Origin of the sequence: Ignatzschineria ureiclastica (genome assembly GCF_003121845.1) — a bacterium.
Lineage (GTDB): Bacteria > Pseudomonadota > Gammaproteobacteria > Cardiobacteriales > Wohlfahrtiimonadaceae > Ignatzschineria > Ignatzschineria ureiclastica.
Genome location: NZ_QEWQ01000003.1, coordinates 290858 through 348528 on the forward strand (window position 1 = coordinate 290858; position 57671 = coordinate 348528).

General features: G+C 41.0%; 51 protein-coding genes and 3 tRNA genes (2 of these 54 running past the window's edge). 19 read left to right on the forward strand and 35 right to left on the reverse strand.

Translation table 11 applies throughout. From position 1 onward, the window contains the following. Together rpsA and cmk are read right to left on the reverse strand one after the other, a co-directional pair. Positions 1–253, reverse strand: partial view of a 30S ribosomal protein S1 gene (gene rpsA / locus DC083_RS05210; RefSeq protein ID WP_109189182.1) — the 5' end (the start) only. It extends 1415 nt beyond the left edge of the window; 253 of the gene's 1668 nt are visible here — the first part of the coding sequence; its start codon is at positions 251–253; its stop codon lies beyond the left edge, outside the window. 247 nt (positions 254–500) lie between these two features. Further along, entirely contained in the window at positions 501–1172 is a 672-nt protein-coding gene (gene cmk, locus DC083_RS05215; RefSeq protein WP_109189183.1) for a (d)CMP kinase, read from the reverse strand. A 277-nt stretch (positions 1173–1449) separates the two neighbouring features. Between cmk and hemC the strand changes: the two genes are divergently transcribed. The 3 genes from hemC to DC083_RS05230 are packed head-to-tail and all read left to right on the forward strand — an operon-like array spanning position 1450 to position 6282. Beyond that, positions 1450–2379, forward strand: coding sequence for a hydroxymethylbilane synthase (gene hemC / locus DC083_RS05220; RefSeq protein WP_109189184.1), 930 nt, complete (start codon positions 1450–1452; stop codon positions 2377–2379). Further along, a complete protein-coding gene (locus DC083_RS05225; protein WP_109189185.1) occupies positions 2366–4798 on the forward strand; it encodes a uroporphyrinogen-III C-methyltransferase in 2433 nt (810 codons plus the stop codon). The genes hemC and DC083_RS05225 overlap by 14 nt, the downstream gene beginning before the upstream one ends. A gap of 2 nt (positions 4799–4800) precedes the next feature. Further along, complete coding sequence (locus DC083_RS05230) at positions 4801–6282, forward strand: heme biosynthesis HemY N-terminal domain-containing protein (RefSeq protein WP_109189186.1); 1482 nt, start codon at positions 4801–4803, stop codon at positions 6280–6282. 300 nt (positions 6283–6582) lie between these two features. Here the strand turns inward: DC083_RS05230 and DC083_RS05235 are convergent, their stop codons facing one another. The 22 genes from DC083_RS05235 to DC083_RS05340 all read right to left on the reverse strand — a co-directional run bounded on the left by DC083_RS05235 (position 6583) and on the right by DC083_RS05340 (position 27481). Next, positions 6583–7674 (reverse strand): biotin--[acetyl-CoA-carboxylase] ligase, encoded by a 1092-nt coding sequence (locus DC083_RS05235; RefSeq protein ID WP_109189187.1) that lies wholly within the window; start codon positions 7672–7674, stop codon positions 6583–6585. A 255-nt stretch (positions 7675–7929) separates the two neighbouring features. Further along, on the reverse strand, positions 7930–9126 hold the full coding sequence (locus DC083_RS05240) for an amino acid aminotransferase (RefSeq protein WP_109189188.1): 1197 nt from the start codon (positions 9124–9126) through the stop codon (positions 7930–7932). A 14-nt stretch (positions 9127–9140) separates the two neighbouring features. After that, on the reverse strand, positions 9141–10904 hold the full coding sequence (locus DC083_RS05245; RefSeq protein WP_229822489.1) for an SLC13 family permease: 1764 nt from the start codon (positions 10902–10904) through the stop codon (positions 9141–9143). Positions 10905–10969: 65 nt separating this feature from the next. Further along, a complete protein-coding gene (gene ppk1 / locus DC083_RS05250; RefSeq protein WP_109189190.1) occupies positions 10970–13033 on the reverse strand; it encodes a polyphosphate kinase 1 in 2064 nt (687 codons plus the stop codon). A gap of 66 nt (positions 13034–13099) precedes the next feature. Further along, complete coding sequence (locus tag DC083_RS05255; RefSeq protein ID WP_109189191.1) at positions 13100–13513, reverse strand: F0F1 ATP synthase subunit epsilon; 414 nt, start codon at positions 13511–13513, stop codon at positions 13100–13102. A gap of 12 nt (positions 13514–13525) precedes the next feature. Continuing rightward, positions 13526–14914, reverse strand: a complete 1389-nt coding sequence (atpD, locus tag DC083_RS05260; protein ID WP_109189192.1) for a F0F1 ATP synthase subunit beta — start codon at positions 14912–14914, stop codon at positions 13526–13528. 44 nt (positions 14915–14958) lie between these two features. Next, complete coding sequence (gene atpG, locus DC083_RS05265; RefSeq protein ID WP_109189193.1) at positions 14959–15858, reverse strand: F0F1 ATP synthase subunit gamma; 900 nt, start codon at positions 15856–15858, stop codon at positions 14959–14961. A 44-nt stretch (positions 15859–15902) separates the two neighbouring features. After that, positions 15903–17450, reverse strand: a complete 1548-nt coding sequence (gene atpA, locus DC083_RS05270; protein ID WP_109189194.1) for a F0F1 ATP synthase subunit alpha — start codon at positions 17448–17450, stop codon at positions 15903–15905. A 31-nt stretch (positions 17451–17481) separates the two neighbouring features. Beyond that, positions 17482–18030: a F0F1 ATP synthase subunit delta gene (locus tag DC083_RS05275; protein ID WP_109189195.1), complete on the reverse strand. Its 549-nt coding sequence runs from the start codon at positions 18028–18030 to the stop codon at positions 17482–17484. 57 nt (positions 18031–18087) lie between these two features. After that, positions 18088–18558, reverse strand: coding sequence for a F0F1 ATP synthase subunit B (locus tag DC083_RS05280; protein ID WP_109189196.1), 471 nt, complete (start codon positions 18556–18558; stop codon positions 18088–18090). 76 nt (positions 18559–18634) lie between these two features. Beyond that, the gene (atpE, locus tag DC083_RS05285; protein WP_026878830.1) at positions 18635–18868 is read right to left on the reverse strand and encodes a F0F1 ATP synthase subunit C; all 234 of its coding nucleotides are present in this window, start codon (positions 18866–18868) and stop codon (positions 18635–18637) included. 73 nt (positions 18869–18941) lie between these two features. Next, positions 18942–19763, reverse strand: coding sequence for a F0F1 ATP synthase subunit A (atpB, locus tag DC083_RS05290; RefSeq protein ID WP_026878831.1), 822 nt, complete (start codon positions 19761–19763; stop codon positions 18942–18944). An 8-nt stretch (positions 19764–19771) separates the two neighbouring features. Continuing rightward, complete coding sequence (locus DC083_RS05295) at positions 19772–20125, reverse strand: ATP synthase subunit I (protein WP_109189197.1); 354 nt, start codon at positions 20123–20125, stop codon at positions 19772–19774. Between the two features lie 84 nt (positions 20126–20209). Beyond that, the gene (locus DC083_RS05300; protein ID WP_189364603.1) at positions 20210–21055 is read right to left on the reverse strand and encodes a ParB/RepB/Spo0J family partition protein; all 846 of its coding nucleotides are present in this window, start codon (positions 21053–21055) and stop codon (positions 20210–20212) included. A 29-nt stretch (positions 21056–21084) separates the two neighbouring features. After that, complete coding sequence (locus DC083_RS05305) at positions 21085–21870, reverse strand: ParA family protein (protein WP_109189199.1); 786 nt, start codon at positions 21868–21870, stop codon at positions 21085–21087. A 283-nt stretch (positions 21871–22153) separates the two neighbouring features. Further along, positions 22154–22786 carry a 16S rRNA (guanine(527)-N(7))-methyltransferase RsmG gene (gene rsmG / locus DC083_RS05310; protein ID WP_109189200.1) on the reverse strand — a complete coding sequence of 211 codons (633 nt, stop codon included), beginning with the start codon at positions 22784–22786 and terminating at the stop codon, positions 22154–22156. A 239-nt stretch (positions 22787–23025) separates the two neighbouring features. Next, positions 23026–24231, reverse strand: coding sequence for a molybdopterin molybdotransferase MoeA (locus DC083_RS05315; protein WP_109189201.1), 1206 nt, complete (start codon positions 24229–24231; stop codon positions 23026–23028). A gap of 1 nt (position 24232) precedes the next feature. Further along, positions 24233–24910, reverse strand: coding sequence for a molybdenum cofactor guanylyltransferase MobA (gene mobA / locus DC083_RS05320; protein WP_109189202.1), 678 nt, complete (start codon positions 24908–24910; stop codon positions 24233–24235). A gap of 34 nt (positions 24911–24944) precedes the next feature. After that, positions 24945–25409, reverse strand: coding sequence for a molybdenum cofactor biosynthesis protein MoaE (locus tag DC083_RS05325; RefSeq protein ID WP_109189203.1), 465 nt, complete (start codon positions 25407–25409; stop codon positions 24945–24947). 4 nt (positions 25410–25413) lie between these two features. Next, positions 25414–25662, reverse strand: a complete 249-nt coding sequence (locus DC083_RS05330) for a MoaD/ThiS family protein (protein WP_109189289.1) — start codon at positions 25660–25662, stop codon at positions 25414–25416. Between the two features lie 196 nt (positions 25663–25858). Then, complete coding sequence (locus DC083_RS05335; protein WP_229822498.1) at positions 25859–26755, reverse strand: metal ABC transporter permease; 897 nt, start codon at positions 26753–26755, stop codon at positions 25859–25861. Further along, positions 26756–27481, reverse strand: a complete 726-nt coding sequence (locus DC083_RS05340; protein ID WP_109189204.1) for a metal ABC transporter ATP-binding protein — start codon at positions 27479–27481, stop codon at positions 26756–26758. Positions 27482–27983: 502 nt separating this feature from the next. Between DC083_RS05340 and DC083_RS05345 the strand changes: the two genes are divergently transcribed. From DC083_RS05345 to DC083_RS05390, 10 genes are all read left to right on the forward strand, one after another. Further along, a complete protein-coding gene (locus tag DC083_RS05345) occupies positions 27984–28337 on the forward strand; it encodes a PilZ domain-containing protein (RefSeq protein ID WP_109189205.1) in 354 nt (117 codons plus the stop codon). A gap of 43 nt (positions 28338–28380) precedes the next feature. Further along, a complete protein-coding gene (locus tag DC083_RS05350) occupies positions 28381–29211 on the forward strand; it encodes a TatD family hydrolase (protein ID WP_229822511.1) in 831 nt (276 codons plus the stop codon). Between the two features lie 147 nt (positions 29212–29358). Next, on the forward strand, positions 29359–30798 hold the full coding sequence (hldE, locus tag DC083_RS05355; RefSeq protein ID WP_109189207.1) for a bifunctional D-glycero-beta-D-manno-heptose-7-phosphate kinase/D-glycero-beta-D-manno-heptose 1-phosphate adenylyltransferase HldE: 1440 nt from the start codon (positions 29359–29361) through the stop codon (positions 30796–30798). Between the two features lie 276 nt (positions 30799–31074). Next, positions 31075–32127: a recombinase RecA gene (recA, locus tag DC083_RS05360; RefSeq protein WP_109189208.1), complete on the forward strand. Its 1053-nt coding sequence runs from the start codon at positions 31075–31077 to the stop codon at positions 32125–32127. A 400-nt stretch (positions 32128–32527) separates the two neighbouring features. Continuing rightward, on the forward strand, positions 32528–33454 hold the full coding sequence (locus DC083_RS05365) for an RluA family pseudouridine synthase (RefSeq protein ID WP_109189209.1): 927 nt from the start codon (positions 32528–32530) through the stop codon (positions 33452–33454). Positions 33455–33678: 224 nt separating this feature from the next. Then, positions 33679–34080 carry a tol-pal system-associated acyl-CoA thioesterase gene (ybgC, locus tag DC083_RS05370; RefSeq protein ID WP_229822513.1) on the forward strand — a complete coding sequence of 134 codons (402 nt, stop codon included), beginning with the start codon at positions 33679–33681 and terminating at the stop codon, positions 34078–34080. A 14-nt stretch (positions 34081–34094) separates the two neighbouring features. Then, entirely contained in the window at positions 34095–34796 is a 702-nt protein-coding gene (gene tolQ / locus DC083_RS05375) for a protein TolQ (protein ID WP_109189211.1), read from the forward strand. Positions 34797–34849: 53 nt separating this feature from the next. Beyond that, on the forward strand, positions 34850–35278 hold the full coding sequence (locus DC083_RS05380; protein ID WP_109189212.1) for a biopolymer transporter ExbD: 429 nt from the start codon (positions 34850–34852) through the stop codon (positions 35276–35278). 29 nt (positions 35279–35307) lie between these two features. Beyond that, positions 35308–36384, forward strand: a complete 1077-nt coding sequence (gene tolA / locus DC083_RS05385) for a cell envelope integrity protein TolA (protein ID WP_109189213.1) — start codon at positions 35308–35310, stop codon at positions 36382–36384. Positions 36385–36421: 37 nt separating this feature from the next. After that, on the forward strand, positions 36422–37120 hold the full coding sequence (locus DC083_RS05390) for a cytochrome b/b6 domain-containing protein (protein ID WP_109189214.1): 699 nt from the start codon (positions 36422–36424) through the stop codon (positions 37118–37120). Between the two features lie 848 nt (positions 37121–37968). Here the strand turns inward: DC083_RS05390 and DC083_RS05395 are convergent. The 4 genes from DC083_RS05395 to mrcB all read right to left on the reverse strand — a co-directional run bounded on the left by DC083_RS05395 (position 37969) and on the right by mrcB (position 46180). Next, a complete protein-coding gene (locus tag DC083_RS05395; RefSeq protein WP_109189215.1) occupies positions 37969–38550 on the reverse strand; it encodes a peroxiredoxin in 582 nt (193 codons plus the stop codon). 214 nt (positions 38551–38764) lie between these two features. Further along, on the reverse strand, positions 38765–42415 hold the full coding sequence (locus DC083_RS05400) for an Rne/Rng family ribonuclease (RefSeq protein WP_109189216.1): 3651 nt from the start codon (positions 42413–42415) through the stop codon (positions 38765–38767). A 572-nt stretch (positions 42416–42987) separates the two neighbouring features. After that, on the reverse strand, positions 42988–43722 hold the full coding sequence (locus DC083_RS05405) for a tetratricopeptide repeat protein (protein WP_109189217.1): 735 nt from the start codon (positions 43720–43722) through the stop codon (positions 42988–42990). Positions 43723–43828: 106 nt separating this feature from the next. Next, the gene (gene mrcB / locus DC083_RS05410; RefSeq protein ID WP_109189218.1) at positions 43829–46180 is read right to left on the reverse strand and encodes a penicillin-binding protein 1B; all 2352 of its coding nucleotides are present in this window, start codon (positions 46178–46180) and stop codon (positions 43829–43831) included. Between the two features lie 315 nt (positions 46181–46495). Here mrcB and DC083_RS05415 point away from each other — a divergent pair, with 315 nt between their 5' ends. The 3 genes from DC083_RS05415 to DC083_RS05425 all read left to right on the forward strand — a co-directional run bounded on the left by DC083_RS05415 (position 46496) and on the right by DC083_RS05425 (position 48763). After that, entirely contained in the window at positions 46496–47341 is an 846-nt protein-coding gene (locus DC083_RS05415) for a transporter associated domain-containing protein (protein WP_109189219.1), read from the forward strand. A gap of 174 nt (positions 47342–47515) precedes the next feature. Then, a tRNA-Asn gene (locus DC083_RS05420) sits at positions 47516–47592 on the forward strand. Between the two features lie 193 nt (positions 47593–47785). After that, positions 47786–48763: a TAXI family TRAP transporter solute-binding subunit gene (locus tag DC083_RS05425; protein WP_109189220.1), complete on the forward strand. Its 978-nt coding sequence runs from the start codon at positions 47786–47788 to the stop codon at positions 48761–48763. Positions 48764–48771: 8 nt separating this feature from the next. Here the strand turns inward: DC083_RS05425 and miaA are convergent, their stop codons facing one another. Beyond that, complete coding sequence (gene miaA / locus DC083_RS05430) at positions 48772–49704, reverse strand: tRNA (adenosine(37)-N6)-dimethylallyltransferase MiaA (protein ID WP_109189221.1); 933 nt, start codon at positions 49702–49704, stop codon at positions 48772–48774. 63 nt (positions 49705–49767) lie between these two features. Here miaA and DC083_RS05435 point away from each other — a divergent pair, with 63 nt between their 5' ends. After that, positions 49768–50736: a KamA family radical SAM protein gene (locus DC083_RS05435; RefSeq protein WP_109189222.1), complete on the forward strand. Its 969-nt coding sequence runs from the start codon at positions 49768–49770 to the stop codon at positions 50734–50736. Positions 50737–50761: 25 nt separating this feature from the next. Here DC083_RS05435 and hflD read toward each other — a convergent pair whose 3' ends face one another. Continuing rightward, the gene (hflD, locus tag DC083_RS05440) at positions 50762–51364 is read right to left on the reverse strand and encodes a high frequency lysogenization protein HflD (protein ID WP_109189223.1); all 603 of its coding nucleotides are present in this window, start codon (positions 51362–51364) and stop codon (positions 50762–50764) included. Positions 51365–51600: 236 nt separating this feature from the next. Next, positions 51601–53151 (reverse strand): class I SAM-dependent methyltransferase, encoded by a 1551-nt coding sequence (locus DC083_RS05445; protein ID WP_109189224.1) that lies wholly within the window; start codon positions 53149–53151, stop codon positions 51601–51603. A 520-nt stretch (positions 53152–53671) separates the two neighbouring features. On the opposite strand from DC083_RS05445, the gene DC083_RS05450 reads away from it, so the two are divergent. Then, positions 53672–53746: transfer RNA gene (locus DC083_RS05450), tRNA-Gln, on the forward strand. Between the two features lie 265 nt (positions 53747–54011). On the opposite strand, the gene DC083_RS05455 is transcribed toward DC083_RS05450, so the two are convergent. Further along, a tRNA-Leu gene (locus DC083_RS05455) sits at positions 54012–54101 on the reverse strand. Positions 54102–54277: 176 nt separating this feature from the next. Here DC083_RS05455 and DC083_RS05460 point away from each other — a divergent pair. After that, a complete protein-coding gene (locus DC083_RS05460) occupies positions 54278–55042 on the forward strand; it encodes a tyrosine-protein phosphatase (protein ID WP_109189225.1) in 765 nt (254 codons plus the stop codon). 68 nt (positions 55043–55110) lie between these two features. Here DC083_RS05460 and DC083_RS05465 read toward each other — a convergent pair whose 3' ends face one another. From DC083_RS05465 to DC083_RS05475, 3 genes are all read right to left on the reverse strand, one after another. Then, complete coding sequence (locus DC083_RS05465) at positions 55111–56121, reverse strand: tyrosine recombinase XerC (RefSeq protein WP_109189226.1); 1011 nt, start codon at positions 56119–56121, stop codon at positions 55111–55113. A gap of 90 nt (positions 56122–56211) precedes the next feature. Beyond that, on the reverse strand, positions 56212–57615 hold the full coding sequence (locus DC083_RS05470) for an aspartate ammonia-lyase (RefSeq protein ID WP_109189227.1): 1404 nt from the start codon (positions 57613–57615) through the stop codon (positions 56212–56214). Positions 57616–57670: 55 nt separating this feature from the next. After that, a protein-coding gene (locus DC083_RS05475) for an RNA-binding S4 domain-containing protein (RefSeq protein ID WP_109189228.1) crosses the window boundary here: on the reverse strand, position 57671 shows a 1-nt sliver of it. 368 nt of this gene lie beyond the right edge of the window; just 1 of its 369 coding nucleotides falls inside the window; its start codon lies off the right edge, out of view; the stop codon is cut by the window's right edge — 1 of its three bases falls inside, at position 57671.

Below are 57671 nucleotides of genomic sequence, written 5' to 3' on the forward strand. Positions count from 1 at the left end.
GACGTGTTTCACCGAAACCATCTTCAAGTGATTCAAGGACAACATCAACTTTATCGCCAACTTGAACTTCTAACTCACCATTCAAATCTTGGAATTGTTCAGCAGGGATACGACCTTCACTTTTAAGGCCCGCATCAACAATTACAAAACCGTTTTCGATTTTAACAACTGTTGCTTTAATGATTCCACCGATTTCACGTGCTTGTTCTTCGGCAATTGATTGTTCAAATAAATCTGCAAAACTTAATGACATATATATTTAAAATGCATAGGCCACGTTGGATCAGATAGGATCTCGATTCTATCGTTTCAAAGATCACTGTGATCTGCCTACGACTTGTTTAAGGGTAATAAAAAATCATAGATCGAATGAGATTATTCTCGTGAAGTGATCTATGAAACCTGCTTTTTATCCTAGGAACCACAAGGGGAATACCTATTATTCTCCGCTTTAAAATGCTATTACTCAACGTTGAACACATCAGCGTTATACAAATAGACTAATTAGGGAAACGCTCTACGACCGCATCCCACGCTTTTTGTAAAACCTCTGCCACTGTTAAGTGGGAAGTATCAATAATGAGTGCATCCTCTGCAGCGACTAAAGGCGAGGCTGACCGCGTCCGATCTCGCTCATCTCTTGCTTCTACCTCGGATAAAATCTGCTCTATATTAGCGCAAATACCGCTTTCTAACAACTGTTTATGCCGTCTTTTTGCTCGCTCTGTTGCACTCGCTGTCAAAAAAAGCTTCAAAGGTGCTGTAGGAAAGACCACTGTTCCCATATCCCGACCATCTGCAATCAGCCCTGGCATCTGTGCAAAATCTCGTTGTCGCTGCAATAAATGACTGCGAACTTTAGGATGTTTTGCGACAATCGAGGCCATATTTCCGGTTGTTTCAGCCCGCACTTTACCGGTTACTTTTTTCACACCAAGATAGATCTCTAACCCCCCATTTTCAATCTTAAAGGTTAAAGGTAGATTCATTGCAAGACCCGCGACCTCATCTTCTGCTTCAAGATCGATATTTTGAGATTCTGCAAAAATAGCTAGCGCCCGATAAATTGCACCAGAATCTAAAAAATGCCAACCTAATTTTTGAGCTAATTGTAACGATAGCGTGCCCTTCCCGACCCCACTTGGGCCATCTACTGTAATAATATTTTGCATAGATCTATCCTAGTTGTTATGAAATCTATTTTTATCAAAGATTCTGTCACAGCGCTTTTTCAGGAACTTTCCATCCATGAAAGCACTATTATTGTCCACTTTATGCTATCCTAATAGCCGTATCGATTTTTAATAAATCAATTATAAAGACGTATATCAATACATCTACCAAATACGTATAAACACACTGTTAAATGTAGCATATTTTGGCTGAAAGCGTGGTTTTACCCCTGATTTTTAGCCACTATGATTACAAAACACTGATAGGATCTATTTCATGAAATTAACCATTGCAACGCGCGAAAGCCCTCTTGCTCTTTGGCAAGCCAATCATGTAAAAGCCACGCTTTTAAAACACTTTCCAGATCTACAAGTAGAACTTCTAGGAATGACCACGAAAGGCGATCAGCTTCTCTCTTCTCCACTCAGTAAAATTGGTGGGAAAGGCCTCTTTATCAAAGAGCTTGAAGTCGCAATGTTAGAAGGCCATGCCGATATTGCGGTACATTCTATGAAAGATGTCCCTATGGCTTCTCAATTACCTGATGGCTTATCCGTACCGGTTATTATGAAACGGGAAGATCCCCGCGATGCGCTTGTTTCAAGACATTATACTTCTCTTGAATCACTGCCAAAAGGGGCTATTGTGGGTTCTTGCTCCCTACGCCGTCGCGCACAAATTCAAGCACTCCGTCCTGATCTTGTTCTAAAAGATTTACGAGGCAACGTCAATACACGCTTACAAAAGCTCGATAATGGTGAATTTGATGCCATTATCCTTGCAGCTGCAGGACTTAAACGCCTTGGTTTCCAAGATCAAATTAGTGAATATTTAGCAGATACAGTCTCCCTACCGGCCGTTGGACAAGGCGCCATTGGTATTGAGTGTAAATCAGATAATGAAGCGGTATTAGAGCTCATTATGGCCCTTAATGATCTAGATACTGCTATTTGTGTGAAAGCTGAACGAGCATTTAATGCAAGACTCAATGGTGGTTGCCAAGCACCTATCGCTGGCTTTGCACAATTAACTGAGTCTGGCCTCTATCTTCGTGGATTAGTGGGCGACTTAGATCATGGCACTATTTTATTCCATGAAATCACAGGACGCCCTGAAGATGCTGAAGCCATTGGAACAGCGCTTGCCGATCATCTATTAGCGCAGGGAGCAAAAGAGATTCTGGACAAGATCTATGGACAAGCTTAAGCAAGCTAATAGTAACCTCTCCCCTTCAGAGATCGGCATTATCGTCACACGCCCTGAAGGGCAAGGTCTATGGCTAATAGAAAAAATCAATCAAAGCGGAATGCAGGCATTCTCACTGCCGGGTTTTACTATTGAACCCACAACGCATACCGCTGAAATTGAAGAGGCTAAAGCGCAGATAACACAATATGATTATCTGCTCTTTACAAGTCCCAATGCGGTTAAATATGCCGATTACTTTCAGATTCCCTTTGATAAAATAAAGGGCTGTATAGCACTTGGTCGGGGTACTGAACGTGCCCTACGGGCATTCCTAACGCAAACCAAGATTATTACTGCACCGAAGCCTTATACCTCTGAGGCATTAATTGCCTTACTCAAGAAGCAGCGCCTTGTAAAAAATCGATCAGTCCTCATCATGAGTGGCGAGGGCGGCCGTAGATTATTGGCAAAAGCTATCATCAATCTCGGTGGACAAGCTCGATATTGTGATCTCTATTATCGGAAAGCACCTGTTAACCCTGACTTTTTCGCTATTACTAGGTTTGAGAATAGACAAGATAGTAAGAAAAAAGCCCTCTACCTTGTCATATCAAGCCAAGAAGCTTTTCATAATTTACTCCCTGAAATAACAAAAAATAACGTGCGATCCTCGATAAATGGCGTATTTGTCGCTAGCGATCGTTTACAAAACATTGTAAAATCAGAAGGATTTGAGAATATTATTGTCGCTAAATCGGCACTTGAAAGTGACCTTTGGCAGGCTATTGAGATGCAATTACTCTCTCAAACTCCTAATTTGGACTCCCCTTTAACGATCTCATCTGATAATGATAAGGAGCTCTCTATGACTAAAAAAGAGCAAAAGCAGAACAAAAACCGCGCAACTGAAAATAAGGTTGCGACCTCTTCTGAAAATACCGCAGAAATCACAACAAATGCAGCTGAAACAAGTGATGCAGCCGTGGTTGATGATGCTAAAACACCAGAAATGGTAGCTAAAGCAACGCCAAAAACAGAAGACGTGGTTGATACTGTAGCGCAGGATGAGGCTACATCAAACGATAATAGGGATATTAAAGAAGCAATCACTCAAGAAAACATCAGTAATGCTAATGATGAGCAGTTTGATGGGAATGATCAAGGCTCTACACCACCGCCTATCACACCGCAAGCAACAGCACACGCTTCTAGCGGCGGTGGAAAAGTAGTGGGCTATATTGCACTCTTAGTCGCACTTGCCTCTGCCGGCGTGAGTGGATTTACTTACTATCAAAGTACACTCGGTCAAGATGACCAGCTCACAGGACTTAAAAGTTCATTACAGAGCAATCAGAGCGATCTACAAACACTGACGACAAACTTCAGCAAGCTTCAATCAGAATTGAACACCCTGAAATCAACGGCAAATAAAGCTGCTTCTACCCCTTCTGCTGATGATTCTGTTCAAGGGCAAGTTACACTGCTTGCACAGAAATATGATTCACTCAATGATGCTTTGGCACAATCTGCAAAAGGCTTACAAGGTCAACTCGATACACTGAAGACAGCACAGCAAGCATTAGAAGAGAAAACAACACAGATTGATAATATTGCTAAAGTTAGCGATCAAGCCATTACCATTGCGAATAGCTTTGATAAGAAGCTTGCAGAGCAAGACCTCAAACAAGCTGTTGTTTTAGATGAAGCGAAAGAGCTGATCACCACGATTAAGAGCATTACCGATCTTGAACTACTTCGCACAACAGAAGTGGACTATCTCCTTAAAATTGCCGTTCAAAAAGTAGAATACGATAGGGATTATAAAGGCGCTGCGGATCTTTTAACGACGGCCATTGATCGTCTTGGTCAAATCAATAGCATTAACTTTACAGAAACAAAGCAGCTCTTAGAATCTAATATCGCCGATCTAAAAGCACTCAATCCTGTTGATATGATGATGATTACAGAGCGTCTTGAAAAAGTGGTCTCACTTGTGCAACATGCGCCACTTAAGAGCGATAGCGCACTTGTAAACCTCAAAAAAGAGATCTTTGATCAGCCTACTGATGAGGGCAATTCTTGGGGAGATAAGCTTCATAACTCACTCAAGCACCTCATTGTGATCGAAGATAAACGTGCCGATGTGCCTGAGCTTATGGCAAAAGAGGATCGTTTCTTCTTAGTACAAAATATTCAGCTCGAATTAACATCCGCTAAAATCGCTGCGCAACAGGATCAATTTGATCTCTTTGATCATTCATTAGATACCGTCAAATCTTGGATTACCACCTATTTCGATGAAGATAATGCAGATGTTCGTGAAGCATTAAAACAACTACAGTGGATGCTTGATGCCAAATTTGATACAACACCACCAAATATCCAACGAACCTTAACTGATTTCGAAGCAACTCTTCGAGCGTATAAAGGAGCGTAATCATGGGACGATTATTGAAAACCCTAGGCTGGATTATTTTAATCCCAATCCTCGCCATTTTACTCTTTTACACTGTAAAAGATGATACGGGACAGGTACTGATTACCGGTACTTTTCCACTCATTGGTCCAAAGACAATTCATACCACAATTGTAGGGGGATTGCTGCTTGCCGCTATTGCAGTATTGATTATCTACGTCATTATTCGAGTAGTGATTACGATTATTAAAACACCACACCATTTACGGCGTTTTTCACTGAATCGAAAAGCACGAACAGCAGACAAAAAATTTGCTCAAGCGGAGATTGCATTACTCGAAAATAAACCTGATGTTGCGGAAGATCTCTTCTTGACGGCAGCAAAAGGGAGTAAAAGCCCTAATCTCTGCTATGTAGGTGCGGCACGAGCAGCTCAATTATTAGGGAAAGAAGATCGCCGGGATCGTTATTTACGGGAAATCGATCTTTCTGGATCTAAACATGATCGTGAAATTGCAGAAATTAAACGCGCAGAGATTCTTATCGAAGCAGATGAGAGTGATAAAGCTGAAAAGCTGCTCAAAGATCTACTCTCACGCCATAAAAGCTTTCCTGCTGTGCTTATGCTGGGTGTTACACTACAACGTCAGGGTAAAAATGAAGAGTTATTCCGTTTACTTCCTGATCTACAGCGCGCAATTCCTCGTTTAACACCTTCTGAAGATGTTACGCAATTTACGCAAGATATCTACAAAGCACTCTTTGATTATGCAAGTACGATTAGTCAAGATTCTGATCAACTTAAAATTGTCTGGAACCGCCTCCCGAAAGGTTTACAGCATGATCCTGATCTTTTAATCCATTATGCCAATCGTCTGCTTGATGTGGGAGATACCAAACAAGCAGAAGGATTGTTGCGTAAAGAGATTAACCGCACACAAAATGATCGTTTAATCTTAGCTTATGCTCATCTCTATCGCGGAGATCAGCCTAAACTCCTCAAACATGCGAAACGTTTCCATGAGACGCAACCGGATAGTGCTATTACACAATACACATTAGCAAATATGCTCTTTAGAAGTCAGCAATTTGAAGATGCTAAAACGCATCTATTAAAAACGATAGAGCTAGATTCACAATTTGCAAAAGCCTATCAACTACTCGGGGAAGTATTACTTGCTGAAGGGGATAAGGAAGGCGCATTAAAAGTCTTCCAGCAAGGGATTACGATCATGCTCAATGAACGACCTAAAGATGTAAAAGTCGTCGATGGTGAGCTGCTTATTGAATCTACTGACAAACTCGGTCATTCAAAAGCAGGAATCGAAGTCGTAGAAGGTGAAATTGTTGATGACACACAAAATGCCTCAACAATGGGAGCTGATAATGCAGAAACTGCAGAAAAATCAGAACCATCTGATGATCAATCTGATCCCACATCAGAGACAGCACCTGATAATACAATAGACAAAGTCAACAATCCCGATCCTCGTCGTTCGCTATAAATCGACAAGGTGATCATAAAAATTAAATCCTAAGATTTCCTGAGAATCTTAGGATTTTTTATATAATAATATCGGTTCAAAATAAGTTTGTTTAAACGCCGGCGCATCGGCTGATCGAAGCAAGGAAGACGTTCTATCCAGCATCTTGCAAGTATTGTTTAGTACGGTTTTATATTTTTTTAAAATCCCGCAATAGCTGTTTAAAACCATTTTTCTTAAACCAAATTGACTATGTCTTCAGCGGATCAAGCTAATTTCTTCCAGCAACTCCTTTCATACACCTTATTGACTTTCTTAACCTTATTGCCCTCGTAAAGAGTATTCACTCGAAGTAATTCTTTGAAGCCCCTCTTCTGTTTGTACTAACAACGCACCATCTTGATCAATCCCCATTTCTCTTCCCTTACGGTATAACTCATCCCCTCGCCAGATTGCGATATCTTGCCCATAAAAATAGCTCTTATCAGGCCAAATTTGGGTAATATCCACAGGGTTTCTATCAGGATTAACGACCTCTTGCCATAGACGATAAAGCGCCGTAGTTAATGCGGCGACTAAAATATTGCGATCAATGGGTTCCCCCACAATCTCTTCACAAGCAATAGGATTATTGTTTAACCCCTTTTGCGATCCCTGTATCGATTTCGTAAGAGGCTGATGATTATTAACACCAATGCCAATCACAACGACAATCCCTTGAGCGGTAATCTTTGTTTCCACTAAAATACCGGCGAGCTTTCGACTTTGATACCAAATATCATTAGGCCATTTAAGCTTAATATCTTTCAGCCCCATATTACGCAGTGTATCTAATAAAATAATGCCTACCCGCACACTCAGACTCGGCAAAAGATCTATCGCAGTTAAGGGGAATTGTACTCTCAAGGAAAAATAGAGATTGACCGCCAATGGCGAAATCCACTGCTTCTCTCTTCTCCCTCTACCACTTTGCTGCATCTCTGCAACAGCAATCGCAATTGGCACAATCTTTTCTGCAGAATCGACATTTAGCGTCAATAGATCCGCATTTGTCGATTCCGTTATAAAGTTGTTCAAAATGGAACATTGCTGATTAATAATCGGAGGCAGGTAACTACGAATTTCAGCTTCATCAAGTGGCTGATAGCGTTTAAGCGTCGTGATAGTTGGAGGAAGATTGCCATTATGACCGGAATCAAATTCAAAAATCGTACTCTGCTTGGCTAACCATTGACTGCTTGCTATCGCCTGTTCGAGTGATAAGGGGATTTGATGAGATATTAATAATGCTGGCAAGGCATAGGATTCTCGCTCTGAAAGATAAGGAAAAAGCAAACTAGCCCCTTGAATAACAGGAGTATTGATAGCGTGATCTTTTTCCACTGCCTCTATTAAATTCTTTTGCTCATCCATCGTTGCTACCCTTTTCTCTAACTATATCCCATAAAAAAGAGCGCTCAATTGAGCACTCTTCTACGATTGTGAATGACCATTCAACATTGATCAACCAATCAATGGTCACGCTTCTCGATTTAGCTAAAGAAGATCACGCTAAATAGTAAAAGCCAACCAACAACACAAAGACCACCGATAATAAAGAGTGGCAATCTATATAAAAATACACTTTCTGACATGACTTCCCCTTCTTGTTCAGGAAATAAATACTAACTATAGTACATTAACAACAGCATCTGCCGCAAGTTCAATATTTTGATCATTGAGCGCTGCGATACAGATTCTACCAGAACCGACTGTATAGATAGCGTAATCCTTTTTCATTTTCTCCACTTGATCTGCATTAAGACCTGAGTAAGAAAACATTCCAGCCTGTTGATTAATAAACTCAAAATCAATTTTATCTTGTTTGCTATTTAAAAGCTTCACAAATTTAGCACGCATATCCTTGATACGATCACGCATCTCTGCAAGTTCTTGTTCCCAAGAAGCTCTTAATGTAGGATCTGCTAAAACATAATGAACGATTTGCGCACCATATGACGGCGGTGAGGAGTAGATTGCACGCACCATTGTTTTAAGTTGTGATGTAATTCGCTCTTGCTCTTTTGCATCAGAAGTAATAACGGTTAATGCACCAATACGCTCGCTATAAAGAGAAAATGATTTAGAGAAAGAAGTGGCAATAAAGACCGGAATATCCTGCTCTGCAAAGATATGGATTGATTCAACATCTTCACGAATGCCTTTTGAGAATCCTTGATAAGCCATATCTAAAAATGGGATCAAATCACGTTCCTTAAAGAGCTTCGCAACTTTCTGCCACTGTTCTGTCGTTAAATCAGCCCCTGTCGGATTATGACAACAAGCATGCAAAATCACGATACTATTCGCCGGCAATGTTTCCATAAATTGATAGAATTTATCAAAAGCAACGCCTTTAGTTTCAGGATCGAAATAAGGATAACGCGCCACTTTAAAACCTGCGCCTTCAAAGATCGCAATATGGTTATTCCAAGTAGGATCAGAAACATACACTGTGCTATTAGGAACGATTTTATGAAGGAAATCAGCACCGACTTTAAGTGCACCAGTTCCACCTAATGATTGAACCGTTGCAAGACGCTTCTCTTGATAGAGTGCATGATCTTCAGGGAAAAGCAGTTTTTGTACACAATCAACATAACTCCCTAAACCACTCATAGGGAGATAAACTTTCGGTGTAGGATGTTCATAAAGATACTTTTCAGCGGCTTTTACTGCATTTAAAATCGGCACTTGTCCATTAGCATCTGAATAGATTCCGATACTTAAATTGACTTTAGGATCTCTAGGATCTTTTTTGTAGGCCTCTACAACCCCTAAAATAGCATCATCGGGTGCTAATGGTACTTCATTAAATAGTTTCATCTTTTCCTCTCTTGTTATAACGGCCAAACAAAGATCACTGCCGGTACTACTGTGATAATCAATAGTAAGTCAAGCAGTAAACCCATTCGCCAGTAATCCCCAAATTGATAGCCTCCAGGCCCCATCACTAATGTATTGGAATGGTGACCAATCGGTGTATTAAATGCACACGAACAAGCAATCGCAATAATCATTAAATAAGGGTCAATATTATGCCCCATCATATTGGCAATCCCTACTGCTATCGGCGCCATAATCACCGCTGTTGCCGAGCTGTTGATCACATCTGTTATCAACATTGTAATCAACATGACAATAGCTAATACTACCACACCGGGAAGCCCCTCTAAAAGTGGGATAATCGATGCGACAATAATATTTGTTGCACCCGTTGCCTCTAGTGCTGCACCTACGGTGATAAAACAACCTAAGAGCACAACAAGCGGCCCATCAATACTCTGATAAACTTCTCTTAATGTAATGATTTTAAAGATAATCATCAAAAAAATTGCCAATGGAAATGCAATATGGGGTGGGAGAATTTGTAAAGCGACTGCAAGGATTGCTAACAAAAAGATAATGACCGTTGGCCACATTTTTGAAGAGGGTTTTAGGCGAATATTACGCTCCGCAAGTGGCAAGCACCCTAGATAACTCATCATCTCCGGAAGCTCTTTTTTATAGCCTTGTATCAACAGAATATCCCCCGCTTTCAAGGTCACTCGAGAAAATCGTTGTCGAATTTTCTCTCCTTGCCGAGAGATCCCGAGAATATTGATATTATATTTCTCTTTTAAATAGAGCTCTGAAATCGTGCCGTTAGTAATACGTGCCCCTGGATTGACTATCACTTCTAATACTTCAATAGAATCCGGCGTGTGCTCTTTTGTCGCCTTTGAAAACTCAATATCAACGCCGGTGAGTAGCTCTAGTTGCTTTAAATCTTCCGGTTGCCCCTCGATCAAAAGCACATCTTTCTCTCGCAGAATCTCCTCTTTACTCGGCGATAAAATACGTCTTGCACCTCGAAGTAACGTTACAACATTGACGTGACCTTCCGTTACCTTTTCAAGATCTTGAATTGTTTTACCAATAAATTTGTTATTTGAAACAATTCTCGCCTCTAATAGATAGTCATCTGTTTCAAATAATCGACTACTATTCTCCGTTCCACGTACAGGGATTAGACGCCATCCGACAAATGAGATATAGATCAGTCCAACGACCACCACAACAATCCCGGTAGGTAAAAAGTCAAACATCGAAAAAGCACCGGCCACTGGATCCGCACTTTCCCGATATTGCGCAATAATCATATTAGGAGGCGTTCCGATTAAAGTGGCAGTTCCACCTAATAAAGAAGCAAAGGCCATCGGCATCAGCAGCTTAGAAGTGGGGATTTTATAACGCTGTGAAACCTGTAATGCGACAGGCATAATGAGCGCAAGTGCTCCAACATCATTCATAAAGGCCGAGAAAAATGCCACAAGCCCGGTGAGCGTTAGAACTAATAATGCCGGTCGATCTGAAAAACGGCTTAAATGTTGTGATAAATGGTAGGTTACGCCGGTACTCCCTAATGCATAACTCAAGACTAATACCGATGCAACCGTAATTACAGCTCGATGACTAAACCCTGAAAAAGCATTATTAATCGGCACGACACCGACCAACACCATCGCTAAGAGTGCACCGAGCGCAACAACATCGTAGCGCCATTTACCGATCATAAAGGCAATAAAGCTACAGAGTAGAATCAATAGTGCGTAGAGTTGCACATTAGAGATTCCCTGAATCAAGGGTCCAGAAAATAGGGTCAGCATAAGTTATATTATTGATGCAATTATTGACGAGAAATTAAGAGTTTTTCTTGAGCAGAAAGCATCCCTGCCTTCTCTTCATCTGTAAATGATTGCTGATGATATACGCCAGTTTCACCATCTAAACACCAGGCCGTATAGTCTTCAAAATAGTACTGCAATCCTTCCCGTATAATATGCGCTTTAATTGATTCATTGTAAATAGGTGTTGCAATCTCGATCCGTCTGAAAAAGTTACGATGCATCCAATCGGCACTTGAGATATAAAGTAGCTCTTCCCCGCTATGATAAAAATAGAAGACTCGGGAATGCTCTAAAAAACGACCTACCACAGAGAATACGCGAATATTTTCTGAAAAACCAGATAAGCCTGGGCGAAGAGAACAAGCCCCTCGAACCAATAAATCAATTTTTACCCCAGCATTCGAAGCCTCATAGAGCTTTTCAATGAGTCCTTTCTCTAACAGTGCATTCATCCGAGCCTTAATGTACGCAGGTCTACCTGCTTTTGCCTCCGCTATCTCATACTCAATATGCTCAATAATATTGTCATAAAGGGTAAAAGGCGCTTGCCATAATTTACTCAAATGAGGAGGGCGACCTAAGCTTCCTAAATTCACAAAAATATCAGTAACATCTTGTGCTATTTCTCGATCACAGGTCATAATCGCAAAATCAGTATATACTCTCGCTGTACCCGTATGATAGTTTCCAGTACTCACATGAGTATAATATTCTAAATGATCAGGATTACCCTCTGTTGGTTCGTGTCTTACGATCAAGAGCATCTTCGCATGCGTTTTATAGCCAAAGATCCCATAAACGACTTTTGCCCCCGCCTCTTCTAATACAGAAGCCCAGGCAAGATTTGTCTCTTCATCGAAGCGTGCCATCAACTCGCAGACAACATTGACCTCTTTCCCATTTTTAGCAGCGGTAATCAAATGTTGCATCAATTGGGATTCCGTTCCTGTACGGTAAATTGTCATGCGAATCATCTGTACTTGAGGATCTTTTGCGGCAGCCTCTAATAATTTAACAGTTGGCGCGAAGCTATCAAAAGGATGATGAAATAACTGTGTTTTTTGGCGAATAACGGCAAATAGATCATGCCCTTCGCCCCACTTATCTGAGAATTTAGGTTGAAACTCGGGATAAAAAAGTTCGCTCTTCTCTTTCAAAAATCCCCGCAGCTCTCTGAAACGGGTAAGATCAATAAAATGCGCAATAGGATAGACTTCATAAGCTCCAAGATCGAATTCTTTCGTCAAGAATTGAATAATTCTTTTCGGCATATGTCTACTAATTTCTAATCGAACTGCATGCCCGAAATTACGTTGATGCAGCTCTCCTTTCAACGCTTGATGTAAATTTGTTAATTCTTCTTTATCAATAAAGAGGTGACTATTACGTGTTACACGAAATTGATAAGCTGCCTTGATTGTAAAACCATTGAAGATGGTTTTCAGTTTATCGCGAATTAATTCACAGATAGAAGTAAAACGAACAACACCATTGCGTTTTGCAAGTAATACCAATGAGGGAAGATTTTTAGGGATAGAGAGCATTGCAGTATCTACTTCCCGACCATAAGTATCTTTCCCTTTTAATTCAATAATATAGTTTAAAGATTTATTATAGATATGCGGAAAAGGATGCGCCACATCCAATGCGATAGGCGTTAAAAGTGGACTAATAAATTCTTGAAAATAGAGATCTAATTGTGCTCGATCACCCACTGTCCAATCTTTACGTTTAATGAACTTAACGCCTGCCTCTTTTTCCAATTGAGGTAATATCGCATGAGAAAAAACCTCATATTGCTCATAGACTAATGCCGATACCCGCTCATGAATATCTTCTTGCCAACTTGCTGCACTCTCACCATCAATATTATCTTCCCCAGCAAAAATCCGTTCTTTAATATTCGCAAACCGAACTTCAAAAAACTCATCCACATTAGAAGAAACAATCGTAATAAAATTAAGCCGCTCTAATAGCGGTGTCATTTTATTTTCAGCCTGCTTCAAAACGCGTTCCTGAAAAGCTAGGATTGATTTTTCTCGATTAATTAATGGTAGTTCCATGGCGTTTAATCCTTTATCCACATAAAAAAGCCCGCTTATCAATGATAGCGGGCTCTCACTATTTAATTAAAAACTTTTCAATCTATTAACTGCATCGAGCTGCGATTGAGCAAGAGTTAACTCTATCAGCGCCTTTTCAATATCAAGTGATTGACCACCTGATGCGATCGCCTTACGAGCTTCCTCCTGTGCCTTTTGCACAGCAGCTGCATCTAAATCCTTCGCTCTTTCAGCACAATCCGCAAGAACAATGATTTCTTGAGGTTGAACTTCAAGCAACCCGCCTGAAATCCAAAAAACCTCTTCTTTACCATTCTCTAAGGTCAAGCGAACTTGACCTGCTTTGAGTTGCGCTAAAGTGGGCACGTGACCAGGATAAACACCTATCTCACCTGTAGCGGCTGTCGCTGCAAAAAACGTTGCAACGCCTGAATAGAGCTCTTTTTCAGCACTTACCACAGTGACATTGATAGTTTTCATATGATCCCCTTATTACTTTTTGTTCTCTTTCGCGTAACGATCAAGAACTTCATTAAAGTTACCGGTCATATAGAACATTTGCTCAGGAATATGATCCCCTTCGCCTGCAAGAATTGCTTTAAAGCTTGTAATCGTATCTTGCAATGAAACATATTTACCAGGTGCACCGGTGAAGACTTCAGCAACATGGAATGGTTGTGATAAGAAACGTTGGATCTTACGTGCACGTGATACGGTCAATTTATCATCTTCTGATAACTCATCCATACCAAGAATCGCAATAATATCTTTAAGTTCTTGATAACGTTGAAGAATCATCTGAACGCCACGAGCTACATCATAATGCTCTTGCCCAATGACTAATGGATCTAACTGACGTGAAGTTGAATCAAGTGGATCTACCGCAGGATAGATACCTAGTGAAGCAATATCACGTGAAAGAACGATTGTTGCATCTAAGTGAGCAAACGTGGTTGCTGGTGATGGGTCAGTTAAGTCATCCGCAGGAACATAAACCGCTTGTACTGATGTAATTGAACCTTTCTTCGTTGAAGTAATACGCTCTTGTAATACCCCCATCTCTTCTGCAAGTGTTGGCTGATAACCTACCGCTGAAGGCATACGACCTAGAAGCGCTGATACTTCAGTACCTGCTAATGTATAGCGATAAATATTATCGATAAAGAGAAGAACATCGCGACCTTCGTCACGGAAATACTCAGCCATTGTAAGGCCTGAGAGTGCTACGCGAAGACGGTTTCCAGGTGGCTCATTCATCTGGCCATACACCATCGCAACTTTATCTAATACGTTAGAATCTTTCATCTCGTAGTAGAAGTCATTCCCTTCACGAGTACGCTCACCCACACCGGCGAATACTGAAAGACCTTCATGGGCTTTAGCGATGTTGTTGATTAATTCCATCATGTTAACGGTCTTACCAACACCCGCACCACCGAATAGACCAACTTTACCACCTTTTGCAAATGGGCAGAGAAGATCGATTACTTTGATACCCGTTTCTAATACTTCTGTAGAACCTGCTTGATCTTCATAGCTTGGCGCTTTGCGGTGAATTGCCCAATGTTCTGATGCTTCAACTGGACCTGCATAATCCACCGGACGACCTAAAACGTCCATGATACGACCTAATGTACCTGTACCGACGGGAACAGAGATAGGGCTCTTAGTATCTACAACTTCAAGTCCTCTTTGTAAACCATCAGAACTTCCCATTGCGATCGTTCTAACAATTCCATCACCGAGTTGTTGTTGTACTTCAAGTACGAGATCATCCTTTGATCCAACAACATTCAGTGCACTATATATACTTGGAACAGCATCGCGTGGGAATTCCACGTCAACAACCGCACCAATTATCTGTACAATTTTTCCTGACATACTCTATCTAAACCTCATTTACCCAAATTTTTGTTAACGTCGTATTAATTGATTGCGGCTGCACCACTAACAATCTCAGTAATTTCCTGAGTAATCGCTGCTTGACGAGCCTTGTTATATACTAACTGTAACTCATCAATCAGATCGCTTGCATTATCACTTGCTGCTTTCATTGCAATCATCCGAGCGGCCATTTCACAGGCAACATTCTCTACCACAGCTTGGTAAATTGCATACTCAACATAACGGTCTAACACGATACTCATCAATTCGGCAGGCGCAGAATCATACTCATAATCCCAAGCCAAGTTTGAATCGCTTGGCGTAAGACTATCAAATCCCAATTGCGCTTGTAGGGCTCCCGGAATAACCGGTAATACCTGAATCGCCGTTGGTTTCTGCGTCATAGTATTAACAAACTCATTCGCAAAGACATGAAGTTCATCAATTTTGCCTGATTGGAAAAGATCTAACATGGTTGTAGTAACACCGATAAGATCTTTAGAAGCAGGATTGTCCCCAAGATTATTCGCAGTTGCTACGAGATTTCCCCCGAAACGGGCAAAAAATGCATTTGCTTTATTTCCAATGGTCGCAACATCTACTTCAATATTGTTATCTTGCCAAACCTTCATCTGAGTCGCGACGAGTTTAAATAAGTTATTATTCAACCCACCCGCTAGACCACGATCAGAGCTCACAACAATAATGCCTACACGCTTTACTTCACGTGGAATCAAATATTGATGCTTAAACTCTTCAGGTGTTGCCTCACCTAAATGCGCTGCAAGCTTGATAATTTGTTGCGCATAAGGGCGAGATTTATCACGACGGAGCTGAGTCGCACGCATTTTACTTGCTGCAACCATCTCCATCGCACTAGTAATCTTTTGCGTATTACTAATGCTTTTAATCTTGCCACGTATTTCTTTTCCAACAGCCATGAAATCCCTACCTAATTGCTATCTGTTACAATCTAAAAAGTTACTTACGCAACCTTCCAGGTTTCACCTTTCTTATATTGACTTACAACTTTGTCAAGTGATGCTAATACTTCATCATTGTAAGCACCTTTGCTGAGGCCTTGTAAAAGTTCTTGCTCTGTAGCGTTTGCTGAAGCAATAAGACCTTGTGCAAATGGACGAACTTCTTCAATAGGTAGATCATCAACATATTTGTATTCAATTGCATAGAGGATTAGAGCCATCTCTGCAATGCTATATGGACGATATTGCGCTTGTTTCATAAGCTCAGTAACACGCTGACCGCGCGCTAATTGCTTACGTGTAACTTCATCAAGATCAGATGCAAATTGTGAGAACGCCGCTAGTTCACGATATTGTGCAAGAGCAAGACGAACACCACCACCTAATTTACTGATCAATTTAGTTTGCGCAGCACCCCCTACACGAGATACTGAAATACCAGCATTCATCGCAGGACGGATACCTGAGTTAAAGAGATTCGATTCAAGGAAGATCTGACCATCTGTGATCGAAATAACGTTCGTTGGAACGAATGCAGATACGTCTCCACCTTGTGTTTCGATAATTGGTAATGCAGTTAATGAACCTGTTTTACCTTTTACTTCACCATTTGTGAATTTTTCAACGTAGTCTGCATTAACACGTGCAGCACGCTCAAGAAGACGTGAATGGAGGTAGAATACATCCCCAGGATATGCTTCACGACCTGGAGGACGACGAAGAAGAAGGGAAATTTGACGATATGCAACCGCTTGTTTTGATAGGTCATCATAAATGATTAACGCATCTTCACCACGATCACGGAAATATTCACCCATTGTACAGCCTGTGTAAGCTGAAAGGTATTGCATTGCTGCTGAATCAGAAGCACCTGCTGCTACCACAATAGTATGTTCCATCGCACCATGCTCTTCGAGCTTTGTTACGATATTCGCAATGGTTGAGTTCTTCTGACCAATTGCAACATAGATACATTTGATACCACTACCTTTTTGGTTAATGATTGTATCGATTGCGATTGCAGTTTTACCTGTTTGACGGTCACCGATGATAAGCTCACGCTGACCACGACCTACTGGTACCATTGAGTCAATTGCGATATAACCTGTTTGCATTGGTTGATCAACTGATTGACGATCAATAACGCCTGGTGCGATCTGTTCGATAGGTGCTGTCAACTTAGTACCAAGCTCACCTTTACCATCGATAGGATTACCTAACCCATCAACAACACGGCCTAATAATTCAGGACCGATTGGTGTTTCAAGGATACGGCCAGTACATTTTACTTTATCGCCTTCTGTGATTTTTTCATAATCACCGAGAAGTACAACACCAACAGAATCTCTCTCAAGATTGAGCGCAAGGCCACGAACACCGTGTGGTAATTCAACCATTTCACCTTGCATCACAGCATTAATTCCGTGAACGCGCGCAATTCCATCAGTTAAACTAACAACGGTACCTTCCGTTCTTTCTTCCGGCTTGAGCTGAAATTCTTCAATCTTGGATTTAATGAGACCACTGATCTCAGATGGATTTAATTGCATCTTTTAAATCTTCCTCTTATATTCATTAAACTTAATTCATTGATCGGATCATGCCGTCTAAACGACCTAAAATTGAACCATCAATGACTAAATCATCTATTTTTAAAATAGCACCACCTAATAAGGAAGGCGAAATGGTTACTGTTAATTCGATCTCTTTATTAAAACGTTTTTGAAGAGCCTTAACAAACATCTCTCTCTGCCCATCCGTCAATGGATATGCACTTTGCAATTCCACTTCTTGGATATTTCGTTCTTCTAATAAACGCATTCTGTACTCGTCATAAACAGAAGGCAAAATCTCATAACGTTTATTGTCACAAATAGCGAGTAAGAAATTACTCTCTTCTTTTGTGAGATCACGATTTAAAATCTTAGCTGCTAATTCACCTAAGAATGCTGTTTTCTTTTCGGAACCTAGCTCAGGTAAGCTCATTACTTCACAAGTTGCTTCATTACCCATTAAGGTTTTTAATGAGTAAAGAAATTCTCTCCAACGATCTTCGCTTTGAGAATCCTCTTTGGCAACCATAAATACGGCTTCTGCATAAGGTCTTGCTACTGTTGCTAAATCTGACATATTTACTTTACATCGTTTATTAGTTATCAAAATGCTCTTCGAGAGAAGAGCAGGCGACTATAGCTGATTGGCTAACTCTTCTAACATCTTAGCATGAGTTTTCTCATCAACTTCTTTTTCAATGATCTTACTTGCACCTAAGATACTTAAAGCAACAACTTGTTTTCTCAAACTTTCTTTCGCTTGATTCACTTCTGCTTCAATCTTCGCATGCGCCGCATCGATCTCTCTTTGCCCAACTTCTTTGCTATCTTCTTTTGACTTTGCAATCAAACTATCTGCTTGGCTTTGAGCTTTACCCACAAGACTTGCCGCTTCAAGATGAGCCTGTTTCATAAGCTCATTAATTTCTGCTTCTGTCGTTGCTTGAGCCGCGACACTCTCTTCTGCTGCAGCTAAACCTTCAGCAATTTTCGCACGTCGCTCTTCAATAGCTTTGATTAAAGGTGGCCAGATAAACTTCATAACCACCAAAACCAAAATGAAAAAGACGATAAACTGGGCAATCAAGGTTGCGTTAATATTCATTTTACTACCTATCCTTTATATGCCTGTATAACAAATGTCTTTACCACTTAAGCTTAAGTGTAATGTAATTGTGTAATTACGCACCTGCGAATACAGTCATACCGAAGAATACAGCAATACCAACACCGATTAAGAATGCAGCATCGATAAGACCAACAAGAATGAATACTTTTGGTAATAATGAATCCATGATTTCTGGTTGTCTTGCTGAAGCTTCAATATATTTTGAACCTAACATAGAAATACCGATTGCCGCACCAATTGCACCAAGACCAACGATAATACCGCAAGCGATTGCAACTAAACCCATAATATAACTCCTTAATTTAAGAAAACACTAACGTTAACAATAATTGACAAAACACAATCTTACGATTGATTCTTTAATGAGATTCATGCGCTTGACCTAGATAAACTAAAGTCAATGTCATGAAAATATAAGCCTGTAATACCACGATTAAGATATGGAAGATTGCCCAAGCTGCACCAGCGAAGATATGTAAACCCATCCCCCAAAGTGTGCCTGTTGCGCCTAGAAGTGCAATCAACATAAAGATTAACTCACCGGCAAACATATTACCGAAAAGTCGCATTCCTAATGAGAATGCTTTTGAGATAAATTCAACAAGGTTTAACACAAAGTTGGCAGGTGCTAACCAGATACCGAAAGGTGCGCAGAATAGCTCTTTTACAAAACCCATACCTTTCGCTTTAATTGAGTAGAAGATCACAACGGCTAATACAGCACATGACATCCCTAAGGTTGCACTGACATCTGCAGTAGGGAGAATTTTGTGATAAGGAATTGATTCTTTTAGACCAAACACATCTAGAATTTTATCCGCAAGGTCAATGGGTAAGAAGTCCAGTGAGTTCATCACCACAATCCAAAGGAATACAGTTAAACCTAATGGAGCGATAAAGCCTTGTGGGCCATTCACTAAAGTTCTTGATTGTTTTTCTGCAAACTCAACGAGAATTTCAACAAATGCTTGAAAGCGTCCAGGAACACCGGCAGTCGCTTTGCGCGACGCAGCATAAAGAAAGAGTACAACAACGATACCACAGAGAACTGACCAGAAAACGGTATCAAGATTGATGAGGCCAAAGTTAACAAATTCATCGGCAGCTTGTGGCGTGCCTCGCTGATTCAGGTTAACGAGATGGTGTCCAATATATGATGCGTTTGTTAATTCACTAGCCATAGCTCTCTCTATATAATTACTTTATCTTTTCTTAAGGAAGATACCAACACATACCCCAATGGCACCTGTGTCACAATGATGATTCCTATCAGGAAAGCCAATAAATTAGGCTCCTTGATTACTATGATACTGATACCGAAGAGTAACACAATAACAAATTTATTTAAAAAGACGCCGATCCAAAAGAAAATCTTGTGAAATTTTAACAACGAAATATTAGCTGCCATAAAAACATTGGGTATCAAAATAGAGATACCTGCAGCTAATAGAGAAATCGCTGTTACACCATCATACAGTAACCAAGAGCTGATTGATATGATTAATAAAACAGCGAGTTGTATTCCCACGATCTTCGGAATCATACGATCCTCGCCTTTAAATTCTTGCCAAGATTATAGTCGGGCTACGAACTGAGGTCAACTTATTCGTAGCCTTTTTGTAGGGATTTACACGGAACGTTTAATTTTCAATAAAATACCGTCTAATTCATCTAACGAGTTATATCGAATGACGACTTCCCCTTTCCCTTTTTTACGCGCTTTAATTTCGGTCATCGCGCCCAAAACTTCACTTAAATTACGCTCTAATGACAAAAGATCAGGATCTTTTTCAGTTTTTTTCACATCTTTAACATTACCTGCTAACTGCTGTTTCACTAAGCGTTCAGTATCACGAACCGTTAAAGCCTGCTCAACCACTTGCTGAGCAACCGCCAACTGCTTTTTAGCTGGCAATGCCAATAATGCTCTTGCGTGCCCCATATCAAGCTTTCCTTCGGATAATAACGCTTGTACCTCAGGCGCTAAATCTAACAGGCGTAACGTATTGGTAATAGATGAACGAGAGCGACCAATGACATCCCCCACTTCTTGATGTGTCAAAGAGAACTCTTCGATCAAGCGCTTTAATGCAATCGCCGTTTCAACAGGATTAAGATCTTCCCGTTGGATATTCTCAATAAGGGCGACCGCTAAGGCTTCCTGATCACTCATCTCTTTAAAGATGACAGGCACACGCTCTAATCCGGCAAGCTGCGAAGCTCTCCAACGTCTCTCACCTGCTAAAATCTCAAAGCGAGAATCCCCTTTCACACTGCGCACTACAATCGGCTGAATAATCCCTTGCGACTTAATAGAATTTGCCAATGCTTCAAGTGCCGATTCATCAAAGAAACGACGTGGCTGATATTGCCCTGGCATTAATTTATCAATCGCCAACTCTTTTACCGCAGATTTATCTACATTCGCATGGCTATCTGTCGCAACGTCTGCACTTTTTTGACTTAGAAGCATCTCTAAGCCACGACCTAATCCTCTTTTTTTCACGCTGACCTCTTTTTCTTACTGCGGGCAATAACTTCACGAGCAAGCTCGGTATACGCCTCTGCCCCTTTTGATTTTGCATCGTACACGGTAATCGGCACACCATAACTTGGCGCTTCTGCTAATCTTACATTTCTAGGAATAATGGTTTCAAACATCTTCTCTTCAAAATGCGCTGTTAAATTCTCAGATACTTGTACGGCTAACGTATTACGGCCATCATACATCGTACGCAATACCCCCATAATATTGAGCGCCGGATTGGTACTCTCTTTCACCGTTGAGATCGTCTCAATTAGCCCAGAAATCCCTTCTAGAGCATAATATTCGCATTGCACCGGGATAATCAGGTCTGTTGCTACCGCAAACGCATTGAGCGTCAACATATTCAATGAGGGCGCACAATCGAGTACAATATAATCAAAGTTGCTCAAGATTGGTGTTAATGCCTCTTTTAGGCGATAAACTCCATTGGCCTCTTGCGCAAGGATCACTTCAACCCCCGTCAAATCGCCATTCGCTCCGATCAAGCGCATATTCGCCTGTTCTAAATCTAAAATAGTATCTGCTAAGGTTGCTTCGCCTAACAATAGATCGACAACCCCATACTCTAATGTTTGTTTATCAACCCCAATTCCGGTCGTTGCATTACCTTGCGGATCGAGATCGATCAAAAGTACATTCGGACGAACTTTACTTTGGGTTAAAGCTGCAGCTAAATTTACCGCCGTTGTTGTTTTTCCAACGCCACCTTTCTGATTTGCTACTGCAATAATGGTTGCCAATTGCGCCTTCCTTTATCTGTTTCAACTCTTCATTCAATAATTAATGGGGCTTTCCTCAACTAATGAAAAATATCCGACCACTGAAATATTGATTTTGCTTATTTTCATTCAAATAACATTATGTTTCAAATAGATTTTATGCCTTTACACTGATATTGATCATAAACCCCGATCTTCAAGTGTGGCATTTACCGACCTTTAACATAACCACTTATATATTGATATTATTCATTAATACTACTATTTCTCTATATCTACTCATTGCAGCGCAACAATAGTGACATTATCTTTTTAATAAAATCAGATGTCGCTCTTCTGCTAAATGCGGAACCGTTAAGCTAATGACTTCACGATGTGGAAATCCTGTGACATTTTGCCATTCGGCATCAAGCCACTTCCCTTTCATTGCGACCATACTGCCTGTGGGTTTTAAGAGATGCTCCGACCATTTCACCATATCTTCGCCACTTGCAAACGCCCGAGATAGCACTGCATCAAACCCTTCTTCAGGATCATAATCCTGCACCCTTGATGTGACGATTGTGACATTATCCAACCCAAGCTCGAGCTTCATCTGTGTTAAAAAACGAGTTCGCTTTGTGGCGCTATCAAGCAATGTCCAAGCGCATTCTGGCATCACGATCGAGAGCGGAATGCCCGGCAATCCTGCCCCTGTTCCCACATCAATAAATCGCCCCTCAGGGAAACGCGCCCGAAGCTCCGGCACTAAGACTAGAGAGTCCAACAGATGTTTAATAATCATCTCATTAGGCTCTGTAATCGCCGTGAGATTGTAGGCTCGATTCCACAAGAGCATCCCTTGCAAATAGCGGGTCAGTTTATCACAAGCCCCCTCATCAATGGCAAAAGTGAGCTCTGATAATGCAAGCTTTACCATCTCTTGGTTAATACTCATCGTGTCATTTTCCTTTATTCTCTATCTGTTAGTAAACATTCGCACAAAATGAATGTCTATTTTTACTGCACTCAAGCCATTTGAGCATCTAATACAGCTGTCAACCATCTCTAAAAGCAACAAGGGATACAATTTGCATCCCTCATTCTTCACACAATTCTGCCACAATCCTTTATGCCGATTGCGATGAATCTTGTTAATTCACCTTATCGATTCAGCGTGTCGAATCACCTCGTCAATTATCCCTTTAAAGGCATCTCTTTAGGTAGTGGGTAAATTCTAACACGACTACCTTTGGCGGTTGTCTGATTCTCTTTCATCTCAATTAAGCAATTAGCATCGCTCAAACCACTGAGCATTGCCGACCCTTGACGACCGACAGAATCAACAAAATATTCGCCTCGCTCATCCTGATAGAAATTACCTCGTAAGAATTCCCGGCGCGGTTGAATTTTATCACTTCCAAAATTAATCGTTGCCATTAATTGTGGCAATTGTGGTGAAAGCCCCATCAATTTTTTGAGCGCAGGATAGGCTAATAGATAGAATGTCGCATAAGCTGAAACAGGATTTCCCGGCAACATTAAGATATGGCATTGACCAATTTTACCCCAACCAAAAGGTTTCCCTGGCTTAATGGCTAACTTCCACATATTCAACTCACCCAACTCTGTGATCGCTTTAGCAATAAAATCCGCCTCGCCCACTGAAGCACCGCCGCTTAGAATAATCAGATCATTCTCTTTGGTAGCACGAGTTAATGCCGATAAGACATCTTCATAGCTATCCCGTAAAATACCGCCATCTATGACCTTACCCAGACTGTGAATCCACGCCAACAACTGATAACGGTTGGCATCAAAAATTTGACTCTCGGTAATGGTTTCCCAAGGCTCTTTGAGTTCATTCCCTGTTGAGAATACCGTCATACGAAGTGGTGTATAAACATCCACCTCCCATACTCCTTGTGATGCAAGTAGCGCAATCGCAGCCGGATCGAGTAGATGTCCTTTGTGGAATAAAACAGCTCCCTTTTTAATCTCTTCTGCTTTGTAGCGAATATTTTGCCCGCTTGCGATCGGCTCCATCAACATTAAGGTATGCCCTTCAACCTTTGTCTGCTCCTGCATCACAACGGTAGTACTATTCCCCGGAACCTTTGCACCAGTAAAAATACGCGCAGCTTCCCCCGGCTCTAGCGATGATGAGACCGCATCCCCGGCTAAAATACGTTCAACAACCCGAAACTCTAGACGATCCCCCTCAGGGTCACAGAGCGCATAGCCATCCATCGCACTATTATCAAATTGTGGCGTATCATAGTTTGCCACGACATCCATCGCAAGTTGTCGATTATAAGCTTGAGAGAGCGGTAACCGCTCCACAGCACGCTCAAGTGTCATTCCCGCAAGCAATTCCCGTAATGCTACATCATAACTTTTCATCTTATTTTTCCTCTAACTTGTGGATATCTTCGATACTATTACAATTTAAAAAATCTGTTTCACATTGAAAGCGAACCGGCTGAGCCTCAAGCTGCTCGAGTAATGCCCGAATCCGCAATTGATCTGCCGCTAATAATGCCTCGATACATTGCAGATCGGCCACCTTCCCTTGTAGATAGAGATAGTGCCCCCGTTCTGCTGTCGTAGCATAAGTTGCCTTGACTCCATTAGAGCTCTCTTCCCTTGCCTTTTGTAGAGTGACAACAAGATTCGTAGGAATAAAAGGGCCATCACAACTTACGACTTGTAGGCAATCGGTTGCCTTTAAATGCGGCAACAATGAAGCAATCCCCGCTAATGGCCCTTTACCGCGCCATTTTGATAGGTCTTGAATCACCGGTAACCCAAAGGCTTCATACGCTGCAATATCACTATTTGCCGAAAGATAGAGCTGATCAACTTGCGGTCGTAGACGATCAATCACGTGCGCAACTAAAGGTTTTCCTTCAAGCGATACTAACCCCTTATTACGATACCCCATCCGCCGCCCTTCTCCGCCGGCAAGAATGAGACCGATCATACGCGAGGTTTTATAGGGATCTTCTTTACCCCTCCGATTATCGATTGCTTTATCGGCGTCCTTATTGATCTCGTTCGCTTCCCGCTCTGTTTGCTTCATTGCACCCCTCTTGATCTCCCTACCCTCTCACTATTTATGACATTTTCCAACGCGAAAGAGTATCTTGATCCGATTTTTTAGCCTCAACCCAATGACTCTCACCATTTTTAAGATGCTCTTTCTTCCAGAAAGGCGCTTCAGTCTTGAGGTAATCCATAATAAATTGCGCAGCTAAAAAGGCATCTAACCGATGCTTCGCTGTCACCATCAAGAGCACAATCGCCTCATCGCCCCGTAATTCCCCTACACGATGAATCACACTACAACCGGCAATTGCCCACTTTCGACTCGCTAATTCAATAATTCGTGTAATCTCTCGCTCTGTTAGCCCCGGAAAATGTTCAAGCTCCATTTTGTCTAATGCAACCGCTTGATCAAACTCCCGCACCATTCCTTGAAATAGGACTAATGCGCCGGCATCGCCTGATTGCGCAATTAATCGATTACTTTCAGCTTCTAAAGCAAACGGCTCTGTTTGGATTCGTACTTCACAATACACAATACTATCCTCCTGTTACCGGTGGTAAAAAGGCCACGCGATCCCCTGATTTTAGCTCAACTGGTGCAAAGATAATCTCATCATTGACCACGACTCGAAAGATCTTTTCCGGCGCTAAGGCGCTATTCCACACCTCATCTCGTGCTCTTAATTGTGACAAAAGCAGTTCTGTATCACCTGATTCCCAAGCGATAGCTTCTTCATTACAATGTAATTGATCTTTCAAATTGCCAAAATAGGTAATTGTTATCATCTTTTCTCCTTCACAAAGCATCTACAATCCTTATAACCTGCTCTGCGCTCTCATTTGTAGGCTCAATGGTCTTCACTGCTCATTAAGCGATTCAATTCTCAATTCATCACTCCAAGTGATGACCGACCTCAATATTGTCGTACAATCATTGTCACATACAATCAACTGCATAATCATTTCATTATGGGGATGAACATCACCCTTTTCGATGCCGTTTACCACTTTTTTGTCGTAAAACGCCACCTTCAGCACCAAACAGTAACGAAATAAGGTAAAAAGCAGCTAATACCAGAACGATCATCGGCCCTGAGGCAATATCGTAATGTACAGAAGCCACTAACCCCAGATAAGCGCCCAAAATCCCAAGCACCATAGCAATCAACAACACACGTTCCATCCGATTACTCCACAATCTTGCACAAATAGCCGGGATCATCATCATACCCACCGTCATTAATGTTCCAAGTACCTGAAATGAGGCCACAAGGTTGAGTACCACTAAAAAGAGAAATATTCCATAATAGAAGAGACCTCGTGGCGTTTTCAGGGCTAAATAGAGCGGATCAATAATATAGAGTAGTAGAGGTCGATAAATTAGCGCCAATAAAATTAAAGTCGCCACCAATACAATCCAGATAAACTGAAGTGATTCTCCATCCACCGCTAATACTGAGCCGAATAAAATATGCAATAGATCTGCTTGCGTCCCCATCTGCATAATAAGTACAACGCCGAGCGCCAATGAGAATAGGTAGAGCGCCGCAAAACTCGCATCCTCTTTAAGATTAGTATAATGAGCTATAATTGAGGCTAAGATCGCAATGCACACACCGGCAAGCACACCCCCAAGACTCATTGCATAAATGTTGAAACCAAAAAAGAGAAATGCGAGCGCAATTCCCGGCAATACACCGTGACTTAAAGCATCCCCAACTAAGCTCATACGATTTAGTAGTAAAAATACGCCGACCAAGCCTGAAGAGACAGCGATCATAATGGAAGCGGCTAAAGCCCGCTTTAAAAAGGGCAGCATCATAAAAGGATCTATCAAGAGCTCCTGCAATAGTGCCCCTATCTCAATCATTACATTCATCTAAGGCACCTCACACCAAGCATCACTCTCCCAACCAAGAGAAACAGATTCTGCTTTCAATAGATTCTGATCATTAATCACATCACAGCTGTGACCAAAGGCAATTTTCTCTCGTGCCAAAATGAGCGTATTGCTAAAATATTGTTTCGCAAGTGTCAGATCGTGCAATACGGTAATCACCGTTTTACCAAGCGCTTCCCACTTAGCAATCAATCCACAAAGCTCCTGCGTTGTTCTTGCATCCATTGCGTTAAAAGGCTCATCGAGCAGAATCAGATCCGCCTCTTCCACCACGATTCGCGCAAAGAGCGCTTTTTGAAATTGCCCCCCTGAGAGAGAATCGATACTTCGATCCCCAAAATGCTCTAATCCAACAAAAGCAAGCGCTGCTTCCACTCGATCATAAGCCTCTTTTGATAGGCGACCTAGTAACCCCATCTGATCCAACGCGCCGGCACTCACTAACTCAAATAGCGTTAAAGGCAGATCTCGGCGAATTTCTGAGATCTGCGATAGATAGCTCACTTTACAATTTACCGACTTAATAATCTCCCCTTCCGAAAAAGGCACAAGTCCCATCACCGCTTTCAGCAATGTGCTCTTCCCGGCGCCATTAGGGCCAATAATCGCGCTACTCTCCCCCTTTGGAAAGACAACTGATAGATGATGCACTACAGGGAATTTCTTATAGGTGACTGTTAAATTGGAAATTTCTAGGGCATTCATACGATCACCTTCTCTAGACAAACCCACCATATCAGTGCTTTGAGTTTGATCGCACTCTCTCTCATTGACCTACTTCCTCTTTTGATACCTATATAAATATATGTCACGCTCTGTGCCACCCTTTGCAAGTAAAGACAAGTCATAACCCGCTTATAACTTCCGTTACAGCCTCATAATCTACACTCTATTTCATCGTCTGTTTACCATCAATTGCTATAGATATCCCTATGGATATAATCTATAGATAATACATACTGCTAAACCGCAATATCATACCGCAAAACCCTCTACGATGTCTCTTTCCCCACCATTTTCTTGCCGTTTTCCCTAAAAAATCTGGGAACCTACCCTAAAATATCCTGTTGATAAGATCAAAGGGATAAGTTTCACCGATCTTCACTAGAGTGATACAATACTTTCCATTATCAACAACGATTATGCAGATGACCTATTGGTTTAAGATAATTTCATTGGTCAAATAGGCGATATAAGGCAGATAAATATGAGTACGACGAGACTTGTGACTGTGAAATTCAAGAATGCAAAACAACTTGCAGAATTTTATCTCCCATTCCTTAAACGAGGGGGATTCTACTTTGTCACGAACGAGCACGACAAAGTTAATCTTCATGAGCGCGTTCAACTCTCTATTGAATTACCCGATGGAGACTCAACGCCGATTGAGGCTGAAGGCATTGTGGCGATGATTAATATCGCTAGCGCGGAAAAACCACACCACATTACCGACTTTGAAGGATTGGCGGTGTCCATCGATAGAGCACCTGATTTTCTATTTACCCGCATTCAATCCCTTCTCAAAATGCATCAAGCAACACAACCTCAACAATCTGCCTAAATAACCGTTGACCTCACTTAATAATAGTATAAAAACAACCACTATGACGACTATGAAACCAACTTTTATCGATTCCCATTGCCACCTTGATATGCTGGATTTAACAGCTTTTGAGGGTGATATTGCCCCATTATTGGAAGCCATTCAAGCTGAGAATGTGACAGAGATGCTCTGTGTTGGCGTCAATATCGAGAAGTGGGAAGCAATGGCGAAACTTGTCGCACCCTATCCTCATATCTATCTTTCAGTAGGCGTTCATCCCGGCTATATTCCTGAGGTTGAAGCTCCCTCTGAAACCCATTTCGCACCGATGCTTGCGAATCCTAAAGTTATTGCCATCGGGGAAACCGGGCTTGATTACCATTATGGTGCAGACCATAAAGTTGCTCAGCAAGCGGCCTTTATTACACAAATTGAGATTGCGCGGAATCACCAAAAGCCACTGATTATCCACACAAGAGATGCCAGAGCAGATACGATCTCGATTCTAAAAGCCGAAAGAGCCGATGATGTCGGCGGAATCCTTCACTGTTTTACTGAAAGTTGGGAAATGGGTAAAAAAGGATTAGACTTAGGTTTTTACCTCTCATTTAGTGGCATTATTACCTTTAAAAATGCTGCCGAATTACGAGAAGTGGTTGCCAAAACCCCCTTAGATCGAATGCTTATTGAGACAGATTCCCCTTACCTAACACCCGTTCCTTATCGTGGGAAAGCCAATCATCCTGGATTAGTGCCTTATGTTGCTAAAACCATTGCAGAAGTGAAACAGATCTCTGTGGAAGAAGTAGCAAGACAAACCTCGGATAATTTCCATAAGCTCTTTGCTGATCCACTTGCTCGTTATCACGCCTCGTTGAAGAGTGAATCTTAACTAGCTGATCTTGAATAACTAATTTTATATCACTGACCCTATAAATTATTACTGTAAATCATTACTGTAAATTATCCATTGTTACCTATTATTCATCTCGCAAAGCCCTTTACGGTCATTGCTTGAATATCAAACTGTGAGAATGTTATGACACAACCCACTGCTAAAATTGCCGTTTTTGGCGACATTATGATCGATAGCTACTGGATGGGCTCTACAGAGCGTATCTCTCCTGAATCCCCTGTTCCTGTAGTCAATGTCAATCACACTGAAAATCGCCTCGGCGGTGCGGCCAACGTAGCCCTTAATATTAGTAAAATGAATGTTGATGTGACGCTCTGCGGCTTAGTGGGAATAGATAAAAATGCTGCGGATCTCATGACCTTATGTCAAGAGAATCAGATCGCAACGGACTTTATTGCCGAGGCTTCCTTTCCTACAATCGTTAAGCTTCGGGTAATTAGCCGGCAACAACATATTGTTCGCTGTGATTTTGAAGAGAAGCCACAACTCACTGAATCCCTCAAAAATCGTATTATCACCCAAGCTAAAGCTATTATTGATCAGCATGATCTGATTATCCTCTCGGATTACAACAAAGGTTTTCTCACCGATCCACAAGCGCTGATTCAATATGCCAGAAGCCAAGGAAAAATAGTGATCATCGATCCGAAAGGCAGTGATTTTAGTAAATATCGTGGTGCGTCCTTGATTACCCCAAATACTAGTGAATTTGAGGGCGTTGTCGGCAAGTGCCCGGATGAAACGACACTTTTTGCGCAAGCAGAAGCCCTGCGAGATCAACTGCAACTCGACGCCCTATTAGTAACACGCAGTGAAAAGGGAATGACGCTATTTGAAGAGAATAAAGAATCGGTCACCTTCTCAGCTAAAGCGCAAGATGTCTTCGATGTGACAGGTGCCGGTGATACAGTCATTGCCATGATCGCCACCCAACTTGCCAAAGGTACGCCATTACCGGAAGCTTGTAAAATAGCCAATGTTGCTGCGTCTATTGTCGTGGGTAAAATGGGGGCATCATATGTCACCCAAGAAGAGCTCGACTATGCCTTAGGTCAATCGGATCGCCCCCATAATCTTGTTCTATCGAAAGAAGCGCTACTTCACGAAGTCAAACGCGCCAAAATGAACAAAGAGACGATCGTTATGACGAATGGTTGCTTTGATCTTCTACATCGTGGTCATGTTAAATATCTTGAAGAAGCGAGCAAACTTGGGCATCATCTTATCGTCGCCCTAAACTCTGATGCCTCTGTGAAACGCCTTAAAGGAGAAACGCGTCCCATTATGGATGAAGTGAGCCGAGCCACCGTTCTTGCATCACTCTCTTCTGTTGCCTGGGTGACGATCTTCGATGAAGATACGCCAGAATCGCTCATTAAGGCGGTACTTCCAGATGTGCTAGTCAAAGGAAGTGACTATCAAGTGAACGAAATTGCCGGCGCTCAAGCTGTCATTGATCATGGAGGACGTGTAGAGTTAATCGATTTTATTGATGGTTACTCCACAACAAATGCGATTGAAAAAATCAAAGCAAGCTTACAAACAGAAGCCTCAAAAGCCTGATTATAACTAACTTACATCAATAGATATTAAAAAATAATACAAAAATGTAATAATTAATTTGCAAAGCCTCTGCGCAAAAGTCAAAATATATGCCATAATTATCAGCATTCAAAAGGTTAATTTTATAAATGCGAATGGATACGTAAGTATGAATCTGTAGTCTCCACTATTTCAGATGCACACAACGCACAACTGGGAAACATTCCCAACGTCAACCATAACAACGCTAAATTAATCATTACTACTTTGGCCTAACATCAATAAGGACTTATCACGATGGATGAAAATAAACGCAAAGCCCTCCAAGCTGCCCTTGGGCAGATCGATCGCCAATTTGGAAAAGGATCGGTAATGCGCTTAGGCGATCAACAAGCGGCTGCCAATATTATCCCGGTCTCTACCGGCTCTCTAGGACTCGATATCGCGCTTGGTATCGGTGGTCTACCAAGAGGCCGAATTGTTGAGATTTTTGGCCCTGAATCATCAGGTAAAACAACGCTCACACTCCATGTGATTGCAGAAGCACAAAAGGCCGGCGGTACGGCGGCATTCATCGATGCAGAACATGCACTAGATCCGACTTATGCAGCTAAACTAGGCGTTGATGTTGAGAATCTCTATATTGCTCAACCCGATAATGGTGAACAAGCCCTTGAGATTACCGATACTTTAGTTCGCTCTGGCGCAATTGACATCATCGTAGTGGATTCCGTTGCTGCACTCACGCCTAAAGCCGAGATTGAAGGTGAGATGGGTGATTCTCATATGGGCTTACAAGCTCGTTTGATGAGCCAAGCCTTACGTAAATTAACGGCCAATATTCAAAAATCCAATACACTCGTGATTTTCATCAACCAGATCCGAATGAAAATTGGTGTCATGTTTGGTAACCCTGAAACAACAACAGGCGGGAATGCGCTTAAATTCTACTCTTCTGTCCGCCTTGATATTCGTCGCACCGGCGCAGTAAAGAAAGGGGATGAAGTGATTGGTTCAGATACCCGTGTTCGCGTCGTAAAAAATAAAGTTGCACCTCCGTTCAGAGAAGCAAAATTTGAAATTATGTATGGTTCAGGTATCGACACATTAGGTGAGGTCATCGATCTCGGTGTTGAAGCTGGTATCGTCGATAAAGCGGGGGCTTGGTATAGCTACAATGATACCCGTCTTGGCCAAGGCAAAGAGAATGCGAAGCAATATTTCAGAGAGAATGAAGCGCTAGCAAAAGAAGTCGAACAAAAAGTTCGTGAACATTACATTACTACGCCAGCACCTCTCGTAGGTGAAATTGATGATGAAGAAGATGATCTCTTAAGTATGGATGAATAAATTAGCCGATTACTTAGGTGCATCCCAGTAATATATCTTTAATCACTCTTAAAATAGCGCTATCAAGGCGCTATTTTGTTATGATGCGCTTTAATATGAGCTGAATATTGTATTAAGATTTCGTTAAGATTTATCCATTATCTTATAGTAAATTTGGTTTAAGAAAACTGATTTTAAACAACACTTGCAATATGCCGGATAGAATGGCTTCCTTACTTATTACAGCTGATTCGCCGGCATTTAAATAATGCTTATTTTGAACCGACATTACTATAAAATCATTCATCTATTCACAATAATTTATCAATAAAAACTCATCAATAATACAGTAGCGACCGATAGCCTCTTTAAAAATATCTCTTTAAATTTTTAGATTATTACCCATTGATCACTCATCTCTATGCAAACAAACACTACAGAATTTCATCAAGCTTCTATAGTAGAAGTATCACAACATCAAGCTGGACAGCGTCTTGACAACTTCCTGATGGCCCAGTTTCGAGAATTACCCAAAGGTCGTATCTATCAGATGATTCGTAAGGGTGAAGTGCGTGTTAACAAAGGCCGAGCAAAGCCCACAACACGATTAGAAGCTGGTGACCTTGTCCGTCTTCCTCCTGTTAAAATGGCGAGCAAAATAGAAGTTGAGATCCCTGAATCGGCATGGCATGCACTGCAACCTACCATTATTTTTGAAAATGATGATTTTTTAATCATCGATAAACCCAGCGGACTTGCTGTTCACAAGGGCTCTCAAGTCCCTTTTGGTATTATTGAAATCCTCAAAGCTTTTGGGGGGAATGATTTTTATGAATTAGTCCAACGATTAGATCGAGCTACAAGTGGCCTACTACTGATTGCCAAAACAGGGCAAGCATTACGACAACTGCAAGAACATAAACTCGCTCGAACCTATGAATTGCTTGTCGCAGGCAATTGGGCAGATCAATTTTCGGAAAAGAGAACGATTATTACTGATCCTTTAGACACAGAAAACCGACAAAATGGCGAACGACATGTGATTGTTTCAGAATCAGGAAAACCCGCTGAAACACACTTTACCTGCCTTGATGCAACGGATAGAATTTCTCATTTACAAGCTGATCTTCAAACAGGCAGAACACATCAAATCCGGGTGCACAGTGCATATCAAGGGTTCCCATTGCTCGGCGATAATCGTTATAACCCACAGTTTAATCCCGATAAAAAAGAACATCAGCGCCTAGCACTTCATGCAGTTAGACTCTGCTTTAACCTAGATGGCAAAGCTTATGAATTTGAATCACCACTTCCTATAGAACTTCATAGGCTACTCGCAAAATCATAGGATGGCATCAAAATCTATCAATGAATCAGATAATTAACTAGACTTAAGCTATTGAACAAAATTGTAAATCATGCAGGTAGATTTTGATAAACAACGAAATTTTCAAAGATATCATGTAAAATAGAGCAAATTTAGAATGTCTGATCATTCTTAAACATAGGCGTAAAACCGCAATCACATATCGATATAAGATTCTAGATATCCATAGATTATAAGGCAAAAGGATGATGCAACAAGATCAGGAAACGGCACTATTTGAGCTACCGGTTCGAGTCTATTATGAAGATACCGATGCCGGCGGTATTGTCTATCATGCAACCTATCTACATTATATGGAACGTGCTCGCAGCGAATGGCTTATGAGTAAGGGTATTAATCTTAATACTTATGCCCAAACCGATGAAACCATGTTCGTGGTACGTAAACTCGATATCGAATATCGTCAGCCGGCAGTACTTTGTGATAAGCTCGTCGTTCGCACGCGCCTTATTCAACGAGAGAAAGTTCGCGCCCTGTTTGAACAGACAATTTTGCGAGATGACACCATTTTGACCATTGGTCATGTGGAAATCGTGACACTCAATAGTGTTACTAAACGCCCTAAACCCCTTCCTGACTTCTTTTAAACGAGGATTTTGAGATGACTTCTGATTTACAATTTTGGCACCTCATTGCCAGCGCGAGTTTTCCTGTCAAAATCATTATGTTGATTTTGGCTTTAATGTTAGTGATCACAATCTTCTTAATTTGGAAGAAATATATCTCGATCAAGCTCGCTAAGCACCGTATCAATCAATTTGAAAAACTCTTTTGGTCCGGCGTTGATATCAATCAACTTGCAGCAGATGCAGCGCGAAAAGGGAAAAGTTGTAGTGGTCTTGAAAAAGTATTCTTATCAGGATTTCAAGAATTTATTCGCCTAAAGAACTATGCGCAATATAGCCCTGATTTCATTGTTTCAAGTGTTAAAAATGCAATGTTTGCAGAGACACAACGAGAAGAGAGCATCATTCAAAGATACCTGCCTTGGCTTGCAACGATTGGTTCTGTAGCACCTTATATTGGTCTCTTAGGAACGGTAATCGGGGTGATGAACTCTTTTAGCGCTTTAGGGGCGGTCAAACAAGTTACGCTTGCTCAAGTTGCACCGGGGATTTCAGAAGCCCTTATTGCAACGGCAATTGGTCTATTAGCGGCGATTCCCGCAGTGATGGCATTCAATAAATTTAGTAATGATATCAACAGTACAATGACTCGCTATGATAGCTTTATTGATGAATTTGCCAATATTCTCGCACGCCAATATGTACAACTCGTACAAAAACCGAGCGTTCACAAGTAAACCTTGTTAATCATAGCCTGTTTATACCAAGATGAGTGAATAGAGGTCAATCAATGAGACGCCAGCGACGCGAAGCAAAACTCAATGCCAATATGAATATCGTCCCTTATGTCGATGTCATGTTTGTGCTGTTAACAATCTTTATGGTCACTGCAACCACTATCTCTGTCGGAATTGATGTCGATCCGCCACAAACAGATAGTAGTCAAGCGGTTGCCGTAGAAGGGGATCAGATGATGGTGATTTCTGTAGATAGCGAGGGGAATTTCTACTTTAATCTTGCTGATGAGCCTGATCAAGCGCTCAGCGAAGGGGAGATATTAGACCTTGCTCACCTGCTCTTTACAGAAAACCCAAATATTAAAGCGCTGGTCAAAGGGGATAAGACAGCGCCTTATGGTCGAATTATTGATGCTATGAGCTTACTGCAGCGAGTTACGCACCAAAATGTACAGCTTATGACTACCCCATTTGAAGAGTAACGCAACCCTCTCTAAAGTGGGGATCTATTATGAATCGTCAAAATCAAGATAAAATTATCAATATTGTCAGCGCCGTTCTCACCGGTTTAGTCTTTATCGGCGTAGGGTTATTCACTTACAGTAACTATGAGAAGCCAAAGCCGGCCTCTATCAATCCCGAGTTTAAAATCAGTGATGAAAATAAAGTACAGCAGAGCGAGCGCATTGATACTGAAGTCGTTGAGAATGAACTCAATCGACTCGCTGAAGAGAAGCGAGCTGAAGAAGCTCGTATTGCCGCCGAAAACGCGAGAATCGCCGCTGAACGTAAAGCGGCAGAAGAGCGTCGGATTGCAGAAGAAAAAGCTAAAGTAGAAGCCGCGAAAAGAGCGGCGGAAGAGAAACGGATAGCGGAAGAAAAGGCAAAAGCAGAGGCTGCAGAGAAAGCAAAAGCAGAAGCGGCTAAAAAAGAAGCCGAGGCAAAACGACTTGCCGAAGAAACCGCCAAAGCAGAAGCGGCCAAAAAAGCCGCAGAAGTAAAACGACTAGCCGACGAGAAAGCGAAAGCGGAAGCTGCGAAAAAAGAAGCTGAAGCAAAACGCCTTGCTAATGAGAAAGCGAAAGCAGAGGCTGCTAAAAAAGAAGCTGAAGCAAAACGACTTGCAGAAGAGAAAGCTAAAGCGGAAGCTGCAAAAAAAGAAGCTGAAGCAAAACGCCTTGCAGAAGAGAAAGCTAAAGCAGAAGCTGCGAAAAAAGCTGCTGAAGAGAAACGATTAGCAGAAGAGAAAGCTAAAGCGGAAGCGGCGCGCATTGCCGATGAAAATGCTCGTATTGCCGCCGCACTTAATAATGATTATCTTGCAAAAGTTCAATCTTACTTAGAATCTCTCTGGGTGATTCCTATTGGTAGCTATGGTCTAGAAGCAACCGTCCAATTTAGAGTGAAAGAAGATGGTACCATTGTGGGGGACCCTAAAATTGTGAAAAGTAGCGGTAATGAGAATTTTGATAATAGCGTCTTTGTTGCCGCAATGACAGCCACAAAAATTCCTATGCCTGATGATCCTATTGTGAGAAAATACCTTGCAAAAGAGGGGTTTGAATTAATTTTTAAACCAAAAAATTAAACCCCATTACAAAAGCCGATAGCATAAAGGAGTTATCATGATTAAGGTTTGGGATTTGCCTACTCGTATTTTTCATTGGACGCTAGTTTTAGCGATGATTGTCTGTGTTTATACATCTTATAATTTTTCGGACTACTATAATCTCGGCCCCATGGGTAGCTATTCAGCGATGGCGCTTCATCAATATGCCGGCGTGCTCATTTTAGCACTCTTAATATTCCGTGTGATTTGGGGAATCTTTGGTTCTACAACATCTCGTTTTAGTGACTTTATCAAAGGCCCATCTCATATCATTAATTACCTCAAAGCCTCAAAAACACCAACTGAAGGACATAATCCTTTAGGTGCCTTAATGGTAGTTGCCCTTATCCTAATGTTGCTAGTACAAGTTGTAACAGGGCTATTTCTAGAAGACAATACTTACCTCTTTTCTAATGCGCCGCTAGCAAAACATATTAGCAGCACTTTACGAGGAGATTTTCTCTCTATCCATGGTAGCGGCCGCGCTGTACTTCTTTGGCTCATTGGCCTACATGTTGCGGCAGTATTTGCTTATCTCATCATTAAAAAGCAAAACCTAATTCGCACAATGGTTACAGGTAAACGCGCGCTAAAAGAAGCGCATACACCCAATCCAAATCAGGCAGCGATTCAAAAAGATCGTTCACTAATTGGCATTATTCTGCTAATTGCTATTGTTGTGCTAACCTACTATATTCTCTTTAAGATTGTATAAATAGCAATATAGGTTCCATATGAAACAATCAAGAAGTCTATTTTTAAGCTCTATCTGGCAACGATTACTCTACGCCACGATCCTATTGATCCCATTAAGCCTACTCTGCTTATGGGCACTACAATAGAACTGTAGGCTTCAAGATAGTTCAAGTAAACAGATCTCTAGAAACAGATCTCTAGTTATAGTGAAATCGGTTCAAAATAAGCTGATTAAAATGCCGGCGCATCAGTTGTAAGAAGTGCGAAAGCTGTTCTATCCGGCATCTTGCAAGTGTTGGGGAGTCAGGTTTTATGTTTTTTTAAAACCCCATTCACTACTTAAAAAACATTTTTCTTAAACCAAATTTACTATATTATCTCTTAAATCCCTTTCGATCAGCGTCAATCTCATCGAAGGGGATTTTTTATAGCAAGATCAGTACAAAATACATCTATTCAAATGTCGGTGCATCAGTTGCAAGAAGCAAAGAAGCCATTCTAGGGGCATTTTGTAAGTGATTGTTTAATATAGCAATACCCGTTCAAAATAAGTTTATTAAAATGCCGGCGCATCGGCTAATAGAGACAAGAAAGCTGTTCTATCCGGCGTCTTGCAAGTGTTGGTCAGTCATTTAAAACCATACAAGAGCTGTTTTAAAAGCCATTTTTCTTAAACCGAATTTACTATAAGATTACCCTTCCTTCCCAAACTCAGATTTCTCTAGGGCAATAAAAAGAGCCGAGTATTTAAATACTCGGCTCTATCATTATCATATGCTTATAGTCTATTGACTATAAATCTTTAAATTGTTATCTAACAAATTATCGTATTACAAGAATTGTCTATAATTTGTCGATTGATTCAAATTAAAGTGTTGCACCACCAACAGGACGGTTACATGGGCAAAGCTCATCAGTTTGAAGCGCATCAAGGATACGTAAAACTTCAGGAACGTTACGACCAACGCTATCTGGGTTTACAGAAACGTGTTGGATTACATTGTGTGGGTCAACGATGAAAGTTGCACGTAAGCAAACACCTGAATTCTCATCACGAACACCAAGCATGTCCACTAATTCACCCGCTGGATCACCAAATGAGTAATGGTTTAATTTATCCAAATCTGGATGGTCGCGTCTCCAAGCAAGTTTACAGAATTCGTTATCTGTAGAACCGCCCATTAATACTGCATCACGATCTTCAAATTCTTTTGCAATTTTACCGAACTCAACGATTTCAGTAGGGCAAACGAATGTGAAGTCTTTTGGATAGAAGTAAATCACTTTCCACTTACCTGGGAATGATTTCTCTGTAATTGTTTCAAATGCAGATACACCATTCTCTTCAGGATTATTAAAACCTGGTTTAGCAGCAACTACTTCAAATGGTTCTAAAGTGTCACCTACTGTTTTAGGAATACGATATGTAAAGTCTGTTTCAAAAGCCATTGAAAACTCCTTATTTAAACAAAGTGATTCGGAAACTAATTGGAATGAAGATTGTTTCTTCACTCTCGACATAATCTATAATAGGGACTTTCTTTCGACAATTCAATGGATAGACTCATTGAATTATCGAAAGGCTCTTATAATTATTATTAATGATGTAAAATTTAAAATAATTATTCCCTATTAAGATCGATTCATCATAGTAGGAAGCATCCTATGATGAAGCCTTATCTGAATCCGTCGAAGCCTGATTGGTAGATTCAGATTTTCCAACTTCTACCACCGCTTTAGGTTCTGCATTTCCTTTCTTATTAGGCAATACATCATCAGACACGATCACTTTCGTCCGATTTTTCGCTTTTGAACGCGTAGGTTTTCCTGGTTTAATTGTCCGGCCACCTTTGCGCCCACGATTATTCGAAGGACGTTTGTCTTGGACTTCTTCTTTAATTTCTTCTTTAGCCTCTTCCTCTTTTGCAGCCTCTTCTTTTATCGCTTCGACTGCTTTCGGTGCATCTATGTCGTTGCTTTTCCCTTGATTCGTACTCTCTTGTGCGTTCTCAGAAATAGCGACCTCTGTGACTAAAGCCTCTTGAGCAATAGAATCCTCAGATGTTGCCTCTGCCGTCACAACCGTTTCGACTTCCTTTTCAGAGTCTCCACTAATGAGCACTTCAGCCTCTTTAGGCATCTCTACAACGTTTTGTGCTCCGTCAGATTCAACAATCGTCTCTGCAACATCGCTGGCTTCTAAAGTATCTACCGCAGCAGTGACCTCTTCTGAGTGATTTGTATCAGCAATATGTGTCGATTCCGATGAAGTCACCGTATCCTCTGCAGGAGCTGTCTCTACAGAAGCACTCTCTAGCGCAACATCTTGTAGATCATTCGTAACGATAGCCTCTGTTTTATTATCTGCCAACTCGATCACCTCTGGCGCTGAAGAAAGACTATCAGATGTCATCACCGAAGATTCTACCGGTGACGTGGATACATCCTGTTTCGTTTCAGTGACGACAGAAACAGCTTCTTGGGTAGCGGCAGAAGTTGTGCTCTCTACAACTACTGTATCCACATTTGCCGCAACGGGTGTCGTCATTGAATGCTCAGTCGTGTGGGCATCTGAACTCGCATCAATCGCATCTGTCGATTCTAAAGCTTCAGCTTCAATCACCTTTGCCGCTCTACGATTACGTCCCTTACTAATCGTCATCTTCTGTACAGAATCATTCTCTAGCGCAATCACCGCCACAGTTGCCGCAACAGTTTTCTCAGGTTTTGTAATGATATCCATAGCATCATCTGAGATGACTGAGTGCGTTGGCTCTACAGTCTCCTTTTCATTAGATACCGGCTCATTCACGATCTCTTTTGCTTCTGCTTTTGCAATACGAGGACGGCCTTGACGAATAATTCGCTCTTCAACTTTATCGCCGACAGTCACCTGAATAATCTCTTCCCCTTTCTCATTAATCACACTATCAGGATCCCGTTTTTCAGGACGATTTTGCTTATTATTCCGACGAGAACGATTTTGAGATGATGCACGATTCTCCTGTTTTGCACCTTTTTCTTGCGCATTATTCTCTGCAGAATCTCTCTTTTTCGCGTCATTATCTTTAGCCGTATTCTCTTTAGCATCGTGATCCGGCGTTACCGACTGGTTACGAGATTTACGATCCTGATCTTTCCCCTCATTTCGATCATTACGACCTTTCCCCTCATTATTTCTTGCTTGAGATTTTTGATCTTGCTGATGATTCGCTTGATCCCCATTCTCTTGCTTCGATTGACGACGAGATTGATCATTTCCTGAGCCATTTTGCTCATTACGTCTACGATCATTATTACGATCGTTGCGCTCGTTATTGCGATCATTATTTCGGTCATTCTGCCCATTACGGCGGTTGCTTTGCTGCCCTCGATTATTACTCTCACGAGCTGAGTCTTCAGCATTCACATTCTGATTAAACTCAGCGCCTAAATCCACTTCACGCTCAATCGTCTCAATAGTATTGCGGCTTGGATGATTATGGCGTTGATTACGTTGACGGTTATTGTTATTACGTGCACGATTACCATTATTTTTATTATTTCGCTGATTTTTATGATCGCGCGCTTTTTTACCGCTCTCTTTACGTTCATCTTGCTTCTCTTCATCTTTTGCAAAGAAGCCTTTAATGTAGTTTAAAATTGAAGATAAAAGACTTTGAGATTTCGTCAAAATATCTGCTTTCTTCTCTTCAACTTCAACTTTTGGCGGTGGTGCAATCGGAGAGATACCGGACACAGCAGGTTTTTCCATCACTTGCTTGCTCTGGATTACGGCTTCACTACGCATATCTTCTAAGGTGACCTCTTCCTTAATAAGATGTGCTTCACTATCTTCACCTACCACTTCATCACTGACACGATAGCGAGTAATTTTGAAATGGGGCGTATCTAAATGTGTATCCGGAATAATGATAACGCGAACATTTAAACGATCTTCAATATCCTCAACATCTGCTCGCTTCTCATTTAAGAGGTAAACAGCAACGTTAACGGGAACCTGAATAACCAGTTCAGAAGTTTTCTCTTTAAGCGATTCTTCTTCGATTAGGCGCAAAATACCCAGCGCTAATGACTTAGTATCCCGGATCGTACCTTGCCCCTCACAGCGAGGACAGACAATATGCGATGTTTCATCTAATGAAGGACGAAGACGCTGACGTGACATCTCAAGAAGACCAAAACGGGAAATCTGCCCCACTTGAATACGAGCCCGATCAGAAGCAAGCGCATCGTGTAGTGCATTCTCTACTTTCCGTTGATTCTTACTCTCAAGCATATCGATAAAGTCGATCACAACTAAACCGCCAAGATCCCGTAGTTTTAATTGTCGAGCAATCTCTTCTGCAGCCTCTAGGTTCGTATTAAGTGCAGTATCTTCAATATCAGCCCCTTTGGTCGAGCGACCTGAGTTAATATCAATTGATACTAATGCTTCTGTATGGTCAAAAACAAGCGCTCCACCGGAAGGAAGACGGACATTACGCTCATACGCCGTTTGAATTTGCGACTCTACTTGGAAGCGCGTAAAGAGTGGTACTTGATCTTCATAGAGTTTAATTTTATCGCCAATTTGTGGCATGATATTGTTGATGAAAACTTCAGCTTCTTTGAAGACTTCTTCATCATCAATTAGAATCTCACCAATATCACTACGATAATAATCCCGAAGTGCGCGAATAATAATATTACTCTCTTGGAAAATCAGAAGCGGTGCAGGCTTTTTACCGGCATCTAAAATCGCTTCCCAAAGCATAATGAGATAGTCTAAATCCCACTGCAATTCTTCCGCGGTACGCCCCATTCCTGCTGTACGAACAATGATCCCCATCTCTTCAGGAATCACAAGCGCAGCCATAGCATCGCGAATCTCCGCACGCTGTTTACCAGAAATACGACGAGAAACGCCACCCGCTTTAGGATTATTCGGCATTAAAACAAGATAGCGACCGGCAAGAGAAACATAGGTCGTTAAAGCCGCCCCTTTATTGCCCCGCTCTTCTCGTTCAACTTGAACGATTAGCTCTGTCCCCTCATCTAATTGATCTTTCACCGACAATGAATGATCGCTTGGATTTTTGTAGTACTCTCTTGCGATCTCTTTAAAAGGTAAAAAACCATGACGTTCTGAACCATAATCTACGAAGCACGCTTCAAGCGAAGGTTCGATTCTTGTAATTTTTCCTTTATAGATATTGGCTTTTTTCTGTTTTGTTGCCACATTTTCAATATCTAAATCATATAAATGTTGCCCATCCACTAGGGCTACGCGCATCTCTTCTTGTTGAGTCGCGTTAATTAGCATCCGCTTCATTTTTTCTCCAGTACGGTAGCTCACATCTCTTTTGGGGGCTACAACTGTCACCCTATAACGCTGTAAGTAGGTTATTAAATTAACCAATCTCAACGCCTCAGGGTTTACTTCTTAAATTCTAAAGACACAACTACGGCTCATCTTTCCATTAAGTATCTCGTAATGAAATTCCCCTGATCGCTTTAGATCATCAGACTAATGATAGCCATAAAAAATGATGAACCACGAATTAGGATTTGTGTGATTTATTACGTATTTAAATTGTGTCCCGAAAATAGAAGAGAATGCCTTATTGTAGACATTCATCAGTTATTAGCCTATTTGAAAAAGATCATGCTCACTACACAAATGTTTATGTAATTATTATTCTTAACGTATTCTTCTTAAAGTATTACTCTTAACAATTTTGCGCTTAACAATTTGTTTTAAAGTAACTTTATTGTGAAACTATTTTTTAACCACTTTCAAACACTCTCTAAAATGCAGATTAGCCCAAGAGACAATCGTCCAGTGGGCTAGATCTTTACATCTATAATGTTTTGCTGAAAGCTACTTAAATTATCATGCGCGATCTAGTTACCCGCTGATCGAGCACTTTGTGCCGCTGCGATAATTTGACGATTGCGTTGAATGAGCTCTTCATTTTGTGTAAAGCTAATAGACTTATTCGCCATCTGTTCGGCTGCAGCATAATTTTTCTGATGCAGACGAATTTGCGCTAAATCATACCAAATACTTGCATTTCTTGGCTCTAAACGAACAGCTCGCTCAAGCGAACTTGCTGCTTTATCTAAGCGATTTTCAGATACTGCTTTACGCGCATCTTCAAGCAATGTTTTCACTGCATTATTTCCCGCAGTCGGGGCTGGTGCTTGAGCTGTGGGCGCTGCTGCTACAGAAGCTTGCGCTACAGGTTGTGCGGGCACAGATGCTACAGTTGTGCCACCATAATTAGATTGTGGAACTGTTGCATTGGGTGCCGGCATTGGATATCCACTATTGGTACTATTCGGTGCAACGGGCCAATTAGCCGTAGGCTCTGGGAAAACAGGACCATTAGACGCTGTTGTTGCAGCGCCATTCTGTGGAGCCTGCATTCCAAGAAAGCCCATTTCATTGCTTTGAGGCGCTTGAACTGCTGGAGCATCATTTAATGCATAAGCTGTCGCCGCGCCATCAGCACCTGAAAAAGTGGGTTGTTGATAAGGTTGACCTTGTACAGGACGGACACGCGCACCTTGTGGTGCCGTTCCGGCACAAGCCGTCAAGACGAGTAAACTAATTAAAAAAATGGCATTTCTTTTCACGAAAATATCCTTAAAACTAAATTCTGTTGCATGATCAATAATGCATATAATGTTGCACTAATTTATCACAGGTTAACAGTTTAATACAGTGAGTGTTTTGCCTCTTTTAATCAAAAATAAATCCACCTGACTCTGGCGTCGGTACTGTATAACATTCCGTCGCAAACATCGGTTGATATCCTGAAATAAAAGGAAGCGTTCGAATCTTAGTATCTGGACAAGCCGTCATTGGTGGTAATAAGCCTGTCGAAAGATCTACTGCCACATCAATCACATCAGAAGGTCGTGATTGTGTAATATCTTCTAAATAGAGATTTTTCATCGCGTTTGCCCAAATAGGAAGTGCTCCGGCCGTACCGGTTAGACGATGAATCGATTTATTATCATCTCGCCCAACCCAAGTGACTGCGGTGTAATTGCCTGTAAAGCCGGCAAACCAGCTATCACGATAATCATTCGTTGTCCCTGTTTTCGCCGCCATTTTCACATTTCCAACACTATTACGGACAGATCCGGCGGTTCCTTGAGAGACGACTTCCATCATCGCTTGAGTGATCAGATAATTAGGCGCCGGCTCTACCGCTTGAATTGGATCAACCTCTACCTGTGCCAACAAATTACTATTAATATCTGTCACCTCACGAATCGCTCTAAGTGGCGTAAAATAGCCACCATTTGCAATCGTTGAATACATCTGTGCCACTTCAATCGGCGGTAGATCAACTGCACCGAGAAGTGAGGCCGGTACTGCAGGCAATGTATATTTCACAGGATTCACACCGACACGATAGAGCGTATCGACCACATTCTCAAGACCAATATCCAAACCCACACGAATGACCGGCAAGTTATATGATTTCGCTAATGCGGTAATTAAAGGCACCCAACCATGTAATCGGCGATCATAGTTATTAGGCTCCCACATTTTACCGCCGACAGGTAAACTCACCGGGGAAGCATCATCAAGTGGTGTGGCTAATGAGTAACGGCTTGGCTCCTCAAGAGCACGGAGATAAACAAAAGGTTTCACTAATGAACCAATCGGACGATTGGTATTCAATGCTCTATTGAATCCTGCTTGGCGCACATTACGATCTCCAACAATCGCAGAGATTTCCCCGGTATTATTCTTAGCAATAACAATGGCTCCTTGTAGAATATTAGAAGAGAGTCCTCTATTTTTCTCAATTTGCGTCAAGGTTTCTACCACGGATTTTTCCGCATAATCCTGTACAATCGGATCAAGTGTTGTAAAAATGCGAAGCCCCCCTGCTTTAAGCTGATCTGCACTATATTGTGCTTTGAGTTGCTTATAAACAAGTTCAATAAATGCTGGGAACTTGGTATTCGCTGGCGGTGGATTTTCTAAAATCTTAAGCGGCTCCGCTTTCACAATCGCACCATCTTCAGCACTTAATAATCCTTGATCCACTAAGACATCAATAATGAGATTCCGGCGCTTAATCGCCACTTCGGGATGTCGACGAGGATTATAGCTACTTGGGCTTGGAATAACCGCTACAAGTGTTGCAATCTCACCGATAGAGAGTTCATTCACTGGTTTCCCAAAGAAAAACTCACTCGCCAAGCCGAAACCATGAATCGCCCGATCACCATCTTGCGATAGATAGATCTCATTAATATAAGCCTCTAAAATTTCATCTTTATCAAAGCGCCAATCCAAGACAATTGCATAGAACATCTCTTGAATTTTTCGCTCTAATGTTTTTTCATTCGTCAAAAAGTAGTTTTTAACCAATTGTTGCGTCAGGGTTGATCCCCCTTGGACATTACGCCCTGCTTTGAAATTCGTCACTACTGCACGGAAGATCCCTTTCGGATTGATTCCAAAATGTTGGTAGTAAGAGCGATCTTCCATCGCAAGCAGAGTATCAATTAACATCGGCGGAATATCTTCCCGCTTTAGTAAAATACGATCTTCATTGTGAGTAGGATAAATGGAAGCAATCAATAGAGGCTCGATACGAGTTAACGAGACTTCATCACCCGTTGTACGATCGATCACTTTTGAGACGGTATTCTTATTGAAAAAGACCTCTATCGTGCGCGATTCTTCAGTCTCATCACTATAAGTAAAAGGACGAGTATGAATCGCCACCATATTTTTCGCCTCATCAAAATGAAAGGTTCCAGGTTGAGCAACTGATTTCGCGGAGCGATAGAGAATCCACTCAAGTTCTTGCAGCAGATCTTTCGATTTAAGATGCTGCCCTGCAAAAAGCTCTAAGGGGCGAGCATAAACACGTGCCGGGAGCGCCCATTGCCGATTTTCAAATTCAGGCGTGACTTCATGATCTGCCTTGATAATAAAATATGCAAAAATGGGGAGTGAAAGCAGTGCAAGAATTACAATAATCGAGATGACTAATCGCATCAGATAGGCAATTGCACGATTCACACGTTCACCAAATGTAAGATGTTTCTTTTTGTCTTTCATAAAGATAGATAAACCAACAATAGTGAGAAGATTCTATTGATAAAACGCATCCTTGAATTTTGTTCAACAAAATACTTCTAGTGGTGTAAATTAGGGGGCAAAACAGAAAATTGATCTACCGCAAGTATGGCATTATATAAGATACTATCTTTAATGAAAAATATACTTTTTCCCAGTTTATAGAGTAGTATTTTACTATATAACAGTATAATCTAGAGAAAATGGTCGCTAGGATAATGAATATTATCGTAAATAGCGTTATTATTAGCATATTCAACACCCAGTAAATTAGTCCATAGAGGTAAAATTAAGACAATGACTGATGACGGAAGTAGGAAAGGCGAATCTTGGTTGCAACGACTAGGGTTCGATAAACATAAAGACGTAACAGTAGATACACTATTACGTGATTGTGAAGAAGTACGTGCAAAGGGGCTCATTAGCGATGATTCAGCGGAAATGATCCGCGCGATTATTGCAGGCTCAAATCAAATTGTACGAGATATTATGATTCCTCGGGCCAAAATGGTCACCATCTCTATCGATGATGCGCCAGAAGTGATTATGGATCGCATTATTGCCTCAGGGCACTCACGTTTTCCCGTACTTTCAGAAAATCATGAAGAGATTATGGGGATTTTGCTCTCAAAAGATCTCCTCCCCTATGTTGGTGAATCCTCGCTTGATATTAAATCGCTGATTCGTCCTGTAGAATATGTTCCTGAAGGAAAATTTATTACTGCGCTCATCAATGATTTCCGGATGAAACGGATTCATCTCGCCTTAGTCGTTGATGAGTTTGGTTCGGTATCGGGATTAATTACCATCGAAGATCTTTTAGAGCAGATCGTTGGCGATATCGATGATGAGCATGACCGCAAAGAAGAACCTCAAGAGTTTGTCAAAATTATTGGCGAGAATCTCTATCAAGTGAATGCGTTAATCCCCCTTGAAGAATTTAACGCTTACTTTGATCGTCACTACGAAGAGGAAGATGTTGAAACGCTAGGTGGGTTAATCATGATGACCGCAGGAAGCTTACCCCCAGAAAATACGATTGTGGAACTAGATGATATGTCATTTAAGATTCTTCCCTTTAGTGGCAACTATTTAGAAGCTGTTGAACTCACCTTTAATAGTGAGCAGCTTGCGAATAGTTAATCCCTTCAGAAAGAGAGAGTGAATAATGAGATATTCATTTAAGCCTCGCTCTCTTTATAATCGACAAAAAGAGGGAAGATAGAAGGAAGAGCATTTTAATTGTGTATTTTTTTAACAAGTGAGTTTTCTTGTTTGACAAAAGAAGAGTTCTCCCTTAAGATAACAATCCTTAATTCCTCGATAGCTCAGTTGGTAGTAGCACTTGACTGTTAATCAAGGGGTCCCTGGTTCGAGCCCAGGTCGAGGAGCCAAATTAAGAGAAGCCTGAATCAATGATTCGGGCTTTTTTATTACCAGCAACAGTCTAATCATTCCATTCCTCACTAGCTTCAGCTAAAATAACGCTTCATATCAATGATTCATCTATCATCAACAGATCCATCAATGATAAAAAATAGCGCTAAACAATAATAAGATCGAAGACTAATTGAAGGGAATCATCTAATGAAAACTTCTTTGCTAAAATGGCTTATGCTTGGAAGCCTCTTAATCAGTGGATTAGTTGCAAAAGCGGAACATGAGATCAAAATCTTACGCCAAACACCCTCTGAGCTTGATCGTATGATTAGCAGCCATCTCTGTTATAGTTATGAATTACTGCATCCTTACCATCGATGCCAAGAACATTATGCGGAACAAGGGGAGCTCTCGACCAAAGAATTAGCTGATTTTGACTTTATCATTACCTCTGAACAATATTTCAATGGCTCATTAGCACGACAATTTCAACTCTTAATTCCTCTCTACCAACAAGCTTTTATTGCCGTCACACGAGAATCCTCTCAAGACAAGCTCTTTTCAAATCAACTCAATTACGGCGTATTAAATCAACCGCTCCAAAAAATTGTGCTCAAAGATGTCCTAAAAGCCCTCAATTTATCCCCTAAAAAACTCGCAATTACACCTTTAGAGCAAAATGCACTCATTGACCAATTTTGCAGTTTCGATATCAATGTGGCTTTTATTACTAGTATTCAACCGAGTCAAATTGTTCGACAACTTAATACCCTTTGTGACGGCATTCCAATTTCAATCGCCAATAATCTCCCTAAGAACTTTTTTCAGCGTCACCGTTATCTCTATCAAACCACCATTCCCAAATCTTACTATTGGCGCATTCCCGATGATATTGAAACACTCAGCGTCCGCTATCTACTCGCCATCAACCAAAATTCCATTGATGAGAGCGAATTAACAGAGATATTACGCAACTTCATCCAAGAACTCGATTACACACGAGGATTAGCAATCTCTGAACGTTCAATTATCGAAAATGCAGAGAATTTACAATCAACGCTCCACCCGCTAGGCGAAGCATTACTATTACAGCTAACGGAAAAGTATCAAAAATTGACCGATACTACTACCAGCACGCCTGTTGATTCAAATACACTTTCCAATACTCTTTCCGAGACACCTTAATATCGCTACTACGCCAAAAATTGCAATACATTCTCCGTTAAGACTGACAAGAAATTCGGTGCTGCCACATCGTAAGTATTGAGATCCGTCTCCCGACGAAGCCAGGTTCGTTGGCGCTTAGCATATTGTCGTGTCGCAATAATTGCAAGCTCAACCGCTTCTTCTAATGAGGTTTCACCCTCCAAGTAATTCCAAATCTGCCGATAACCCACCGCGCGCATTGAGGGATAATCTAAATCAAGCTCAGGGTACATTTGACGTAAGCGCTCAACCTCTGCCACCAAACCTTGTTCGATCATCGCTTCATAGCGTAAGGCAATTTGTTGATTTCGTTTTTTCTCATCATGATTCGCTAGTGCAAGCTTGATAAAAGGATAAGGCATACCCGCCTGTTTCGGTAAACTCCAAAAATAAGTTAATGGCTTTCCTGTTTCATAATAGACACTTAATGCTCGCACAACGCGCTGAGAATCATTAGGATTTAATCTAGCACCACTTTCAGGATCGACTTCTGATAATATTTGATGCAATGCCGGTGAGCCTTTTGAGGCGAGCGCTTCTGCGAGATCATCTAAAATCGCTTGTGAAACAGCAGGAATAGGCGAAATCCCCTCTAAAAGTGACTGAAAATAGAGAAATGTGCCACCCACTAACAACGGGATCTTCCCAGCATTAAAGCTCTCTTCAATCGCCACTAAGGCATCTCGACGAAAATCAGCCGTCGAATAACGCTCTGTTGGATCACAAATATCCACCAATTGATGAGGATATTGACCGAGCGTTTGTGCATCTGGCTTAGCGGTGCCGATATCCATTCCTCGATAAATCATGGCCGAATCTACAGAGATAATCTGAATAGGTAATTGATCAGATAGGCGCATTGCCACCTCCGTTTTACCGGTTGCCGTTGGCCCCATCAAACAAATAACTCTCTTATGCATCTAAAATCCCTTATGATATGATTCACGCTTAAATACCCTATAACAGAGGAATAGTATACCGTAATGAGTCGATATTGGACGAATCTTGCCGATCTTTATAAAGAAGGGTTGCTCACAGAAACCGCTGAGCTTACAGAGGTTGCAAAAGCATTTCAAATCAAGATCAGCCCCACAATACAAAAGCAACTCGAAAAAGTCACAGCGAACGAGAGAGAGGCTTTAATTCGGCAATTTATTCCCTCTCCCTTAGAAGCAAATATTCTTCCCACAGAACTCGATGATCCCATCGGAGATCGACGTTTTACACCCACTCCCGGCGTTGTCCATCGCTATAAAGATCGTGCGTTACTGAAGATTACCCAACTCTGTGAAGTCTATTGCCGATTCTGCTTCCGTAAAGAGATGATAGGTCAAAAAGGCGCAACCCTTTCAGAGTCAGAACTAAAAGCTGCCATAGCCTATTTTCAAGCGCATACCGAACTATGGGAAGTGATCTTAACCGGAGGTGATCCACTTATTCTCTCCGCTCGACGCTTGCAGATAGCCCTTGAAGCTCTATGCACTATTCCTCACATTCGAAATATCCGGATTCATAGCCGAATTCCGATTATCTCACCGGAAAAAATCACTCCTGAACTACTCACGCTACTAGAGAATTGTATTGATCAAGGTAAAGCCATTACCCTTGTAATTCATGCCAATCACGCTTCTGAGTTCTCCAATGAGGCAACAATAATCCTCAAAAAATTACGGAAAGCCGGCGTATTACTACTCTCACAATCTGTTTTACTAAAGAGCATTAATGATTCAATTCCGGCATTAACAGCCCTTATGCGCACCTTTATTATCAATGGTATTAAACCCTATTATCTCCATCAAATGGATTTAGCGCGCGGGACAAGTCACTTTGTAGTGGAGGAAGCACGCGCAATCGAATTAGTAGAAACATTACGACAAGAGATCTCCGGCATCTGTATTCCCCGTCTTATTGTGGAAATCCCCGAAGGTGAAGGCAAACGCGCACTTGCTTAATCTTCCGTCATTAAGCAAGTCTACTTTAAATTTCTAACAGAATCTGCCGTGCAGTTTGTGGTAAGTTATTCCAAGGCCAAAGCAACTTAAATTTACTCCCACCATATTGTCGCCATAACATCGCCGAGCGAATCCCGGAAAGCAAAATCGCTCGAATCTCATTCGCAATGTAGGCTTGACTTAAAATATTCTGCTCGCCTCTCACCATAATTTTAGGTGACAGTTTACTTAATGTTTGACTATAAAGGTCTGCAATGCCAGCGATCATATTCTCATGACCAATCTCAAAATGCTGCAATCTTCCTGAGAGAGACTCTAACCCCGCCCCCAATAGATTGAGCATCGCGCTATCTTTACTTAAGTTTTTTTCTAAGGCGATTAGGGAGTAGAAATAGATTTTCGCTTGTGCTGAAGTATTTTGTAATCCATTTGCGAAAGCTTGTAAACCAGGTTGAATATTGGCAATCCCATCATAGACATCATCAATATTTTCTGGATGTAATACAAAAATACTATGCAACAATGGATTTCGTACCTCATTTTGAATCGACCCTGTAGTTGCTAAACGATCCACCAAAATAGCAGCTTGCATAACCGCCGACAATGCAATGACCTGATTCCGATTCATCTCCCTCTCCTCTCACGCTACTCAATCTTTAATACTCAACATTCATACCCTAATGAATATTAGCAGATATTCGATAAAAGCTCGACATCAAAGCTTGATATTGAACCTTGTTAAATCCTGTAGAATTCGATCATTTCAAATAGAAAAAGCGCCAAGAAAATGATCTTTGGCGCTTCATTGCTCGAATCACAATTGATCGAAACAGTACATTCAACTAAAAATACTTGTATGGACTCTTATATGAACTTCATATGCTTCCAAATAGCGGCGTATTTCTTCGCTTCAGGAATCTGCTTCCGTACAAAGAGTTCAATACTCTCCTCTCGATTACAAGATTCAGTAGAATTCTCCTTACGAGCATAAACATTCAATTTATCCATAAAGTCAAACATCGCCCCAGCAATCTCTTGATCATTCATCGTCGGATTCTCTGACACCACTTTCATATAAGCAACATAAATCATCCCCATTTTTGAATAACCCGCCCCTAATACAGGAGAGGCTAAATAATTAATCCCTCTTCTTGGCATTAAGTTCTGGATGATATAGTCATTGTACTGTTGACTCTTAGCCACGACAGATTGGTCTGGCGCCGGATTATTCACAATCGCAAAATCACCTCTTTGTATTTTAACCACTAATACCTTCAGGAGATCATTCCAACCATAGTTCGAAGGAAGCACTTCTAAAAGCTCAGCAAAACTTTTTGGCCGATAATCATCGGCACACAAACAATCTGCAATAGGATCAAAAAGATCGCTTTTAATCTCCATCGTGCCTGATTTAAACATCTTATTCTCCAGCTCATCCCGAGAACCAAAAGAGATAAAGTGCCACTCTTTTAAGCGATCTAACTGCTGCTGCCCATTTAGACGGTATCCCCCTTTCATAAAGAGATCTTTCCTAAAGGTCTCTTTAGTAAAAGTATCATGCCACATCTCTCGATCGAGGATAGATTGGGTCGTCAAAAAGGTTTTCACTGATTCAGAGAAGCGATAAGCATCTATAATTTCATTAAAATTCATACTTCCGATAAAACTGAGCTTTGCATCATCAAAATGTTGCGCTACCTCCTCTAACGTCATCGGCTTCCAATGCTCATTCAAATACTCATGAATTAGATAATTGTAGTTACCCGAATTCATCTGTCTCTTAATGCCATTCCAACTCATTTTAAGTGGAGGATTATTCTCTAACAGCTCAGGAAATTGTGTAAAAATCTCTTCAAAATGCGAAAATGTCTTTTCCGCTTTTTCTCGAGGCGACCCCGACAAGCCACCGTAATAGCGATATAATTTATCTTTCCATTCTACAAAGTGATTATGCCCCGCACTACAGTTATAACTGATATGGAATAATCCCCCGGGCTTTAAAAACTTTTTCACAATTTCAACAATAAAGCGCTGATTACTCTCGCTAATCCAACTCCAAACACCATGAATCGCAATAGTATCGCATTGAGGGATATCATCTCGTTGCAATAACTCTTCAAAGCTTTGATCCGTAAAATTGGCCTGAACACCGGAATGGGAAGAGATCAGATTTGCAAATGCAATATGACTTGGATTGAAATCATTTCCAAAATACTGACCTTTATGAGATGCGGCATGAATATTGGCAGACAATCCTTGCCCGATACCAAGCTCAAGATGCACATCATTATCACTCTTAGGCTTAACATCATAACCATGCACAAGTGCGGCAAAGCGCATTTGCGTTGGGCTTAAGTTAGGATAATAACCAAATGTATACTCAACATCTGTACGATAACCATCATTCCAAAACATATTCTATTCCTCAGAATCTTTTCTTATACTACTAAAGATATAAACTGGCACCTTGAAACCTATATCAATATCTTAGCGCATAATAGATTTCATTTTTTGTTAAATCATCACTTTTAACAAAAAAATACAATACTTACATATCTTTCTTTAACAAAAATGATCAGTGTCATCTGAATCTCAGGTATCTAATCTAAAATCATAGTGAGGATTAATAAGTACAACATGATTGATCACAGCTCTTCAGAATTTATTTTGTAAATATTCTCTCTAAATTAACTTACTACAAAGTAAGCTTAAAGAGATTAAAAGCGTAATAAAAATGATAAGACTTTAAAATGAATATTAATATTTAAAATATTTTAAAATTAATTAGTTACATATAGACTGATCATTTCAAGGCATTAAAAATAACGCCTCTCATCTCCCCAAAAGAAAAATATTGCCTTTTTATGATGCAAAAAGCTTGATGAAATATTTTTACATGGTAGAATCTTCATTCTCATATATATGAGAGCACATTTGGGCTATAGCCAAGCGGTAAGGCAGCGGGTTTTGATCCCGCCATTCCCAGGTTCGAATCCTGGTAGCCCAGCCATATTAAAAAGCACTGCAATTTGATTGCAGTGCTTTTTTTATTCAGTCGAGATCCCTCGATCACTAGACTAAAAATAGAGCTCCCAAAATTCGACATCACCACACTTGTTATTTACGAATCACTATTATCAAAATAGTCACCCTACATCAAAATCAGATGCACATATTACAATCGAATATCTCGATCTTAAATATATGGCTACCATGCTAATGTGATATAATAAAAAACCCGTTACATTTCTCAATGTAACGGGTTTCTTTAATAATGGTGCCTAGGGCCGGAATCGAACCGGCACGACCGTATAAGGGTCGGCAGATTTTAAGTCTGCTGCGTCTACCAATTTCGCCACCCAGGCATTCGGTGCTTCTTAGTAGAAGACAAATATTACAAGGTCAGCCTACAAAAAGCAATAGGTGAGCGAAAAAAGCGCAATATTTTCTATCCATATCTTCGGTTAAAGCATAATACAGACAAGGAATATGATAGGATAGAGCTTATATTTAAATGAGTTATGCAATTGAGGGTTAATCTATGGCTGTACAAATTAATTTTGAAAATATTGTCAATTTTAGAAATTTTGCAGAGATTAAAACGCGTGATAATCGTTCCATTAAGAATGATAAAGTCTATCGAAGCGCCTTACTAGATTTTGCTTCCCCTCAAGATTTAGATCAATTAATCAATATTGCGCCGGATGTCATATTCGATTTTCGTATGACAGAAGAGAAACACCAAGAACAACTCAAACTGTTAGCCAGTATGATTAGCTATCAAGCAAAGCCCATTGACGTGGGGAACTTCTTTACCAAAGATGAGATCAAAAAACTCACGCAATTAACAGAAAAAGAGATCGATCAACTCTTTATTACGATGTACCAAGCATTCCCACAAAAAGGCACTGAACAATTCAGGGCGGTATTTGAGGCACTCTCTAATAATGAACGCGTGATCTATCATTGCAGCGCCGGCAAGGATCGTACAGGGGTAATGAGTTACCTCCTACTCTCTGCATTAGATGTGCATTATGACGATATTATGGCGAACTATCTCCGCTCAAATGAGTCAGCGGAAGCATTACATCAGTTATTTGCAACACATAAAGAAGATAATAGGCAACTTGAACCGAACATTATCGAAGCATTAGAGCCTATTTTACGCAAAGTTCGTTATGTTGAAGCTGATTATCTCAATACATTAGATCAGTTTCTTAAACAGGAATATGGCGGCCCTATCGACTATATTGAGAAAGTACTACAGATCAATATTCCCCGCTTACAGAAATACTTACTTGCATAAAGTCTGTCTATTATTATCTACCTGCGATCTTATAGCTGCCTCATTACTCAATACGATTAAATTAGAATTTAAAATTCCTCGACCTCATCATCTGATTGAGGTCTTTTTAGGGTCTTTTCCTTATTGGAGGCTTTCCGCTTCGCCCGCGGATGTGCGGCATCAAAGATCTTAGCGAGATGATTAAAATTTAAATGCGTATACACTTGCGTTGTCGAGATATCGGCGTGCCCTAATAACTCTTGTACTAAGCGAATATCTTGACTCGACTCCAAAATATGCGTCGCCATAGAGTGACGTAGCAGATGCGGATGAAGATTAATATGCACCCCACTCTTCTCTGCATAGAGCTTCACTCGGCGACTAATTTGCCGGTCGGAAAGTTGCCCGCCACGCTTTGAAATAAAGAGTGCATTGGTCGTAATTGCCGGCACTTCACTGAGCCAATTTAAACGAAGCGCGCACCAAGTTTCCAATGCAATAATCGCCTTACGACCAATGGGTACGATGCGATCTTTCCCCCCTTTACCATCAATCACTTTGACTAACTGCTCTTTAAAATCTAAATCGGATAATTCTAAACTCGCAATCTCTGCTAAACGAAGCCCACTAGAATAGAGTAACTCTAAAATAGCGAGATCCCTGACTTCTAACTCATCTTCTGGCGTACGATCTAAAATCTGATTGACAAGATCTGCCTCAATCACTGTAGGCAGACGTTGTCCTTTTTTGGGAGTTGAAACTAACCGGGCTTGATTATGTTGAATAAGCCCTTTCTCTTGCAAATATTGAAAAAAGATTCGGATAGAAGCTAAATGCGTTTCGATACTGCTGCTACTTAATGGCTTCTCGCTTCCCGGCAATGCCGTTTTAGAACGATAAATAATATATTGCCGCAACACTCTATCATCACATTGCCCCCAGGTTGCTATCGCCCGCATTTCAAGATAAGCAATTAACTGTGATAATGCTACCTGTTTTGCCCGAGCGCTATGTTCACGATATTGTCGCTGATAGCCGGCTAAAAAAAGATTCGCCTCTACAACGAGAGGCGATTGCGATTCAATTTTTAATTGTGTCATGAATCCTCTGTAATTCTATTCCGGAAATAGCGCACTATAAAAGAACGCCACTAATGATAGTTTACGATCTTATAAGCTTACAGGGATATATTACTGTAACCCCAAAGTCTTACGTAAATTCTCTACTGAGAAGAAAGCATCAAAATCCTCTGCCGACATCAATTTGCGCTCAAGAATCACTTCTCGAACACTCTTACCTGTTTTAGCACAAATACTTCCTACAATATCCCCCTCACTATGACCAATGACCGGATTGAGATAAGTGATAATACCAATAGAGTTCAAAATATAATTCAAACAACGCTCTTCATTCGCGGTAATACCGGCGATACAACGATCTTGAAGACTACGGCAAGCATTGGTAAGCAGCATCATCGATTCAAAAGTGGATTGTGCAATCACAGGCTCCATGGCATTTAATTGTAATTGCCCTGCTTCTGCGGCTGTTAATACAGTGGTATCATTGCCAAACACTTTAAAACAGGCATTATTCACCGCTTCAGGCAACACAGGATTCACCTTTGCCGGCATAATTGAGCTGCCTGCTTGTAATTCTGGTAAATTAATATCTTTCAAACCTGTACGTGGACCCGATGAGAGTAGACGAAGGTCATTGGCCATTTTACCAAGCTTAACCGCTAATCCTTTCAAGGCTGAATGGAAATAGACAAAATCAGAGAGATCAGATGTGGCAGCAATCAGATCTCCCGCAGGCTCAAACGCAAACCCTGTAATCTCTGCTAAATATTTTGTAGCCAATGCTGAGTATCCCGCCGGCGTATTGATTCCGGTTCCGATAGCGGTTCCCCCTAAGTTGACAGAGAGCAAGGGCTGACGTGCCACTTTTAAGAAATCAATCCCTTTCCGAATTTGAAAAGCAAATGCTCCAAATTCCATCCCCAGCGTCATAGGAACCGCATCTTGTAACTGAGTACGCCCCATTTTCAGTACATCAGCAAATTCTGCTTCTTTTGCTTTTAATCCCTTATAGAGATACTCTGCCGCTTCAATTAACTGCTCAGAGACTTTATAGAAACCGACACGCATACCGGTAGGATAGGCATCATTCGTGGACTGCGATTCATTGACGTGATCATTAGGATTAATAATGTCATAGCGCCCTTTTTCATAACCTAGCAACTCTAAGGCTATATTAGCCACCACTTCATTCATATTCATATTGAGTGAGGTGCCAGCCCCCCCTTGAAATAGATCAATTGGGAAATATTGATAGTAGCGATCATCCGCCATAATCAAATCACAAGCTTTGACAATTGCATTACCCACTTCTGGTTTAATTGAACCTAAATCCATATTTGCTTGTGCCGCAGCTTTTTTCACTGCAGCTAAACCATAGATAAATTCAGGATTATCACTATTTTTTTGCGTTGAAATGGTGAAATTATTGATTGCACGCACTGTATGAATACCATAATAGGCATCCGCTGGTACCTTTAATTCCCCTAATAGATCAACTTCTGTCCGATAATCCATTTACTACTCTCCTTGATAGTTATCATTATTTACAATAATTTTTATAAAAGATCTTT

Excerpts from the sequence above, each read along its gene's own strand:
- DC083_RS05275 (WP_109189195.1), bottom strand. The coding sequence starts at position 18,030 with ATGTCAGATTTAGCAACAGTAGCAAGACCTTATGCAGAAGCCGTATTT.
- DC083_RS05380 (WP_109189212.1), top strand. The coding sequence starts at position 34,850 with ATGAGACGCCAGCGACGCGAAGCAAAACTCAATGCCAATATGAATATC.
- DC083_RS05315 (WP_109189201.1), bottom strand. The coding sequence starts at position 24,231 with ATGAAAAGTTATGATGTAGCATTACGGGAATTGCTTGCGGGAATGACA.
- DC083_RS05350 (WP_229822511.1), top strand. The coding sequence starts at position 28,381 with ATGACGACTATGAAACCAACTTTTATCGATTCCCATTGCCACCTTGAT.
- DC083_RS05345 (WP_109189205.1), top strand. The coding sequence starts at position 27,984 with ATGAGTACGACGAGACTTGTGACTGTGAAATTCAAGAATGCAAAACAA.
- DC083_RS05425 (WP_109189220.1), top strand. The coding sequence starts at position 47,786 with ATGAAAACTTCTTTGCTAAAATGGCTTATGCTTGGAAGCCTCTTAATC.
- DC083_RS05280 (WP_109189196.1), bottom strand. The coding sequence starts at position 18,558 with ATGAATATTAACGCAACCTTGATTGCCCAGTTTATCGTCTTTTTCATT.
- mrcB (WP_109189218.1), bottom strand. The coding sequence starts at position 46,180 with ATGAAAGACAAAAAGAAACATCTTACATTTGGTGAACGTGTGAATCGT.
- DC083_RS05230 (WP_109189186.1), top strand. The coding sequence starts at position 4,801 with ATGGGACGATTATTGAAAACCCTAGGCTGGATTATTTTAATCCCAATC.
- hemC (WP_109189184.1), top strand. The coding sequence starts at position 1,450 with ATGAAATTAACCATTGCAACGCGCGAAAGCCCTCTTGCTCTTTGGCAA.
- DC083_RS05445 (WP_109189224.1), bottom strand. The coding sequence starts at position 53,151 with ATGTTTTGGAATGATGGTTATCGTACAGATGTTGAGTATACATTTGGT.
- miaA (WP_109189221.1), bottom strand. The coding sequence starts at position 49,704 with ATGCATAAGAGAGTTATTTGTTTGATGGGGCCAACGGCAACCGGTAAA.
- tolQ (WP_109189211.1), top strand. The coding sequence starts at position 34,095 with ATGACTTCTGATTTACAATTTTGGCACCTCATTGCCAGCGCGAGTTTT.
- DC083_RS05340 (WP_109189204.1), bottom strand. The coding sequence starts at position 27,481 with ATGAATGCCCTAGAAATTTCCAATTTAACAGTCACCTATAAGAAATTC.
- DC083_RS05295 (WP_109189197.1), bottom strand. The coding sequence starts at position 20,125 with ATGATTCCGAAGATCGTGGGAATACAACTCGCTGTTTTATTAATCATA.
- DC083_RS05300 (WP_189364603.1), bottom strand. The coding sequence starts at position 21,055 with ATGCTTCTAAGTCAAAAAAGTGCAGACGTTGCGACAGATAGCCATGCG.
- atpD (WP_109189192.1), bottom strand. The coding sequence starts at position 14,914 with ATGTCAGGAAAAATTGTACAGATAATTGGTGCGGTTGTTGACGTGGAA.
- DC083_RS05400 (WP_109189216.1), bottom strand. The coding sequence starts at position 42,415 with ATGAAGCGGATGCTAATTAACGCGACTCAACAAGAAGAGATGCGCGTA.
- DC083_RS05255 (WP_109189191.1), bottom strand. The coding sequence starts at position 13,513 with ATGAAAACTATCAATGTCACTGTGGTAAGTGCTGAAAAAGAGCTCTAT.
- atpE (WP_026878830.1), bottom strand. The coding sequence starts at position 18,868 with ATGGGTTTAGTTGCAATCGCTTGCGGTATTATCGTTGGTCTTGGTGCA.
- ppk1 (WP_109189190.1), bottom strand. The coding sequence starts at position 13,033 with ATGGAACTACCATTAATTAATCGAGAAAAATCAATCCTAGCTTTTCAG.
- hflD (WP_109189223.1), bottom strand. The coding sequence starts at position 51,364 with ATGAATCGGAATCAGGTCATTGCATTGTCGGCGGTTATGCAAGCTGCT.
- cmk (WP_109189183.1), bottom strand. The coding sequence starts at position 1,172 with ATGCAAAATATTATTACAGTAGATGGCCCAAGTGGGGTCGGGAAGGGC.
- DC083_RS05415 (WP_109189219.1), top strand. The coding sequence starts at position 46,496 with ATGACTGATGACGGAAGTAGGAAAGGCGAATCTTGGTTGCAACGACTA.
- recA (WP_109189208.1), top strand. The coding sequence starts at position 31,075 with ATGGATGAAAATAAACGCAAAGCCCTCCAAGCTGCCCTTGGGCAGATC.
- DC083_RS05465 (WP_109189226.1), bottom strand. The coding sequence starts at position 56,121 with ATGACACAATTAAAAATTGAATCGCAATCGCCTCTCGTTGTAGAGGCG.
- rsmG (WP_109189200.1), bottom strand. The coding sequence starts at position 22,786 with ATGAGTATTAACCAAGAGATGGTAAAGCTTGCATTATCAGAGCTCACT.
- ybgC (WP_229822513.1), top strand. The coding sequence starts at position 33,679 with ATGATGCAACAAGATCAGGAAACGGCACTATTTGAGCTACCGGTTCGA.
- DC083_RS05435 (WP_109189222.1), top strand. The coding sequence starts at position 49,768 with ATGAGTCGATATTGGACGAATCTTGCCGATCTTTATAAAGAAGGGTTG.
- mobA (WP_109189202.1), bottom strand. The coding sequence starts at position 24,910 with ATGAAGCAAACAGAGCGGGAAGCGAACGAGATCAATAAGGACGCCGAT.
- DC083_RS05460 (WP_109189225.1), top strand. The coding sequence starts at position 54,278 with ATGGCTGTACAAATTAATTTTGAAAATATTGTCAATTTTAGAAATTTT.
- DC083_RS05395 (WP_109189215.1), bottom strand. The coding sequence starts at position 38,550 with ATGGCTTTTGAAACAGACTTTACATATCGTATTCCTAAAACAGTAGGT.
- tolA (WP_109189213.1), top strand. The coding sequence starts at position 35,308 with ATGAATCGTCAAAATCAAGATAAAATTATCAATATTGTCAGCGCCGTT.
- atpG (WP_109189193.1), bottom strand. The coding sequence starts at position 15,858 with ATGGCTGTTGGAAAAGAAATACGTGGCAAGATTAAAAGCATTAGTAAT.
- DC083_RS05390 (WP_109189214.1), top strand. The coding sequence starts at position 36,422 with ATGATTAAGGTTTGGGATTTGCCTACTCGTATTTTTCATTGGACGCTA.
- hldE (WP_109189207.1), top strand. The coding sequence starts at position 29,359 with ATGACACAACCCACTGCTAAAATTGCCGTTTTTGGCGACATTATGATC.
- DC083_RS05330 (WP_109189289.1), bottom strand. The coding sequence starts at position 25,662 with ATGATAACAATTACCTATTTTGGCAATTTGAAAGATCAATTACATTGT.
- DC083_RS05470 (WP_109189227.1), bottom strand. The coding sequence starts at position 57,615 with ATGGATTATCGGACAGAAGTTGATCTATTAGGGGAATTAAAGGTACCA.
- atpA (WP_109189194.1), bottom strand. The coding sequence starts at position 17,450 with ATGCAATTAAATCCATCTGAGATCAGTGGTCTCATTAAATCCAAGATT.
- DC083_RS05235 (WP_109189187.1), bottom strand. The coding sequence starts at position 7,674 with ATGGATGAGCAAAAGAATTTAATAGAGGCAGTGGAAAAAGATCACGCT.
- DC083_RS05240 (WP_109189188.1), bottom strand. The coding sequence starts at position 9,126 with ATGAAACTATTTAATGAAGTACCATTAGCACCCGATGATGCTATTTTA.
- DC083_RS05225 (WP_109189185.1), top strand. The coding sequence starts at position 2,366 with ATGGACAAGCTTAAGCAAGCTAATAGTAACCTCTCCCCTTCAGAGATC.
- DC083_RS05335 (WP_229822498.1), bottom strand. The coding sequence starts at position 26,755 with ATGAATGTAATGATTGAGATAGGGGCACTATTGCAGGAGCTCTTGATA.
- DC083_RS05365 (WP_109189209.1), top strand. The coding sequence starts at position 32,528 with ATGCAAACAAACACTACAGAATTTCATCAAGCTTCTATAGTAGAAGTA.
- atpB (WP_026878831.1), bottom strand. The coding sequence starts at position 19,763 with ATGGCTAGTGAATTAACAAACGCATCATATATTGGACACCATCTCGTT.